The sequence below is a fragment of the Pseudomonas sp. 67(2021) genome (genome assembly GCF_017491835.1).
In the GTDB taxonomy this organism is placed as follows: Bacteria; Pseudomonadota; Gammaproteobacteria; order Pseudomonadales; family Pseudomonadaceae; genus Aquipseudomonas; species Aquipseudomonas atacamensis.
The window spans coordinates 1-57,671 of the sequence record NZ_JAFGYL010000019.1 but is presented as its reverse complement, the minus strand read 5'-3'; the positions used below and the strand labels follow the sequence as shown (position 1 = coordinate 57,671).

The 57,671-nt window shown below is 59.6% G+C and carries 49 protein-coding genes and 1 pseudogene (1 of these 50 running past the window's edge); 24 read left to right on the top strand and 26 right to left on the bottom strand.

Going from position 1 to position 57,671, the window contains the following annotated elements; genetic code table 11:
* Positions 1–1,194, bottom strand: the 5' portion of a protein-coding gene (locus tag J5M66_RS21225; RefSeq protein WP_206421630.1) for a molybdopterin oxidoreductase family protein. The gene continues 912 nt to the left of window position 1, outside the view; only the first 1,194 of its 2,106 coding nucleotides appear in the window; it begins with the start codon at positions 1,192–1,194; the stop codon falls past the left edge of the window.
* 135 nt (positions 1,195–1,329) lie between these two features.
* On the bottom strand, positions 1,330–1,620 hold the full coding sequence (locus J5M66_RS21220; RefSeq protein WP_016773401.1) for a hypothetical protein: 291 nt from the start codon (positions 1,618–1,620) through the stop codon (positions 1,330–1,332).
* A gap of 405 nt (positions 1,621–2,025) precedes the next feature.
* Between J5M66_RS21220 and argF the strand changes: the two genes are divergently transcribed.
* Positions 2,026–2,946, top strand: coding sequence for an ornithine carbamoyltransferase (argF, locus tag J5M66_RS21215; protein ID WP_024014160.1), 921 nt, complete (start codon positions 2,026–2,028; stop codon positions 2,944–2,946).
* The gene (locus tag J5M66_RS21210; protein WP_016773399.1) at positions 2,943–4,052 is read left to right on the top strand and encodes an ABC transporter ATP-binding protein; all 1,110 of its coding nucleotides are present in this window, start codon (positions 2,943–2,945) and stop codon (positions 4,050–4,052) included. Before argF ends, J5M66_RS21210 begins: the two co-directional genes overlap by 4 nt.
* Before the next feature lie 121 nt (positions 4,053–4,173).
* Here the strand turns inward: J5M66_RS21210 and J5M66_RS21205 are convergent, their stop codons facing one another.
* Both J5M66_RS21205 and ybaK read right to left on the bottom strand, forming a co-directional pair.
* Positions 4,174–4,956, bottom strand: a complete 783-nt coding sequence (locus J5M66_RS21205; protein WP_016773398.1) for a PhzF family phenazine biosynthesis protein — start codon at positions 4,954–4,956, stop codon at positions 4,174–4,176.
* Positions 4,957–5,055: 99 nt separating this feature from the next.
* Complete coding sequence (ybaK, locus tag J5M66_RS21200) at positions 5,056–5,526, bottom strand: Cys-tRNA(Pro) deacylase (RefSeq protein WP_123443739.1); 471 nt, start codon at positions 5,524–5,526, stop codon at positions 5,056–5,058.
* A 350-nt stretch (positions 5,527–5,876) separates the two neighbouring features.
* On the opposite strand from ybaK, the gene J5M66_RS21195 reads away from it, so the two are divergent.
* The 11 genes from J5M66_RS21195 (at position 5,877) to J5M66_RS21145 (ending at position 18,404) form a co-directional block, all read left to right on the top strand.
* Positions 5,877–6,728, top strand: a complete 852-nt coding sequence (locus J5M66_RS21195) for an MIP/aquaporin family protein (RefSeq protein WP_207808409.1) — start codon at positions 5,877–5,879, stop codon at positions 6,726–6,728.
* A 77-nt stretch (positions 6,729–6,805) separates the two neighbouring features.
* On the top strand, positions 6,806–8,308 hold the full coding sequence (gene glpK / locus J5M66_RS21190) for a glycerol kinase GlpK (protein WP_042607375.1): 1,503 nt from the start codon (positions 6,806–6,808) through the stop codon (positions 8,306–8,308).
* A 95-nt stretch (positions 8,309–8,403) separates the two neighbouring features.
* Positions 8,404–9,159: a DeoR/GlpR family transcriptional regulator gene (locus J5M66_RS21185; RefSeq protein WP_095181782.1), complete on the top strand. Its 756-nt coding sequence runs from the start codon at positions 8,404–8,406 to the stop codon at positions 9,157–9,159.
* Between the two features lie 298 nt (positions 9,160–9,457).
* Positions 9,458–10,993, top strand: a complete 1,536-nt coding sequence (gene glpD / locus J5M66_RS21180; RefSeq protein ID WP_206421628.1) for a glycerol-3-phosphate dehydrogenase — start codon at positions 9,458–9,460, stop codon at positions 10,991–10,993.
* A 357-nt stretch (positions 10,994–11,350) separates the two neighbouring features.
* Entirely contained in the window at positions 11,351–12,265 is a 915-nt protein-coding gene (locus tag J5M66_RS21175; protein ID WP_095181779.1) for a glutamate/aspartate ABC transporter substrate-binding protein, read from the top strand.
* A 200-nt stretch (positions 12,266–12,465) separates the two neighbouring features.
* Positions 12,466–13,212 (top strand): amino acid ABC transporter permease, encoded by a 747-nt coding sequence (locus tag J5M66_RS21170; RefSeq protein WP_056790046.1) that lies wholly within the window; start codon positions 12,466–12,468, stop codon positions 13,210–13,212.
* Positions 13,212–13,883, top strand: a complete 672-nt coding sequence (locus J5M66_RS21165; protein ID WP_016773391.1) for an ABC transporter permease subunit — start codon at positions 13,212–13,214, stop codon at positions 13,881–13,883. Before J5M66_RS21170 ends, J5M66_RS21165 begins: the two co-directional genes overlap by 1 nt.
* Positions 13,880–14,614: an amino acid ABC transporter ATP-binding protein gene (locus J5M66_RS21160; RefSeq protein ID WP_016773390.1), complete on the top strand. Its 735-nt coding sequence runs from the start codon at positions 13,880–13,882 to the stop codon at positions 14,612–14,614. The genes J5M66_RS21165 and J5M66_RS21160 overlap by 4 nt, the downstream gene beginning before the upstream one ends.
* Before the next feature lie 228 nt (positions 14,615–14,842).
* Positions 14,843–16,744, top strand: a complete 1,902-nt coding sequence (locus J5M66_RS21155) for an ATP-binding protein (RefSeq protein WP_056790048.1) — start codon at positions 14,843–14,845, stop codon at positions 16,742–16,744.
* Entirely contained in the window at positions 16,741–18,066 is a 1,326-nt protein-coding gene (locus J5M66_RS21150) for a sigma-54 dependent transcriptional regulator (protein ID WP_024014166.1), read from the top strand. Before J5M66_RS21155 ends, J5M66_RS21150 begins: the two co-directional genes overlap by 4 nt.
* 8 nt (positions 18,067–18,074) lie before the next feature.
* The gene (locus J5M66_RS21145) at positions 18,075–18,404 is read left to right on the top strand and encodes a GlpM family protein (RefSeq protein ID WP_177342732.1); all 330 of its coding nucleotides are present in this window, start codon (positions 18,075–18,077) and stop codon (positions 18,402–18,404) included.
* Between the two features lie 18 nt (positions 18,405–18,422).
* On the opposite strand, the gene J5M66_RS21140 is transcribed toward J5M66_RS21145, so the two are convergent.
* The 3 genes from J5M66_RS21140 to J5M66_RS21130 form a co-directional block, all read right to left on the bottom strand.
* Positions 18,423–19,331 carry a hypothetical protein gene (locus J5M66_RS21140; RefSeq protein ID WP_123443743.1) on the bottom strand — a complete coding sequence of 303 codons (909 nt, stop codon included), beginning with the start codon at positions 19,329–19,331 and terminating at the stop codon, positions 18,423–18,425.
* Positions 19,328–20,023 (bottom strand): hypothetical protein, encoded by a 696-nt coding sequence (locus J5M66_RS21135; RefSeq protein WP_024014168.1) that lies wholly within the window; start codon positions 20,021–20,023, stop codon positions 19,328–19,330. The genes J5M66_RS21140 and J5M66_RS21135 overlap by 4 nt, the downstream gene beginning before the upstream one ends.
* A gap of 107 nt (positions 20,024–20,130) precedes the next feature.
* Positions 20,131–21,165 carry an alpha/beta hydrolase gene (locus tag J5M66_RS21130; RefSeq protein WP_076564013.1) on the bottom strand — a complete coding sequence of 345 codons (1,035 nt, stop codon included), beginning with the start codon at positions 21,163–21,165 and terminating at the stop codon, positions 20,131–20,133.
* Between the two features lie 217 nt (positions 21,166–21,382).
* On the opposite strand from J5M66_RS21130, the gene metR reads away from it, so the two are divergent.
* Entirely contained in the window at positions 21,383–22,300 is a 918-nt protein-coding gene (metR, locus tag J5M66_RS21125; protein ID WP_016773382.1) for a transcriptional regulator MetR, read from the top strand.
* A gap of 151 nt (positions 22,301–22,451) precedes the next feature.
* On the opposite strand, the gene J5M66_RS21120 is transcribed toward metR, so the two are convergent.
* From J5M66_RS21120 to J5M66_RS21100, 5 genes are all read right to left on the bottom strand, one after another.
* Positions 22,452–22,949 carry a GNAT family N-acetyltransferase gene (locus J5M66_RS21120; protein WP_123443744.1) on the bottom strand — a complete coding sequence of 166 codons (498 nt, stop codon included), beginning with the start codon at positions 22,947–22,949 and terminating at the stop codon, positions 22,452–22,454.
* Between the two features lies 1 nt (position 22,950).
* On the bottom strand, positions 22,951–23,589 hold the full coding sequence (locus J5M66_RS21115) for a LysE family translocator (RefSeq protein ID WP_123443745.1): 639 nt from the start codon (positions 23,587–23,589) through the stop codon (positions 22,951–22,953).
* Between the two features lie 23 nt (positions 23,590–23,612).
* On the bottom strand, positions 23,613–24,023 hold the full coding sequence (locus J5M66_RS21110; RefSeq protein WP_123443746.1) for an NUDIX domain-containing protein: 411 nt from the start codon (positions 24,021–24,023) through the stop codon (positions 23,613–23,615).
* Between the two features lie 68 nt (positions 24,024–24,091).
* Complete coding sequence (locus J5M66_RS21105; protein WP_207808411.1) at positions 24,092–25,417, bottom strand: APC family permease; 1,326 nt, start codon at positions 25,415–25,417, stop codon at positions 24,092–24,094.
* Positions 25,418–25,604: 187 nt separating this feature from the next.
* Positions 25,605–26,420: a carbon-nitrogen hydrolase family protein gene (locus J5M66_RS21100; protein ID WP_206421624.1), complete on the bottom strand. Its 816-nt coding sequence runs from the start codon at positions 26,418–26,420 to the stop codon at positions 25,605–25,607.
* Between the two features lie 124 nt (positions 26,421–26,544).
* On the opposite strand from J5M66_RS21100, the gene J5M66_RS21095 reads away from it, so the two are divergent.
* Positions 26,545–27,345, top strand: coding sequence for a LuxR C-terminal-related transcriptional regulator (locus J5M66_RS21095; RefSeq protein WP_016773377.1), 801 nt, complete (start codon positions 26,545–26,547; stop codon positions 27,343–27,345).
* Positions 27,346–27,503: 158 nt separating this feature from the next.
* On the top strand, positions 27,504–29,123 hold the full coding sequence (locus J5M66_RS21090) for an FMN-binding glutamate synthase family protein (protein ID WP_016773376.1): 1,620 nt from the start codon (positions 27,504–27,506) through the stop codon (positions 29,121–29,123).
* A gap of 46 nt (positions 29,124–29,169) precedes the next feature.
* Here J5M66_RS21090 and J5M66_RS21085 read toward each other — a convergent pair whose 3' ends face one another.
* The 7 genes from J5M66_RS21085 to J5M66_RS21055 form a co-directional block, all read right to left on the bottom strand.
* Positions 29,170–30,588 (bottom strand): glycosyltransferase family 39 protein, encoded by a 1,419-nt coding sequence (locus J5M66_RS21085; protein ID WP_177434922.1) that lies wholly within the window; start codon positions 30,586–30,588, stop codon positions 29,170–29,172.
* A gap of 21 nt (positions 30,589–30,609) precedes the next feature.
* Positions 30,610–31,557, bottom strand: coding sequence for a lysylphosphatidylglycerol synthase transmembrane domain-containing protein (locus J5M66_RS21080; RefSeq protein ID WP_166554641.1), 948 nt, complete (start codon positions 31,555–31,557; stop codon positions 30,610–30,612).
* A gap of 11 nt (positions 31,558–31,568) precedes the next feature.
* Complete coding sequence (locus J5M66_RS21075) at positions 31,569–32,309, bottom strand: SDR family oxidoreductase (protein ID WP_110646221.1); 741 nt, start codon at positions 32,307–32,309, stop codon at positions 31,569–31,571.
* Entirely contained in the window at positions 32,306–33,622 is a 1,317-nt protein-coding gene (locus J5M66_RS21070) for an FAD-binding oxidoreductase (RefSeq protein ID WP_207808412.1), read from the bottom strand. The genes J5M66_RS21075 and J5M66_RS21070 overlap by 4 nt, the downstream gene beginning before the upstream one ends.
* Positions 33,619–35,088 carry a UbiA family prenyltransferase gene (locus tag J5M66_RS21065; protein ID WP_223630805.1) on the bottom strand — a complete coding sequence of 490 codons (1,470 nt, stop codon included), beginning with the start codon at positions 35,086–35,088 and terminating at the stop codon, positions 33,619–33,621. Before J5M66_RS21065 ends, J5M66_RS21070 begins: the two co-directional genes overlap by 4 nt.
* On the bottom strand, positions 35,085–35,447 hold the full coding sequence (locus J5M66_RS21060; RefSeq protein WP_207808415.1) for a GtrA family protein: 363 nt from the start codon (positions 35,445–35,447) through the stop codon (positions 35,085–35,087). Before J5M66_RS21060 ends, J5M66_RS21065 begins: the two co-directional genes overlap by 4 nt.
* Before the next feature lie 237 nt (positions 35,448–35,684).
* Positions 35,685–37,106, bottom strand: a complete 1,422-nt coding sequence (locus J5M66_RS21055; protein WP_125925657.1) for an amino acid permease — start codon at positions 37,104–37,106, stop codon at positions 35,685–35,687.
* A 472-nt stretch (positions 37,107–37,578) separates the two neighbouring features.
* Between J5M66_RS21055 and J5M66_RS21050 the strand changes: the two genes are divergently transcribed.
* Positions 37,579–38,037: a transposase gene (locus J5M66_RS21050; RefSeq protein ID WP_207808423.1), complete on the top strand. Its 459-nt coding sequence runs from the start codon at positions 37,579–37,581 to the stop codon at positions 38,035–38,037.
* Positions 38,038–39,540: 1,503 nt separating this feature from the next.
* Positions 39,541–42,684, top strand: a complete 3,144-nt coding sequence (locus J5M66_RS21045; RefSeq protein WP_123443751.1) for a transglycosylase domain-containing protein — start codon at positions 39,541–39,543, stop codon at positions 42,682–42,684.
* Between the two features lie 142 nt (positions 42,685–42,826).
* Here J5M66_RS21045 and J5M66_RS21040 read toward each other — a convergent pair whose 3' ends face one another.
* The 5 genes from J5M66_RS21040 to J5M66_RS21020 all read right to left on the bottom strand — a co-directional run bounded on the left by J5M66_RS21040 (position 42,827) and on the right by J5M66_RS21020 (position 48,640).
* Entirely contained in the window at positions 42,827–44,071 is a 1,245-nt protein-coding gene (locus J5M66_RS21040; RefSeq protein WP_207808425.1) for a hypothetical protein, read from the bottom strand.
* A gap of 47 nt (positions 44,072–44,118) precedes the next feature.
* Positions 44,119–44,619 (bottom strand): CS1 type fimbrial major subunit, encoded by a 501-nt coding sequence (locus tag J5M66_RS21035; RefSeq protein WP_122611869.1) that lies wholly within the window; start codon positions 44,617–44,619, stop codon positions 44,119–44,121.
* Positions 44,620–44,651: 32 nt separating this feature from the next.
* Positions 44,652–45,395 carry a molecular chaperone gene (locus J5M66_RS21030; protein WP_122611907.1) on the bottom strand — a complete coding sequence of 248 codons (744 nt, stop codon included), beginning with the start codon at positions 45,393–45,395 and terminating at the stop codon, positions 44,652–44,654.
* Between the two features lie 119 nt (positions 45,396–45,514).
* A complete protein-coding gene (locus tag J5M66_RS21025) occupies positions 45,515–48,037 on the bottom strand; it encodes a CS1-pili formation C-terminal domain-containing protein (protein ID WP_207808428.1) in 2,523 nt (840 codons plus the stop codon).
* 111 nt (positions 48,038–48,148) lie between these two features.
* On the bottom strand, positions 48,149–48,640 hold the full coding sequence (locus tag J5M66_RS21020) for a CS1 type fimbrial major subunit (protein ID WP_125917664.1): 492 nt from the start codon (positions 48,638–48,640) through the stop codon (positions 48,149–48,151).
* A gap of 495 nt (positions 48,641–49,135) precedes the next feature.
* Here J5M66_RS21020 and J5M66_RS21015 point away from each other — a divergent pair, with 495 nt between their 5' ends.
* A complete protein-coding gene (locus J5M66_RS21015) occupies positions 49,136–49,711 on the top strand; it encodes a PadR family transcriptional regulator (RefSeq protein ID WP_016773362.1) in 576 nt (191 codons plus the stop codon).
* The gene (locus J5M66_RS21010) at positions 49,708–50,493 is read left to right on the top strand and encodes a siderophore-interacting protein (protein ID WP_123443757.1); all 786 of its coding nucleotides are present in this window, start codon (positions 49,708–49,710) and stop codon (positions 50,491–50,493) included. Before J5M66_RS21015 ends, J5M66_RS21010 begins: the two co-directional genes overlap by 4 nt.
* A gap of 120 nt (positions 50,494–50,613) precedes the next feature.
* On the opposite strand, the gene J5M66_RS21005 is transcribed toward J5M66_RS21010, so the two are convergent.
* On the bottom strand, positions 50,614–51,252 hold the full coding sequence (locus tag J5M66_RS21005) for a Pr6Pr family membrane protein (protein ID WP_123444245.1): 639 nt from the start codon (positions 51,250–51,252) through the stop codon (positions 50,614–50,616).
* Between the two features lies 1 nt (position 51,253).
* Positions 51,254–51,484, bottom strand: a complete 231-nt coding sequence (locus tag J5M66_RS21000; RefSeq protein ID WP_016773359.1) for a VF530 family protein — start codon at positions 51,482–51,484, stop codon at positions 51,254–51,256.
* A 300-nt stretch (positions 51,485–51,784) separates the two neighbouring features.
* Here J5M66_RS21000 and J5M66_RS20995 point away from each other — a divergent pair, with 300 nt between their 5' ends.
* The 4 genes and pseudogenes from J5M66_RS20995 to J5M66_RS20980 form a co-directional block, all read left to right on the top strand.
* The gene (locus tag J5M66_RS20995) at positions 51,785–53,146 is read left to right on the top strand and encodes a carbohydrate porin (protein WP_123444244.1); all 1,362 of its coding nucleotides are present in this window, start codon (positions 51,785–51,787) and stop codon (positions 53,144–53,146) included.
* A gap of 217 nt (positions 53,147–53,363) precedes the next feature.
* Positions 53,364–55,775, top strand: a complete 2,412-nt coding sequence (locus J5M66_RS20990) for a glucose/quinate/shikimate family membrane-bound PQQ-dependent dehydrogenase (RefSeq protein WP_123444243.1) — start codon at positions 53,364–53,366, stop codon at positions 55,773–55,775.
* 663 nt (positions 55,776–56,438) lie between these two features.
* Entirely contained in the window at positions 56,439–56,768 is a 330-nt protein-coding gene (locus tag J5M66_RS20985) for a hypothetical protein (RefSeq protein WP_207808431.1), read from the top strand.
* Positions 56,769–57,300: 532 nt separating this feature from the next.
* Positions 57,301–57,595: pseudogene (locus J5M66_RS20980) on the top strand (hypothetical protein); the annotation flags it as partial.
* Positions 57,596–57,671 lie beyond the last annotated feature (76 nt).

Below are 57,671 nucleotides of genomic sequence, written 5' to 3'. Positions count from 1 at the left end.
TGTCGACAACACCGGGTTGCCGGCCACAGTGATCAGCGCGCGGATCTGCCCCTCGCCCTCCGTGAGCATCTCTTCGGCCAGTGCCGAGACCGGCAACTCGCCGCCGTATTCAGGACGCCCGGAAACCCGGCTCTGCCATTTGTTGAAATGCCCGCCCGAGGTCGACGCCACCAGATCCACCGCCGGTTCGGTGCACAGTGCACCGCCAACGCGGTCGAGGTTGCCGGTGACCAGATTGATCAACTGCACCACCCAATGACAGAGGGTGCCGAAGGCCTGGGTCGAGACGCCCATGCGCCCGTAGCAGACCGCACTCGGTGCGGCAGCGAAGTCGCGCGCCAGTTGGCGAATCTGCTCGGCCGGCACTGCGCAGAGCGGGCTCATCGCTTCGGCGCTAAACGCAGCCACGGCGTTGCGCACCTCGTCGAGGCCATCGACCGGCAAATGGCTGTCGCGGGTCAGGCCTTCGCTGAACAGCGTATTGAGCATGCCGAACAACAGCGCCGCATCGCCGCCCGGGCGGACGAACACGTGCTGATCAGCCATCGCTGCGGTTTCGCTGCGGCGCGGATCGACTACCACCACTTTGCCGCCGCGCGCCTGAATCGCCTTCAGGCGCTTCTCGACGTCCGGCACGGTCATGATGCTGCCGTTGGACGCCAGCGGATTGCCGCCGAGGATCAGCATGAAATCGGTGTGATCGATGTCCGGAATCGGTAACAGCAAACCGTGGCCATACATCAGATAGCTGCTGAGGTGGTGCGGCAGTTGATCGACCGACGTTGCCGAGTAGCGATTGCGGGTTTTCAGCAACCCCAGGAAGTAATTGCTGTGGGTCATCAGGCCGTAGTTGTGCACGCTCGGATTGCCCTGATACACCGCAACGGCGTTCTGCCCGTGACGTTCCTGAATCGCCGCGAGTTTCTCGGCCACCAGCGCAAACGCCTCGTCCCACTCGATCGGCAGCCATTCGCTGCCGACGCGGCGCATCGGCTGACGCAGGCGATCGGGATCGTTCTGGATATCTTGCAGGGCCACGGCTTTCGGGCAGATATGGCCGCGGCTGAAAGTGTCGAGGGCATCACCCTTGATCGAGGTGATCGCGACGTTGCCATCGGTTTCCGTGGTTTCGATGGTCAGGCCGCAAATGGCTTCGCACAGGTGGCATGCACGGTGGTGAAGAGTCTTGGTCATGGCCAGTCTCTGTCTTGTTCGGGAGCAGGCAATCACGCCCGCGGGAACAAAACTATGGCCCGTGCGCAGAGACGGCGCCAGCGACGTTCGTCTTGTGAATCGACGGTTATCAGGACAGCCGATAAATCGCCGCGATCAGTTCGGCGGCAACTGCGGCGGTGCCGCCAGCTGGATTTCCTGAATGGTTTCGATCTGCTCATGGGCGACGTGCACGCCGGTGAGCTCGCCGATCAATCGCCAGTGCTCATCGAGCCCGGCGCTGATGGTGGCCATGCGATCGATCATGTGCCGACCGGCGGATTTGACCACTTCGTCGTCACTGCGCAGCAACTCGAAAGACATCGAGGTGACGGACGCGGTGAGATGGGTCAGGGAGCGAGCCGTGTGGCCCAGCAGTTCCATTAACAGTTGTTCTTTCGATTCCATGCGGAGGCTTCCTGCGTCGCTCGAAACTTATTTATAACCCAGCACTTTGCTTTAGCAAATGTTTCAGTCTGAACATCCGACCAAGCGAATCGGTGGCGCCGCGTTCGTAAACCGACCAGGACCGCTGCGTTGCCATCGCGGCGCATTGCCAAGCCCGGCGGCGCCAGTGTACAAAGAGGCTCACCGCTGTACTGAATCCGGCTTCAACATGCGTGATCGAAATGCTCGGTCCGCGCTCCGAATCCCGTTGAAAAAGTACCCTATTGGAAAAACGCGACATTTAGTGTCAATATCGCGCCTTCCCCTATTTCGTCGCCCCGTGCGGCTTACGCCGCAGGTCTCGCCCGTTGTTCCGTTAAACAAGGCTTTGAGCATCTGCGGTCTGTAGCAAAAAGGTAGTCAATGATGAGCGCAAGGCACTTTCTCTCCCTGATGGATTGCACGCCCGAAGAGCTGGTCAGCGTGATCCGTCGAGGCGTTGAGCTCAAGGACCTGCGTAACCGCGGCGTACTGTTCGAGCCTCTGAAAAACCGCGTGCTGGGGATGATTTTTGAAAAATCCTCGACCCGGACCCGGATCTCCTTCGAGGCCGGCATGATCCAGCTCGGCGGCCAGGCAATCTTCCTGTCCCCGCGCGATACCCAACTGGGCCGTGGCGAGCCCATCAGCGATTGCGCCATCGTCATGTCGAGCATGCTCGATGCGGTGATGATCCGTACCTTCGCCCATAGCACCCTGACCGAATTCGCCGCCAACTCGCGGGTGCCGGTAATCAACGGCCTGTCCGATGATCTGCACCCGTGCCAGTTGCTCGCCGACATGCAGACCTTCCTCGAACACCGTGGCTCGATCCAGGGCAAGACCGTGGCCTGGATCGGTGACGGCAACAACATGTGCAACAGCTATATAGAAGCGGCGATCCAGTTCGACTTCCAATTGCGCGTTGCCTGCCCGGAAGGCTACGAGCCGAACCCGGAGTTCGTCGCCCAGGCTGGTGATCGCGTGACCATCGTCCGCGATCCGCAAGACGCCGTGCGTGGCGCGCATCTGGTCAGCACCGACGTCTGGACTTCGATGGGTCAGGAAGAGGAAACTGCCAAGCGCCTCAAGCTGTTCGCGCCGTTTCAGGTCAACCGTGCCCTGCTCGACCTCGCTGCCGAGGACGTGCTGTTCATGCACTGCCTGCCGGCGCACCGTGGCGAAGAAATCAGTCTCGACCTGCTCGATGACCCGCGCTCAGTCGCCTGGGATCAGGCAGAAAACCGTCTCCACGCACAGAAGGCCCTGCTCGAGTTCCTCGTCGAACCGGCATATCACCACGCATGAGCCATGAATTACTGCTGAACCTGCGCAACCTCGCTTGCGGCTACCAAGATCAACGCGTGGTGCAGAACCTCAATCTGCACCTCAACGCCGGCGACATCGGCTGCCTGCTCGGCTCGTCCGGCTGCGGCAAGACCACCACCCTGCGCGCCATCGCCGGTTTCGAACCGGTGCATGAAGGCGAAATCACCCTCGGTGGCGAAACCCTCTCCAGCGCCGGTTTCACCCTGGCGCCGGAGAAACGCCGGATCGGCATGGTGTTTCAGGATTACGCGCTGTTCCCGCACCTGAGCGTGGCCGACAACATCGCCTTCGGCATCCGCAAGCACCCGAACAAGGCGCGCGTGGTCGAAGAATTGCTGGAACTGGTCAATCTGAAAAACCTCGGCAAGCGCTTTCCGCACGAGCTGTCCGGCGGTCAGCAACAGCGTGTCGCCCTCGCCCGCGCCCTGGCGCCGGAACCGCAGTTGCTGCTGCTCGACGAGCCGTTCTCCAACCTCGATGGCGAGTTGCGCCGCAAGCTCAGCCATGAGGTGCGCGACATTCTCAAGGCCCGTGGCACCAGTGCGATTCTGGTCACCCACGATCAGGAAGAAGCCTTTGCCGTCAGCGATCACGTTGGTGTGTTCAAGGAAGGTCGGCTGGAACAGTGGGACACGCCCTACAACCTCTATCACGAACCGGCGACGCCATATGTCGCCAGTTTCATCGGTCAGGGCTATTTCATTCGCGGCCAGCTCGTCACCCCGGAATCGGTGCAGACCGAGCTGGGTGAACTGCGCGGCAACCGTGCTTACACCTGGCCGATTGGCGGCGCGGTGGATGTGCTGTTGCGTCCGGATGACATTGTTTACGCGCCGGACAGCGCGTTGCAGGCGCAGATTGTCGGCAAGACATTTCTCGGCGCGGCGACCTTGTATCGCCTGCAACTGCCGACCGGCGCGCAGCTGGAATCGATCTTCCCCAGCCATGCCGATCATCTGGTTGGCGCGCAGGTCGGGATTCGCGTAGCGGCGGATCACCTGGTGCTGTTCCAGGCTTCGGGGAGCACTGCGGCACAGATTCCGGCGGTGGAAAACGGCGTCCGTCGATTCAGCACCAGCCTCTGATCTGCACTGGATAAAAAATTGTGGGAGCGAGCCTGCTCGCGAATGCGGTGTTTCAGTCGCCGAAGATGTTGACTGAAACACCGCATTCGCGAGCAGGCTCGCTCCCACAGTTGGTATTGCCTCAGCCTAAAAACAGGGTACCGCTGGCCACCAGCGTCGCATTGCCGCCAATCTTCACCCGCTCACCTTCCAGCCGACAGAACAACTCCCCGCCCCGCGCCGAGCGCTGGCACGCGGTCAGGTTCGATTTGCCCAGACGTTTGGCCCAGTACGGAATCAGGCTGCAATGGGTCGAGCCGGTCACCGGGTCTTCATTGATACCGATGGCCGGGGCGAAATAGCGCGAGACGAAGTCATGCTGGTTGCCACGCGCGGTGACAATTGCGCCCAGCCATGGCAGTTTCGCCAGCGCCGCCATGTCCGGTTGGCAGTCGAGCACGGCCTGTTCCGAGTCCAGCACCACGAACAGCTCGTTGGAGCCGAGCACATCAACCGCCTCGACACCGAGCGCCCGCTCGACGTCCAGCGTCACGCCGATTTCCGACGGCACGATGGTCGGGAAATCCAGCCACAAGCGGTCGCCTTCACGGCTGACACTCAAAGGGCCGGACTTGCAGGTGAAGTCGATGCGCTCGGCGCTTTCCTGATAAATTTCGAACAGCACAAATGCGCTGGCCAGGGTCGCATGCCCGCACAGCGGCACTTCGGTGGTCGGGGTGAACCAGCGGATATGCCAGGCCTGACCTTCGCGCACCAGAAACGCAGTCTCCGCCAAGTTGTGTTCGGCGGCGATCTTCTGCATCAAGTCATCGGCCAGCCAGCTGTCGAGCCGATAGACCATCGCCGGGTTGCCACTGAACGGCCGATCACTGAACGCGTCGACCTGATGAAACGCAAGCTGCATGATTTTCTCCCTGAATTGGTCGACCGAGCATGCAACGGCGGGCCGGATCAGTGCCAGTGACAGAAGCGCAATTTTTTCTTCATACAGCCGGCGCGACTATTACGCCCGGCCGATATCGGCGAACTGCGCCTGGGTGTGCTCGGCCAGCACCGCAGGCGCCAGCTCCACTTCCAGTCCTCGCCGCCCGGCGCTCACATAGATAGTCGCAAACTCCTGAGCGGAATTGTCGATGAAGGTGCGCAGGCGTTTCTTCTGCCCGAGCGGGCTGATGCCGCCCAACAGGTAGCCGGTTGAACGTTGCGCGGCAGCCGGGTCAGCCATTTCGGCTTTCTTCACTCCAGCGGCATGGGCCAGGCCCTTGAGGTCGAGCGTTCCGACGACCGGCACCACTGCCACCAGCAGTTCGCCTTTTTCAGTGGCGGCCAGCAAGGTTTTGAACACTTGCGCTGGTTCGAGCCCGAGCTTCTCCGCTGCCTCCAGCCCGTAGGACGCGGCCTTCGGATCATGTTCGTAACTGTGCACGCGATGTTCGGCACGAACTTTTTTCAACAAGTCCAACGCTGGTGTCATGGCAGCTCCGGGTTCGGCAGTCTTTGAAAAACCTGCGGCCGATTCTAGGTCATCGTTGGGCAAAAGGCTCTATTCCAAGCCGCGAATCCCGTGGCTTCGCGCTGCATTCAAGCTGTTCGCGGCGCTGGTCATTCACGCGGCGAATAGTTTTATTGTGACCGACGGTTCACTTTCGACCTTTGACAGGTTTGTTTCTTGTCTATATTTTTTCGAATCTGAATAATGTAAGAATCATGCTCCGCGCAGTACCCAGCAGTAACCCGGGAACCGAATGGGGATTCCGACCCGGTGAAGATCGCGCCCTGCTCCGTTGGCAAGGCGCTACACAAGAAAAAGAACCGAGGTTTTCAATGACAGCTGCTTTACCGCAACCATCGCTTTCCGGCCAATGCATGGCCGAATTCCTGGGCACCGCCCTTCTGATCTTCTTCGGCACCGGTTGTGTCGCCGCGCTCAAAGTCGCGAGCGCCAGCTTCGGCCTGTGGGAAATCAGCATCATCTGGGGCGTCGGCGTGAGCATGGCGATCTACCTCACCGCCGGGGTTTCCGGCGCGCACCTGAACCCGGCCGTGAGCATCGCTCTGGCAATCTTCGCTGACTTCGAAAAGCGCAAACTGCCGTTCTACATCCTTTCGCAAATTGCCGGCGCCTTCTGCGGCGCGTTGCTGGTCTACACGCTCTACAGCAATCTGTTCTTCGATTACGAACAAACCCACCAGATGGTTCGTGGCTCGGCCGCCAGCCTGGAATTGGCCTCCGTGTTCTCCACCTACCCGAACCCGGTGCTGTCGACGGCGCAGGCATTTCTGGTCGAGATGATCATCACCGCGATCCTGATGGGCGTGATCATGGCCCTGACCGATGACAACAACGGCCTGCCACGCGGCCCGATGGCGCCGCTGCTGATCGGTTTGCTGATTGCCGTGATCGGCAGTGCGATGGGTCCGCTGACCGGTTTCGCGATGAACCCTGCGCGTGACTTCGGTCCGAAACTGATGACTTTCTTTACCGGTTGGGGTGAAATTTCCTTCACTGGCGGCCGAGATATTCCGTATTTCCTGATTCCGATTTTTGCACCGATTGTCGGTGCCTGCCTCGGCGCTGCTGGGTATCGCGGGCTCATCGCCCGTCACCTGACCGGCGCCACACCTGCTACAAAGGATGCAGAACCGGCCATTGACGGCAAACCAAGAACTTCTTGAAACAGTCGGCGCCGGCTCCTGCCCATCCGAGCCGGCGCCACGGCCCACTCTCGTTTTTTTCGTCCAAGGCAATCGACATGACCGACATTCAGAACAAGAACTACATCATTGCCCTTGATCAGGGTACGACCAGTTCGCGCGCGATCATCTTCGACCGCGACGCGAACGTGGTCTGCACCGCGCAGCGCGAATTCGTTCAGCATTACCCGCAAGCCGGTTGGGTCGAGCATGACCCGATGGAAATTTTTGCCACCCAGAGCGCGGTGATGGTTGAGGCGCTGGCCCAGGCCGGCCTGCATCACGACCAGGTCGCCGCCATCGGTATCACCAATCAGCGTGAAACCACCGTGGTCTGGGACAAGACCACCGGCCGTCCGGTCTATAACGCAATCGTCTGGCAGTGCCGCCGCAGCACCGAGATCTGCCAGCAGCTCAAGCGCGATGGTCATGAAGACTACATCCGCGACACCACCGGCCTGGTCACCGACCCGTACTTCTCCGGCACCAAACTGAAGTGGATCCTCGACAACGTCGAAGGCAGCCGCGAGCGTGCGCGCAACGGCGAGCTGCTGTTCGGCACCGTCGATAGCTGGCTGATCTGGAAATTCACCGGCGGCAAGGTGCACGTCACCGACTACACCAACGCCTCGCGCACCATGCTCTTCAACATTCACTCGCTGGAGTGGGATTCGAAGATGCTGGAGATCCTCGACATCCCGCGCGAGATGCTCCCGGAAGTCAAAGCTTCCTCGGAAATCTACGGCCGCACCAAGAGCGGCATCGCCATCGGCGGTATCGCCGGCGACCAGCAGGCAGCACTGTTCGGCCAGATGTGCGTGGAGCCTGGCCAAGCGAAAAACACCTACGGCACCGGTTGCTTCCTGCTGATGAACACCGGCGACAAAGCGGTGAAATCCCAGCACGGCATGCTTACCACCATCGCCTGCGGCCCGCGCGGCGAAGTGGCTTATGCTCTGGAAGGCGCCGTGTTCAACGGCGGTTCGACCGTGCAATGGCTGCGCGATGAACTGAAAATCGTCAACGACGCCCACGACACCGAATACTTTGCCAACAAGGTCAAGGACAGCAACGGCGTGTATCTGGTGCCGGCGTTTACCGGCCTTGGCGCACCGTACTGGGACCCGTATGCCCGTGGCGCGCTGTTCGGCCTGACGCGCGGCGTACGCGTCGATCACATCATCCGCGCCGCACTGGAATCGATCGCCTACCAGACCCGCGACGTACTCGACGCCATGCAACAGGACTCCGGCGAACGCCTCAAGGCCCTGCGTGTGGACGGCGGCGCGGTGGCGAACAACTTCCTCATGCAGTTCCAGGCCGACATCCTCGGCACTCAGGTGGAGCGCCCGCAAATGCGCGAAACCACCGCACTCGGCGCTGCCTATCTGGCCGGCCTGGCCTGCGGCTTCTGGGGCAGCCTGGAAGAACTGCGCGGCAAAGCAGTGATCGAGCGCGAGTTCGAACCGAGCCTGGACGAAGTCGAGAAAGAGAAACTCTACAAAGGCTGGAAAAAAGCCGTCAGCCGCACCCGTGACTGGGCGCGCGAGGACGCTGAATAAGCCAGCCTTGAGTTACACATAGGCATCTAACTGGTCGGGAGCGGATTCCTGCGGCATCATGGGCAAATTTTGCTTGGCAGCCCAAAGGAAGCCCCATGAATCTGCCTCCCCGTCAGCAGCAAATCCTCGAGCTGGTCCGCGAACGCGGCTATGTCAGCATCGAGGAGATGGCCACACTGTTCGTTGTCACCCCGCAAACCATCCGCCGCGACATCAATCAGCTCGCGGAAGCCAATCTGCTGCGTCGCTACCACGGTGGCGCCGCGTACGATTCCAGTGTCGAAAACACCGCGTATGCGATGCGCGCCGATCAGATGCGCGACGAAAAGCAACGCATCGGCGAAGCCATCGCCGCACAGATCCCCGATCACGCCTCGCTGTTCATCAATATCGGTACCACCACCGAATCGATCGCCCGCGCCCTGCTCAATCACAGTCACCTGAAAATCATCACCAACAACCTGCACGTCGCCTCGATGCTCAGCGCCAAGGATGATTTCGATGTGCTGCTGACCGGCGGCAATGTAAGGCGGGACGGCGGTGTGGTCGGTCAGGCGAGTGTGGATTTCATCAATCAGTTCAAGGTCGATTTCGCCTTGGTCGGGATCAGCGGCATCGATGAGGACGGCAGCCTGCTCGACTTCGATTATCAGGAAGTTCGCGTTTCCCAAGCGATCATTGCCAATGCGCGGCAGGTGATTCTGGCGGCGGACTCGAGCAAGTTCGGGCGTAACGCGATGATTCGACTGGGGCCGATCAGCCTGATCGATTGCCTGGTCACCGATCAGCAGCCGGTACCGGCGCTGACGCAGTTGTTGAGTCAGCACAAGATTCGCTTGGAAGTCGTCTAGTTGCTTGTTCCCACGCTCCGCGTGGGAATGCCGCCCGGGACGCTCTGCGTCCCCTTTCAAAAGCCGACGCAGAGCGTCGGTGAATGCATTCCCACGCAGAGCATGGGAACGATCGGTTAACGCCCTCCGCGCCCCTCGCGCGCACTTCGTGTTCGAAAATTTTCCTTTCTCTGCCCTTCGATGAGTTTTTTCAATCGAACGCGACTGGCTGCGCGCGTGTTTATGGGCTACCATTTTCGCAAATGAACATTAATGTTCGATTTCCAAGACATAAAACCAAAAGAACCGAGGCCAGCCGATGTCCACCTCTACCTTGCGTACGCCCCCTCTCTCCGAGATCTATGACGTTGCCGTGATTGGCGGCGGGATCAACGGCGTAGGGATCGCAGCGGATGCCGCCGGTCGCGGTCTTTCGGTGTTCCTTTGCGAAAAAGACGACCTGGCCAGCCACACCTCGTCGGCCAGCAGCAAGCTGATCCACGGTGGCCTGCGCTATCTGGAGCATTACGAATTCCGTCTGGTGCGCGAAGCGCTGGCTGAGCGTGAAGTGCTGCTGGCGAAAGCGCCGCACATCGTCAAACCGATGCGTTTCGTCCTGCCACACCGCCCGCACCTGCGGCCGGCGTGGATGATTCGTGCCGGCCTGTTCCTTTATGACAACCTCGGCAAGCGCGAAAAACTGCCGGGTTCGAAAAGCCTGAAGTTCGGCGCCGACAGCGCGCTGAAAAGCGAAATCAAGAAAGGCTTCGAATACTCCGACTGCTGGGTCGATGACGCCCGCCTCGTGGTCCTGAACGCCATGGCCGCCCGCGAAAAAGGCGCCCACGTGCACACCCAGACCCGCTGTGTCAGTGCCCGCCGCACCAAAGGTTTGTGGCATCTGCATCTGGAGCGCGCCGACGGCAGCCTGTTTTCGATCACCGCCAAAGCCCTGGTCAACGCCGCCGGTCCGTGGGTGGCGAAGTTCATTCGTGACGACCTGAAGATGGAATCGCCGTACGGCATTCGCCTGATCCAGGGCAGCCACATCATCGTGCCGAAACTGTATGAAGGCGAACATGCGCACATTCTGCAAAACGAAGATCAACGCATCGTTTTCACCATTCCGTACCTGAACCACTTCACCCTGATCGGCACCACCGACCGCGAGTACACCGGCGACCCGGGGAAAGTGGCGATCACCGAGGGCGAAACCGATTACGTGCTGAAAGTGGTCAACGCCCACTTCAAGAAGCAGCTGAGCCGCGAAGACATTGTGCACAGCTACTCGGGCGTTCGCCCGCTGTGCAACGACGAATCCGACAACCCGTCGGCAGTGACCCGCGATTACACCTTGGCGCTGTCGGGCAGTACCGAAGAAGCGCCGCTGCTGTCGGTGTTCGGCGGCAAGCTGACTACCTATCGCAAACTTGCCGAGTCGGCGATGGCGCAATTGATGCCGTTCTTCACCCAGATGCGCCCGAGCTGGACCGCGACCGCCACCCTGCCCGGCGGCGAAGACATGACCACGCCAGAGGCGCTGAGCGCGCGAATTCGCGACAAATTCGATTTCGTCCCGACTGAAATCGCCCGGCGCTGGGCCGTCACCTACGGCAGCCGCACCTGGCGCATGCTCGAAGGCGTAGAAAGCCTGGCCGACATGGGCGAACACATCGGCGGCGGGCTCTACACCCGCGAAGTCGATTATTTGTGCAGCGAAGAGTGGGCGACCACGGCGCACGACATCCTGTGGCGCCGTACCAAGCTAGGCTTGTTCACCACAGCGGAGGAGCAGCAGAAGCTCGCGACGTATCTGGGCAAGGTTGAGCAGAATCGGAAGATCGAAGCGGCTTGATCTCACCGTTCAAATGAAAGCCCCTGAATCGAGAGATTCAGGGGCTTTTTTGTACCTTCGGCAATACCCTGTCCATTGTGAAAGTGAGCCTGCAAGGAATTCATTCGGTTTTCCGAACGCGACTCCACAGTCGATTCGGTTAACCGGATCTCATCTTCAACAAATTACCGCCATAAAACTTTAATAACGTTATAAAACAACCGCTTAACTGACTTCGACTGCTCTGGCACGAGTCATGCTCTACACTCTCTCGACGAATGCCTGCTGTGCCGACACTTCAGGAGCCGTCAGGCATTCGAAGCACAAAAAGGGCCGACAAACTGGCTCCATAAAAAAAACAATGTCGAGGAAAATTTGATGCGCATCGTTCCCCATATCCTGGGCGCAGCCATTGCTGCCGCTCTGATCAGCACGCCAGTTTTCGCCGCCGAGCTCACCGGCACCCTGAAGAAAATCAAAGAGTCCGGTGTCATCACCCTGGGCCACCGTGACGCCTCCATTCCGTTCTCCTACATCGCTGATGCGTCCGGCAAGCCGGTTGGCTACTCGCACGATATCCAGCTGAAGATCGTCGAAGCGATCAAGAAAGACCTCGACCTGCCGAACCTGCAAGTCAAATACAACCTCGTTACCTCGCAGACCCGTATCCCGCTGGTGCAGAACGGCACCGTGGACGTCGAGTGCGGTTCGACCACCAACAACGTCGAGCGTCAGCAGCAGGTCGACTTCTCCGTCGGCATCTTCGAAATCGGTACCCGTCTGCTGTCCAAGAAAGACTCCAAGTACAAGGATTTCGACGATCTGAAAGGCAAGAACGTCGTGACCACCGCCGGTACCACTTCCGAGCGCATCCTCAAGGCGATGAACGCCGACAAGCAGATGGGCATGAACGTCATCTCCGCCAAAGACCACGGCGAGTCCTTCCAGATGCTGGAATCGGGCCGGGCCGTTGCCTTCATGATGGACGACGCGCTGCTGGCCGGCGAAGCCGCCAAGGCCAAGAAAGCCGCCGATTGGGAAGTGACCGGCACGCCACAGTCGTATGAAATCTACGGCTGCATGATGCGCAAAGGCGACGAGCCGTTCAAAAAGGCTGTGGATGACGCGATCAAGGCCACCTACGCTTCGGGCGAAATCAACAAGATCTACGAGAAGTGGTTCATGCAGCCGATTCCGCCAAAAGGCCTGAACCTGAACTTCCCGATGAGCGACGAGCTCAAGACCCTGATCGCCAATCCGACCGACAAAGCGGCTGACGACAAGAAGTCCTGATTTTCTGACTAACCTTATCCCCTGAGGAGGCGCCTGCCTTTTCAGGGGATGGTCACTCCCTGCTGGCATTTTTCTGGAAACACTCGAACCGGTGGCTGTCGAGCCGATCGCGTGTGCCCGGTCTTTGAAAAAAGACTGGGGAGGGAACGGAGTTCCCCAGGCGGGCACTTGTACATCGATCGAATCGAGGGGAGACCCTAATGAATTACAACTGGGACTGGGGCGTGTTCTTCAAGTCCACCGGCGTGGGCAGCGAGACCTATCTCGACTGGTTCATCTCCGGTCTGGGCTGGACCATCGCCATCGCCGTCGTGGCGTGGATCATCGCCCTGCTGCTCGGCTCGCTGCTGGGCATCATGCGCACCGTGCCGAACCGCATCGTATCGGGCATCGCGACCTGCTACGTCGAGCTGTTCCGTAACGTGCCGCTGCTGGTGCAGCTGTTCATCTGGTACTTCCTGGTGCCCGATCTGCTGCCGCCGGATCTGCAGGAGTGGTACAAGCAGGACCTCAACCCGACTACTTCGGCCTACCTGAGCGTTGTCGTCTGCCTCGGTCTGTTCACCGCCGCCCGTGTCTGCGAGCAAGTGCGCACCGGTATCCAGGCACTGCCTCGGGGTCAGGAATCCGCCGCCCGCGCGATGGGTTTCAAGCTGCCGCAGATCTACTGGAACGTGCTGCTGCCCCAGGCCTACCGGATCATCATTCCACCGCTCACCTCGGAATTCCTCAACGTATTCAAGAACTCCTCCGTGGCGTCCCTGATCGGTTTGATGGAATTGCTGGCGCAGACCAAACAGACCGCCGAGTTCTCGGCCAACCTGTTCGAAGCGTTCACCCTGGCAACGCTGATCTATTTCACCCTCAACATGAGCCTGATGCTGCTGATGCGCCTGGTCGAGAAGAAAGTCGCGGTGCCCGGCCTGATCTCCGTGGGGGGTAAATAATGGAATTCGATTTCAGTGGCATCGTCCCGGCCATTCCCGGTTTGTGGAACGGCATGGTGATGACCCTCAAACTGATGGCCATGGGCGTGATCGGCGGGATGATTCTCGGCACGATCCTCGCGCTGTGCCGTCTGTCGCACAACAAGCTGCTGTCGAGCATCGCTGGCGCCTACGTCAACTATTTCCGCTCGATTCCGCTGCTGCTGGTGATCACCTGGTTCTACCTGGCAGTGCCGTTCGTGCTGCGCTGGATCACCGGTGAAGACACGCCGATCGGTGCGTTCACCTCGTGCGTCGTGGCGTTCATGATGTTCGAAGCGGCGTACTTCTGCGAAATCGTCCGGGCCGGTGTGCAGTCGATTTCCAAGGGCCAGATGGGTGCCGCGCAAGCGCTGGGCATGAACTACGGACAGATGATGCGCCTGATCATCCTGCCGCAGGCGTTCCGCAAGATGACCCCGCTGCTGCTGCAGCAGAGCATCATCCTGTTCCAGGACACCTCGCTGGTCTACACCGTGGGCCTGGTGGACTTCCTCAACGCCTCGCGCGCCAGCGGCGACATCATCGGCCGCTCCAATGAGTTCCTGATTTTCGCCGGTCTCGTGTACTTCATCATCAGCTTCGCCGCCTCGCGGTTGGTCAAGCGTCTGCAAAAAAGGTTCGCCGTATGATCTCTATCAAAAACATCAACAAGTGGTATGGGGACTTCCAGGTGCTGACTGATTGCAGCACCGAGGTCAAGAAAGGCGAAGTGATCGTGGTCTGCGGCCCGTCGGGTTCAGGCAAGTCGACGCTGATCAAGTGCGTCAACGCCCTGGAACCGTTCCAGAAAGGCGACGTTGTGGTTGACGGCACGTCGATCGCCGATCCGAAAACCAACCTGCCGAAACTGCGTTCGCGCGTGGGCATGGTGTTCCAGCATTTCGAGCTGTTCCCGCACCTGACCATCACCGAAAACCTGACCATCGCGCAGATCAAGGTGCTTGGCCGCAGCAAGGAAGAGGCGACCAAAAAGGGTCTGCAACTGCTCGAGCGCGTAGGTTTGTCGGCGCACGCCCACAAGCATCCGGGGCAACTGTCCGGCGGTCAGCAACAGCGTGTGGCGATTGCCCGTGCGCTGGCGATGGACCCGATCGTCATGCTGTTCGACGAACCGACCTCGGCGCTCGACCCGGAAATGGTCAATGAAGTGCTCGACGTCATGGTGCAGCTGGCCCACGAAGGCATGACCATGATGTGCGTGACCCACGAAATGGGCTTCGCCCGTAAAGTGGCGGACCGGGTGATCTTCATGGACCAGGGCAAGATCATCGAAGACTGCCCGAAAGAGGAATTCTTCGGCGACATCAGCGCCCGCTCCGAACGCGCGCAGCACTTCCTCGAGAAAATCCTGCAGCACTAAAAGCAACACACCCGCACCCTGTCTGTGGGGTGCGGGCAGCCTGACAATGAGATCCCCTGTGGCGAGGGGATTTATCCCCGTCCGGCTGCGCAGCAGTCGTAAAACCTGTGCATGCGGTCTTTCAGTTAAACCGCAGTGATGGTTTTGGGGCCGCTTCGCGGCCCAACGGGGATAAATCCCCTCGCCACAGGCACAAACAAGTGTTGTGGTTGACCCAAGGCATCTGTGATGAAATGCGACCCCACTCTTTATCGCGCTGCAGAGCCATCACTTGCCGTGAAGCCCCGTCTGATCCGTCATCTGTTCCTGCCGCCACTGATCATCGCCCTGATGGTCGGGCTGGGTTTTATCGGCTTCTGGACCAGTGAACACTTCGGCATCCGCAGCCTCGGCGAGAACGGCCAGCGTCAGCTGGAACTGCACGCCCGCGCGGTCGAAAGCGAGATCAGCAAATACACCTACCTGCCCAGCCTGCTGGAACTCGAAACCAGTGTGCCGCAGTTGCTGGCCGACCCGACCCCGGAGCACCGGCAGACGGTCAACGATTACCTCGAAGGCCTGAACCGCCGCAGCCGCAGCCGGGCCATCTACGTGATGGACACCACCGGCCGGGTCATGGCCACCAGCAACTGGCGCGATGTCGACAGTTATCTGGGTGAAGACTTGTCCTTCCGCGCCTATTTCAAGGACGCCGTGCGCGGCCAGCCCGGGCGCTTCTATGGCATCGGCAGCACCAATGGTGAACCCGGTTACTACCTTGCCCACGGCCTCGAAGAGCACGGCAAGATCATCGGTGTCGCGGTGGTCAAGGTGCGTCTGGAAGCCATGGAAGAGCGTTGGCAACGGGCGCGTCTGGAAGCGTTCGTCAGCGATGAGAACGGCATCATCATTCTCTCCAGCGATCCCGCCAGGCGGCTGAAATCGGTAATTCCGCTGAGCGACGAGGTCAAGGAAAAACTCGCCCGCAGCCTGCAGTACTACTGGTTTCCACTCAACGAACTGCAACCGCTGGCCCGCGAGACACTGGCCGAAGGCGTGGAGAAACTGACCTTCCCGGCCAACAGCGAATTGCAGCCCGACGAAGACGACATCAGCTATCTGGCGCAAACCCGACTGCTGAGTGACACGCCGTGGAATTTCACCCTGCTCACGCCGCTGCAGGACCTGCGCCGCGAAGCGATCAATCAAGGCATTCTGGTGGCGGTAGCGTTCGCCCTGTTCGCCTTCCTGCTGATTGCCTGGAACGAGCGGCGCAAGGTCCTCGCCACCCGCCTCGCCGCCCGCGAAGCGTTGCAGGAAGCCAACAGCCAACTCGAACGTCGGATTACCGAACGCACCGCCGATCTGCGCGCCAGCAACGAACGCCTGAAGAGTCAGATCCGCGAGCGCCGCCAGGCCGAAGAGACGTTGCGCCGCGCTCAGGATGAACTGGTGCAGGCCGGCAAACTCGCCGCCATCGGCCAGATGTCGACCAGCATTGCCCATGAACTGAACCAGCCGCTGGCGGCGATGCGCACGCTGTCGGGCAACACCGTGCGCTTTCTCGAGCGCGGCCAGCTCGACGTCGCCAGCACCAACCTCAAGACCATCAACGACCTGATCGACCGCATGGGCCGGATCACCGCCAGCCTGCGTTCGTTTGCCCGGCGCGGCGACAACAAGGGTCAGGCCAGTCTCGGCAAAGCCGTCGACGCCGCCTTGCAAGTGCTCGGCGCGCGCGTGGAAAACACCGCGCTGCAGATTCACCGGCAGTTTGCCGATGTGCAGCTGCTGATCGATCAGACCCGCCTCGAACAGATCCTCGTCAACCTGATCGGCAACGCCCTCGACGCCATGCACGCGCAACCGCAGCCGCAGCTGTGGCTGGAGGGTGAAGAATTCAACGGCAAGTATCGCTTGCGGGTGCGTGACAATGGCCACGGCATCGACGCCGAAGCGCGCAAGCATCTGTTCGAACCGTTCTTCACCACCAAGCCCGGCGAGCAAGGCCTGGGACTGGGCCTGACCCTGTCCGCCAGCCTCGCCGCCGCCACCGGCGGGCACCTGGGCGTTGAACACCCGGCCGGCGGTGGCACTACTTTCGTCCTCAGTTTACCGTTGGTAAGCCCTCTTTCTGCCGAGCCAATATGAACCCTGAACTCAGTGTGCTGATTGTCGAAGATGACCCCCATGTGCTGCTCGGCTGCCAACAGGCGCTGACCCTCGAAGACATTCCGTGCATCGGCGTCGGCAGTGCCGAAGAAGCGCTAGCGCAGGTCGGCGACAACTTTGCCGGCATCGTCATCAGCGACATCCGCCTGCCGGGCATCGATGGCCTGGAATTGCTCACCCGCCTCAAGCAGCGTGATCGCAGCCTGCCGGTAGTGCTGATCACCGGCCACGGCGACATTTCCATGGCCGTCGGCGCGATGCAGAAAGGCGCTTACGATTTCATGGAAAAACCGTTCTCGCCGGAACGCCTGGTCGATGTCGCGCGACGGGCGCTGGAGCAACGCAGCCTCGCCCGCGAGGTTTCCTCGTTGCGTCGGCAACTGGCTGAACGCGACTCCCTTGAAGGGCGGATCATCGGCCGTTCACCAGCGATGCAGAATCTGCGCGAACTGATCGCCAACGTCGCCGACACTTCGGCCAACGTCTTGATCGAAGGCGAGACCGGCACCGGCAAGGAGCTGGTCGCCCGTTGCCTGCACGATTTCAGTCGGCGCCACAGCAAACAGTTCGTCGCGCTGAACTGCGGCGGCCTGCCGGAAAACCTTTTTGAAAGCGAGATCTTCGGCCACGAAGCCAACGCCTTCACCGGCGCCGGCAAACGCCGCATCGGCAAGATCGAGCATGCCGACGGCGGTACGCTGTTCCTCGACGAAGTGGAAAGCATGCCGCTGCCATTGCAGATCAAGTTGCTGCGCGTATTGCAGGAACGCACCCTCGAACGGCTCGGCTCGAACCAGAGTGTGGCGGTGGATTGCCGGGTGATTGCGGCGACCAAATCCGACCTCGATGAGTCAAGCAAGGCCGGCGAGTTTCGCAGCGACTTGTACTACCGCCTCAACGTCGTGACCCTGGAATTGCCACCGCTGCGCGAACGCCGCGAAGACATCCTGCAACTGTTCGAACACTTCACCCAGCAATCGGCGCTGCGCTTCGACCGCGCGCTGCCGGAGCTGGACAACCAGACCCTGTCGAACCTGATGAGCCACGACTGGCCGGGCAACGTGCGCGAACTGCGCAACGTCGCCGAACGCTTCGCCCTCGGCCTGCCGGCCTTCAAGAAGTCCGGGGCCAGCGCCGGCCAGGGTCTGGCGTTTGCCGAAGCGGTGGAAGCGTTCGAGCGCAATCTGCTGGTCGACGCCTTGCAACGCAGCGGCGGCAACCTGACCCAGGCCAGCCAGGAACTGGGCATGGCCAAGACCACGCTGTTCGACAAAGTCAAAAAGTACGGGCTGAGCCACTGATGGATCTGATTCTCAAAGCCGCGATCGGCGCGGCAGTGGTACTGATCCTCGCGGCACTGTCCAAGACCAGAAACTACTACATCGCCGGCCTGGTGCCGCTGTTCCCGACCTTTGCCCTGATTGCCCACTACATCGTCGGCAAAGGCCGCTCGGTCGACGATCTGAAGACCACGATCGTGTTCGGCATGTGGTCGATCATTCCCTACTTCGTGTATCTGGCGACGCTGTATGTGATGGTCGACCGCATGCGCTTGGAAGCATCGCTGGCCGTCGCGGCGGTGGCGTGGCTGATGGCGGCGACGGTATTGGTGAGCGTGTGGGTCAGGCTGCATGCCTGAACCCACGCGCATCTGCCTCTAGCGACCGTAGACTCGGGCCAGTTGCGCGGACGACAAGGCATCCTCGAACGGCACCGGCACTGACTTCACCGCACCGTAGAGATTGCGGTAGCGCCAGTAGTTGCCGTTCTGCGCCAGTTGATAACCGCGCTCGACCACGCGCTGGCCGTCGAGCACGTAACGCAGGGTTTCCTGCGCGGCGGGCGGTGGCGTCGGTTGCATCAGGTCGGCGCTCAACACGCGCATGGATTCATCAATGCATTCATCCAGCACGGCGGTGACCTTGGCCAGGTCGAGGGCGCCGTCGTCGATGCATTGCTTGCCGCAACGACGAATCGGCTGACTGGCCACTTCGATGCGCATGCGGTACAGCGGCAAGCCGGCGATATCCTGCAATTGCACCTGATTGACCAGCACAAAACTGCCGCGATCGGGCGTCAGCATCAGCTTCGGTTCGATCAGCAAGCGTGCCGTCACCGCACCTGCCCCCTGCTTGAATCCGGACACCTGCGACGCCGCCTGAAAACGCTGTTGCAAGCGCTCCTGCAACGGCACGCCAGCGAGCAGGTCGGCCAGCGGCCGCGATTCGTTCAGCGCGGCTTTTTCGGCATCGCGCTGTAACGTACCGGAACCCATTTGCGTGTTGATCAGGCTGGCCACCAGAATCCCCGCCAGCCCAGCGCCCGCGCCGGAGCTCGACACCAGTGTGTAGCTGGAATTGGCCGCGTTCACTGCCGCCTTGCTGTCGATCACCGTGCTGGCGCCGACGAATTCCGCCGGCAGTTGCACGTCGACCTTGAGCCCGTGAGCCTGCACATAGCTCATCGCCGCCTGATCCTTGAAACCGGCCTCGGGTGCCGGTTTCTGCGCACAGCCAGGCAACGCCAGCAGCGAGATCACCGCAATGGTCAGCGCCAGACGTTTCATTGCGCGAACGGGGCGATCATTTGCTGCCGGCTGTTATCCATCGCCTGATAAAACGCGTTGGACAGGTTGGTGTAGGACGGCTCGTCCCACTCGCCTTGCGCGGCTTGCACAGCGGCGAATGGCTGGTACCACAAGAGTTTGTTGTCCGACAGATCAATCACCATGCCCTGGCCGCCGACCTGGGCCATCGGCACGCTGGTGGGCACGATGCTGTAGTAGCTGCGGGTGGCACCGGTGGCATAAATCGACACCAGCAGCAGACGGTCGATGCCGTGGGCGGCTTTCATCGGCGACAGGTCCTTGGTCATGTAACCCTCGCGGAAATCGACTTCCTTGAAGGTCTTCAGATCGACCTTTTCATCAATGCGCTTGGCCTTGTAGCCCTTGGCCTGCAGCTTGGCGACGATGGCGTCGGGCAGGGTTTCCAGATCGCGCACTTGCCAGGTTTCGACGTTGGCGCTGAGCTTGCTGTTGACGCCGGCATTAATGGCGTAATCGAGGATGCCCTGATTGCCGGTCAGCGCCAGCACTGGCGACGGTACGACGGTAATGGCCACACCGATGGTCGGCTCTTTGGCATCCCAGAACTGTTTGTCCAGGGCCACGGGCGGTTGCACATGGGCGCAGCCGGTGAGAGTCAGTACGGCGAGCAGAGCCAGCGCGGCCCATTGACGTGTAGCGCGAAAAATCATGGATCAAGTCCCTATGTCTGAAAACGTTCCTGCGCCTTATCGGCAACAACGCGGCAAACAATAGTGGCACATTGATATTTTTTTGGCGACAGGATGCTGGCGCACTCTTACAGCAGATTGTTCGGCGCCGCCGGATCGACCTGCGCCCAATGCGAAGTATCCTCGCGATGCGCCTGCAGATACGGCAGCACCGCCGCCAGCAACGGTTCCTTGAACGCCTCCTGAAAGCGATGCGCCAGCCCCGGAATCAGTTTCAACTGACTGCCCTGAATGTGCGCCGCCAGATGTACGCCGTGCATCACCGGCAGCAGCGGATCGGCAGTGCCATGCACCACTAGCGTCGGCACGCGCAGTTGATTGAGCAAAGCCACGCGACTGGGTTCGGCAAGTATCGCCATGATTTGCCGTTTGACGCCTTCGGGGTTGAATGCACGGTCGTAGGACGCCGCCGCCTGTTGCAGCAAGGCCTGACGATCATCCGTCACCGCCGGGCTACCGAGTGCCGCGAGCAGATCGGCCTGTTGCTCCAGCGCCACTTCGCGGTTCGGCGCGCCCCGCCGCGAGAGCAACTGCACCAGCGCGGCACTCGGCGCCGGCAGGCCTTCAGCGCCGGAAGTGGTCATGATCAGCGTCAGGCTTTCCACCCGCTGCGGCGCCATCGCCGCCATGTGCTGGGCGATCATCCCGCCCATGCTCGCGCCGAGCACGTGGAATTGCTCAACCTTCAGCGCGGTCATCAAGCCCAGCGCATCGTCGGCCATGTCAGTCAGGCTGTAAGGGGCCGAGACCGGCAGACCGAGTTTGTAACGCAGCACTTCGAAGGTCAGATTGGCCTCGATCGGCGCCTGCCGCCAGGTCGACAATCCGACGTCGCGGTTGTCATAGCGGATCACCCGGAAACCCTGCTGGCACAAAGCGACAACCACTTCATCCGGCCAGTGAATCAACTGCCCACCCAGGCCCATGACCAGCAACAGCGCCGGGTCCGATGCGCGGCCGATACTTTGATAGGCAAGACTGACCTGCGCCAGCTCGGCGTGCTCGGTCGGCACGTTGACATCGCAGCGTCCGGCTGCAAACGAGCCGGCCCCGAACAAAAGCGCGGCCAACGCGGCCGCGACTGAAAACAATCTCTTGAACATGAAAAACACCAAAACCCAGCACCCCAGTAGAGCGCGAGTCTGATGAAGTTCGTACAAGCGCGCTGCCACAGTTGCATGACAGTTTGATGAAGAGTGCCGAGCGGTCGGCTGTCGATTGCATCGCCGGATCCTGGCCGGCAGATCGACAAAGCCAACGTCATGAGACAAACTCACCTTCCCCGCATTCGTCACAAGTTTTCTTCATGGAGCCCCGCCGGTGCTTGAAATCCGACATCTGAAAACCCTGCATGCCCTGCGCGAGGCCGACAGCCTGGTCGACGCCGCCGACCGTTTGCATCTGACACAGTCAGCACTGTCGCACCAATTCAAAGAGCTGGAAGAGCGCATGGGCATGCAGTTGTTCGTGCGCAAGACCAAACCGGTGCGCTTCACCAGCGCCGGTTTGCGCCTGCTGCAACTGGCCGATGCCACTCTGCCGCTGTTGCGTGCTGCGGAACGGGACATTGGTCGGCTGGCCGGTGGCACCGCCGGGCGTCTGCACATGGCGATCGAATGCCACAGCTGCTTCCAGTGGCTGATGCCGACCATCGACCAGTTCCGCGATGCCTGGCCGGAAGTCGAGCTGGACCTGGCTTCGGGTTTCGCTTTCGCCCCGCTGCCGGCACTGGCCCGTGGCGATCTGGATCTGGTGGTGACCTCCGATCCGCTGGAAATTGCCGGCATCACTTACGTGCCGCTGTTCACCTACGAAGCCATGCTCGCGGTGGCCAACCAGCATGCGCTGGCGAGCAAGCCGTACATCGTTCCTGAAGATTTGCTGACGGAAACGCTGATCACCTACCCGGTCGAGCGTGATCGCCTGGACATCTTCACCCGCTTCCTCGAACCGGCCGACATTGAACCGGCGCAGGTGCGCACTTCGGAGCTGACGGTGATGATGATGCAACTGGTCGCCAGCGGCCGTGGCGTCTGCGGCATGCCGCACTGGGCGCTGCATGAATACAGCTCGCGCGGTTATGTGAAGGGCAAGCGGCTGGGTGAAAAGGGCTTGTTTGCGACACTGTACGCGGCGATTCGCACCGACATGCTCGACGCGCCGTACATGCGCGATTTCCTGCTGACCGCCAAGGACACCTCGTTTTCGACCCTCGATGGTGTCAGCGCCGTACGCTGATCTACTGTGCAGGAGATGATCGTTCCCACGCTCTGCGTGGGAATGCCTCAACGGACGCTCTGCGTTCGGCTTTGGATGGGACGCAGAGCGTCCCGGGCTGCATTCCCACGCAGAGCGTGGGAACGATCAGTAGGCGGAAATTATCGCTGGGTCAGAGCTGGCGCCACATGTGGATCTTGTCGAAATACTCTTCGCCCACCCGCACGGCGAGCGGTTCGAGGCCGTACTGAATGAAGCCGCAACGCCGGTACAACTGGAAAGCCGCGTCATTGCCGGCAGTCACGGTGAGCTGCAGCAGTTTCAACGCCGGATGCTTTTGCGCTTCGGCCAACGCCGCCTGCACCAGATCAAAGCCCAGGCCCCGGCGACGAAAATCCGCCGAGACATACATGCCGAACAGCGTTGCCTTGTGGCGCGCCTTCTCGCGCGGCTCGAAAGCCAGGCCGACAATCCCGGCCAACGTCCCGGCATCGAATGCCCCCAACACCACATCGAGCTTGCTGGTCAGGCGCCCTTCCCACCAACTCAACGGCATCACTGCGCGTTCGCGCACGCTGGAAGTGAAGGCCTGCGGATGCCGGTCATAGGCTTCAAGCATCAGTTCGCGGTAAGCCAGGGCATGGCTGGCGTCCAGCCGTTCGATCCACATGTCAGGCGGCCCGGCGTTGTTCGAGCATTAGCCTTACGGCGAGGCCGCCGAGCACCAGGCCCATGAAATAACGCTGCATCGCCAGCCACGTCGGGTTGCGCACAAACCACGAGGCTATGCCTGCGGCGAACAGCGCGATCAACAGATTGACGCTGAAGCTGACGCTGATCTGCGTCAGGCCGAGGATGATGCTTTGGGTGAACACCGAGCCGTGCTCAGGGCTGATGAATTGCGGAAACACCGACAGATAGAACACGGCGATTTTCGGGTTCAGCGCACTGGTGAGAAAGCCCATGGTGATCAGCTTGCGCGACGAGTCCGGCGGCAATTGCTGCGCTTCGAACGGCGAACGTGCGCCGGGTTTCAGCGCTTGCCAGGCCAGCCACAGCAGGTACAACGCGCCGGCCCATTTCAACACTTCATAAGCCATCGGCACGGCGAGAAACACCGCCGTCAAACCCGCCGCCGCGGCGAACATATGCACGAAGAACCCGCCGACCACGCCAAGCAACGAAGTCACTCCGGCGCGGCGCCCCTGACAGATCGACCGCGAGATCAGATAGATCATGTTCGGCCCCGGCGTCAGCACCATCAGCAATGCGGCGGCGGCGAAGATCAGCAGGTCTTGCAACGGGATCATGGCAAAGTCCTTTGCGGGAATGATCAGGCGAGTGCCGTCAGTGAACGGCGATAAAACGGCAGGATGTGCTCGCGTGTCAATGGCGCCAGCTCGAGCGCCGGATCAGTGGCCGGATCGACCCAGATGACTTCCTCGATCTCCGCCGCCGGGCAGACATCAGTGTCGATGGTCAGTTGAAATATTTCCGCATGGACAATAAAGCCCGGCTCGTTGGCGGCGGGGGCGGAAAAACTGTTGAGGAAAATCGCCTGCGCCGGGTCGATGTGAAGCCCGAGTTCCTCTTCCAGCTCACGGGCCAATGCGTGCACTGGCAACTCGTGGGCTTCGATCTTGCCACCCGGTTGCATGAACGCCGTGGTGCCGCGCTTGCGCACCAGCAGGGTCTGGCCTTGGGCGTTGAGCAGCAGCGCAGCGGCGATGTGAATGGTCGACATAAAGGAATCCCTTGGCGCAAAAGCGCCAAGGATCCCATGCCCGTCAGAGGGAAGCCAAGCCACGAAGCTCAGGTCGCTTCCTGAAAATCCAGTTCCGGCGGCTGACGGCGGAAACCACCGGTCAGCACGGCGAGATACACCACACCAATCGCCAGCCAGCTCAGCCCCAGCCACACCGCCAGATGATCAAGGCTGACCATCAGCCACAGGTCGGCGACCAGACCGATCAGCGGGCAGAGCAGAAACAGCAGCAGCTCGCGCGGGCCTTTTTTCTCGCCGCCGATCCAGTAGTGGAAGATCACCGACAGGTTGACCAGGCTGAACGCCAGGAACGCGCCGAAGTTGATGAACGAGGTCGAGGTGGTAACGTCGAGTTTCAGCGCCAGCAACGCCACCGCCGCGCACAACAGAATGCTGTTGACCGGTGTGCCGAAGCGCGCATGCAAGGTGCCGAAAAACGATTTGGGCAAGACGCCGTCGCGGCCCATGGCGAACAACAGTCGCGAACCACTTGCCTGGGCCGACAGCCCCGAGGCGAACTGGCCGACGATCAGGCCGATCAGGAAGATCGACACGAACAGGTCGCCACCGATGTTGCGCGCAATTTCATAGGCTGCCGAGTCGACGCTGTCGAACTGGAACGATGGATGAGCGATCTGCACGAAGTACGAAACGCCGACGAAGATCAGGCCGCCAATCAGGGTGATCAGCATGATCGCCCGGGGAATGGTGCGGCGTGGATCGCGGGTCTCTTCGGTCAGGGTGCTCACAGCGTCAAAGCCAAGGAATGAATAGCAGGCAATCGCCGCGCCGCTCATGATCAGCGGCATCTGCATGTCGCCGTTGAAGAACGGTTTGATCGACCACAGCGGCGTGCTCGCATCGCCGCCGATGTAGTGCACGCACAGCGCAACGAAGGCAATCAATACGAGGAACTGCACCAGCATCAGCAAGGCGTTGATTCCGTTAGCCAGTTTCAGCCCGACGATGTTGATCGCACTGGTGATGCCGATGAACGCCAGCACCCAGATCCATTGCGGGATCGACGGAAATGCCGAAGCCAGATAAGCGGCGCCGATCAGCCAGATCGCCATCGGTAGAAACAGATAATCGAGCAACACCGCCCAGCCGGCAATGAAACCGAGTTTCGGACTGATCGCCTTGCGCACATAGCTGTAAGCCGAACCGGCGACCGGGAAAGCGGCGGCCATGCGTCCGTAACTCATGGCGGTGAAGAACATCGCCACCAGCGCCGCCAGATAGGCGGTCGGCACCATGCCGGCGGTGGACTGGGCGAGGATGCCGAAAGTGCCGAGAACAATGATCGGCGTCATGTAGGCGATGCCGAACAGCACCACCGACCCTAGCGAAAGGGTGCGTTGCAAACGAGCCATGGGCGACTTACTCCGAATGTTATTGGATTTATGGCAGAGCCGGGTTCGGCGAAAATTCGGGTGTGGCTGATCGTTCCCACGCTCTGCGTGGGAATGCCTCAATGGACGCTCTGCGTCCGCTCTTGGGACGCGGAGCGTCCCGGGCTGCGTTCCCACGCAGAGCGTGGGAACGATCAGGTACAGCAGGTCAAGGAATCAGCAGCTCGCGCAGACCAGAAGCCTGCTCCACCACCTCCCCCGGCAACTTCAAACGCTGATCATCCAGATAGCGATAATCCTTGCGCGCAATCTCCAGTTGCGTGAAATCCAGCTCGACCCTGAACCGCCCTTCTTCGCGCCCGGCCTCGAACAGCAGCGCACCCAGCGGATCGACCAGCGCACTGCCGCCGGCAAACACCAGGCCGTCATCCCCCGCCTCGACGCGATTGACCATCAGCGCAAACGCCTGGTTTTCCTGGGCGCGGGCCATGATCGCGGTGCGGTGGGTCGGGCCGTACGGGTCCATGTTGCCGTTGGTGACGATGAGCAATTCCGCACCCAGTTGCGCCAGGGCGCGGGCGGTTTCCGGGAACTCGATGTCGTAGCAGATCAGCAGGCCCACGCGCACACCGTTCCACATACAGGTGGCGTAACGGTCGCCGGCTTCGAACACGCCGCGATCCGAAGCCCACAGATGGGTCTTGCGGTATTTCAGGGCGATGCCTTCGGGGGTGATCAGCAGCGTGGTGTTGTAGAAGCGGCCGTTGTCGTTTTCGGCCATGCCGATCACCACAGCGATGTTGCGCTCACGCGCCGCCCCGAGCACGGCGCTGACGGTCGGGCCGTCGAGCGGTTCGGCGATCTGCGCCACGGTTTCGGCGTTGGGGAAGCCCATCAGGTGGGTTTCCGGGAATACGATCATTTGCGTGTCGGCCGCGCAGGCAGCAATCGCCGCCAGTGCGCGTTGCAGGTTGTAAGCCGTGTCGTTGTCACGGCCCGCCAGTTGGGCGAGTTCGACTTTCATGGTTATCCCTTGTTATGTGGCCCGGCCCGGAAAGATTGCCCGGTGCCTGTCTGTGGGCCAGTATGCGCAGCAAGCAACCGGCCAGGGAATCACGCGGCCGGGGTAACCCGATAGGGGTAGATCGATGACACTTTCGTTGAATGACATCACTTGGCACCGCGCCGTCGGGCAATTGATCGACGCGCTCGACAAGCCCAATTTCTGGGCGCAACTGGTGCGACTGCTTGAGCAATACGTAGCGTTCGATAGCTGGGTGGTGCTGCTGTTCAGTGCCGATCAGCATCCGCAAGTCTTCGCCGAATGCCCCGGCGAGGACGGCAGCCCGGACCCGTTGTTCCAGGATTATCTGCGCGGGCTGTATCTACTCGATCCGTTCTACATCGCCTGCCGCGAGCAGTCGCGCACCGGCCTGTATCGCCTTTCGGAAGTCGCGCCGGAGCATTTCGAGCTGACCGAGTACTACCAGCGATACTTTCGTCTGAATGTAGTGGCCGACGAAATCCAGTTCAATTGCCAGCTCGAAGGCGAGCGCACGCTGTGCCTGTCGCTGGGCAGTGAAAAACGTTTCACTGGTGAACAGATCGCTTTGCTGTCTTTGATTCAACCGTGGGTGCTGGGTCTGTTGCGCCAGCGTCTGCCGTACGAGATCAACGAAACCGTGGCCCTCGCCGTCGCACCTGCGCAGGCAGACTGGCGGGTGCAACTGGAAGCCTCGGTGCAACAGCTCAAGGGCGCCCAATTGACCGCGCGGGAACTGGACGTCGGGCGTTTGATGCTCAGCGGTTGTTCCAGTAAGGAAATCGCCCGCAAGCTGGAAATCTCCGTGGAAACCGTGAAAGTCCATAAGAAACACATGTACAGCAAGCTGGGGATCAAATCCCAGTCCGAGCTGTTTTCGATTTTTCTGCAGGCGCAGAACGCCTGAAACGATGTGACTAACGCTTTTTGTGGGAGCGAGCCTGCTCGCGAAGAGGCCCTCATGGCCGACATCAAGGTTGGCTGGTCCGCCGTCTTCGCGAGCAGGCTCGCTCCCACAGAAATGCGTGCCGTTGCACAAAATTGAGTCCGAACCAAGGAAACCGTATGAGCCTGTCGCTGCTGAGCCGCTACGCCTTCTTTGCCGTCTGCGTGATTTTCACCCTCGCCAGCCTGCCCTTTCTCGAACATGACTGGCTGTGGCCGATCACCGCCGTCACCGCGGTGCTGAGCCTGCTCGGCGTGTTCGACTTGTTGCAGACGCGCCATGCAGTGCGCCGCAATTATCCTATTCTGGGCAACATCCGTTATCTGGTCGAAGGTATCCGCCCGGAGATTCGCCAGTATCTGCTCGAATCCGACAGCGACGCCCTGCCCTTCTCCCGCGCCCAGCGTTCGCTGGTGTACTCGCGAGCGAAAAACGAAACCGCTGACAAACCGTTCGGCACGCTGATCGACGTCTACCAGTCCGGCTTCGAATTTATCGGCCACTCGATGCGCCCGGCGCCGTTGAGCGACCCGAACGGTTTCCGCGTCACTGTCGGCGGGCCGCAGTGCACGCAGCCGTATTCGGCGTCGATCTTCAATATCTCGGCGATGAGCTTCGGCTCGCTAAGTGCCAACGCCATTCGCGCGTTGAACCAGGGCGCGAAACTCGGCAATTTCGCCCACGACACCGGTGAAGGCAGCATCAGCCCGTATCACCGCGAACACGGCGGCGATCTGACCTGGGAGCTGGGCAGCGGCTACTTCGGCTGCCGCACCAGCGACGGCCGTTTCGACCCGGAGCGCTTCGCCGTACAGGCACAGAATCCGCAAGTGCGCATGATTGAAATCAAGATGAGCCAGGGCGCCAAACCCGGCCACGGCGGCATCCTGCCCAAGCACAAGGTCACCAAAGAAATCGCAGAGACCCGCGGCATCCTGATGGGCGAAGACTGCGTTTCGCCGTCGCGCCACAGTGCGTTTTCCACGCCGATCGAAATGATGCAGTTCATCCAGCAACTGCGCGAACTGTCCGGTGGCAAGCCGGTGGGCTTCAAGTTCTGCCTTGGCCATCCGTGGGAATTCATGGGCATTGCCAAGGCTATGCTGGAAACCGGCATCCTTCCCGACTTCATCGTCGTCGATGGCAAGGAAGGCGGCACTGGCGCAGCGCCTGTCGAGTTCACCGACCACATCGGCGTGCCGATGCGCGAAGGCCTGTTGTTCGTGCACAACACCCTGGTCGGCCTGAACCTGCGCGACAAGATCAAACTCGGCGCCAGCGGCAAGATCGTCAGCGCCTTCGACATCGCCAGCGTGCTGGCCATCGGCGCCGACTGGGCCAACTCGGCGCGCGGCTTCATGTTCGCCATCGGCTGCATCCAGTCACAGTCGTGCCACACCAACAAATGCCCGACCGGCGTCGCCACCCAGGACGCCCTGCGCCAACGCGCTCTGGTGGTGCCGGACAAAGCCCAGCGCGTCTACAACTTCCATCGCAGCACACTCAAAGCGCTGGCGGAGATGCTCGCTGCTGCCGGGCTCGATCATCCATCGCAACTGTCGGCCAAGCATCTGGTGCGTCGCATGTCGGCAACCGAGATCAAACTGTTCTCGCAGCTGCATGTGTTTCTGAAACCGGGGGAATTGCTTACTGGCGAAGTGAATGGCGAGTTCTATTCGCGGATGTGGCAGATGGCGCGGGCGGACAGTTTTGAGCCGGCAGAAGTCGTCGCTGCGTAACGGCTGAAAGGTGTGCATTTCCATTCGGAATGCACACCCTTACCGATCATGGTGCAAACGTACGTATCTTGAACAAACGCACATGACCTATTTCTTCCTTATCGATAATTTTTGCTTCGTATCTTTGCAAAAGTTCGACTTCCTGAGCAAAGCCAGCACCATAGTTCGTTTCCAGAACATAAAAATCTTTTGGGCGACCGGGCAACGACAAATCAGCTTTCAGCTTCTCTAAATTATTCACAAGCAGCGGAGACTCCAGCAATTTGAAATAGACGCCAAACTGAACCGCATCAAGCGAATAAATTGGCAACACCTTTGACTTACCCATTACAGAGATGACGATATCTCTCATGTGCGTTTCGCGGGAGTAGGGATTTTCAGGATCCCTTAGATAACTGACATCCTTGAATAAAGGCGTAGCAGAAAATGTCATCAAAACCACCAGCATTAACATTTTTACTGTCACATCTCTTATATTGCCAACCGCGTGCGCAGCTACCAGCAATACCGCAGGCAGAAGAAAAATAAAATTGCGTATAGTCGCCACCGGCCGTAGATAAACAGAACAGACATAGGGCACCACAATTCCTACTACCCCCCAGAACATAATCAGCCTGTAAGTACTTGCGCCTGCAGGATTTCCAGCTATCGAAACCAGCCCTGTAATCAAGATTACTGCGCACAAAGCAGCTAAAAACGAATCTCCAAAATACGACAGGAAAACCTTGAAAAAAAACACATCCTCAGGCGGTTGAATCCAGAACTCCCGCGAAAAGCTACTCTCAGCGTACGATAAAGCAGGAACCACGGTTAACGCGGCGAAAAATCCAGCGCAAGCGAACTTGTATATAACTTGGCTCTGGACTTCACTGCGCAAGATCATGCGAAGCAACACAAGCACCTGAGCAAAGACCGGCAGATAGCCGAAGTAATGAGTATTTATCAGTGCAGCGGAAATCAGCCAGTAGCAAAAAAAATCCTGCCCCCTGCCTCGACTCAAGCAACGCAAAAAGACCACAAAAGACAAAACGGTAAGCAACGTCAAAAGCGCATAAGAGCGAGTCTCTTGCGAATACTGAACCAAAAAACTGTTGACCGATGCCAACCACGCAACGATGAGCCCTATTTGCTCATCAAACAATTCGCGCCCGAGGAGGAATATAGCGGGAATCAACAGCACGCCGATTACCGCAGAGAGATACCGCCCTGTGTGCTCTCCAAATCCGACAGCATGATAATAAGCCCACAGTAAAATCTGATAAAAGGGAGGATGAACATCATTCAATGTAGTTCGATAAACGTCAAAGAATCCATTTTGCGGATCGCTTACCGATACACTGAAGGCCTCATCCAGCCACAGGCCAGTAGCATCGATGTTGCGCAACCTTACATACAGGCCAAATCCAATCGCGCCAATCAGACACAGGTGCATTGCCAACTTGTACTTTCGCGACTCAATGTCCATTTTCATCTCCTCAGTAGTTACTCAGCCATGAGCAAAACCGGCTACCGACCTCTTCCATAAAAGTGCGAGCATCCCCACCCCGACCGCCAACCACAACGTCACCAGCCGCAACAAAACCGTCGCCGCGATCGCATCTGCCAACCCGACTCCGCCTGAAACCAGCAGCGCTAGCATCACTGCTTCGGCACTGCCCAAGCCGCCCGGCATGAAACTCAACGCCCCCGCCAACATGGCCACCGCATAAATAAAGATCGCTAACGTCAGCCTCACGTCCGCGCCCATCGCCTGCAAAATCCAGTAAAACGCCAATGCTTCAAGCCCCCAGGCCAGCAGGCTCAATAGCGTTGCGCCCATGACGCGACGAGGAGAATGACAGCGGCGCGACTGACGCAATACCTGAACGGCATGCCCCAGCAACCGCGAGAATCTGTCGTGCCGTTGCTCAGTGCGACGATCAATCGCGCTGGCAAGGCTTGGGGAAAACATCATCGATGCACCGCATGCCAGGAGGACGAAACTGGCGACGATCATCGACAACCATTCCGGATGCGCGCTCAAGCCGAACAATGCCAGGCCCGCCATCGCCAGCAGGTCCGCAAGCCGCTCACTGAACAGCGCGGCAAAGCTCTGTGCGTAAGGCACCTCCAAACGTTTGAGCAAAACACCGCGCAACGCCTCCCCGGCCTTGCCGGGAGTAGTCGTCAGGGCGAATCCGGCCAGGTAGATGTTCAAGCTCGGCCGCCAGGGCAACCGGTGGCCCAGGGCAGACAGATAACCCTGCCAACGCAAGAAACGCAGACCGTATCCAAGCAAAACCACGCTGACGATTTGCCCGCACTGCCACCAGCCCACTCGACTGACCGCCACGCTCACAGCCGACCACCCACCCCACAGGGAAACAGCGAGATAAGCGAGGGCGGAGCAGATTACCGAGCCAATCAAAACGCGATAGCGCCACCCGGATAACATCAGTCTCTGATTCACAGGTTCAGCCTCTTGAACAACGGCTGCGGCATCACCCGAATCAGCCACATGATCAGCCCCCAAAACCCGGGCACATACAGCACCGCCACCTGTCGATTGATCCCTCTGACTATTCGCCGGGCAACCGTATCCGGTTGCGCTACAAGCAAGGAGGGCAGCGCCAGCCCTTGCGTCATGGGCGTGTCGACTAACCCGGGCTTTATCGTGATCACATGCACACCCGCCTTGAACAAGCGTACCCGCAGGCCTTCGCAGAACGTGGACACGGCCGCCTTTGCCGCGCCGTACAGGTAATTGGAAGGTCGTCCTCGATCCCCGGCAACCGAGGAAATGACCGCCAGCGTGCCGTACTGCTGGACAGCCATGCGGTTTGCCAACAGCGTCAACAGCGCGATCATTGAACTGCCGTTATTGGCGAACTGCTCCATGGCCTGTTCAACGTGTTGTTCGCACGCGTACTGATCTGGCAGCGAGCCATAGGCAATCAGACAGATATCCACCGTCTGCAACGTCGCCAGGCACTTCTCGTACATGACCGGATGTGCGGCGATATCACTGGCGTCCATGACGTACGTGGTCACGGCTCTGGCACCTCGAGCCTGCAGATCGACACTGGTTTGCTGGAGCTTTTGCGCATCCCTGCCGACCAGGAACAATTCGCTGCGATCAGCCGCCCACAATCGTGCGCAAGCGCAGGCAATCGCCGAGGTGGCGCCCACAATCAGTATTTTTTTCATCGAGTGACTCGCTGCCAGAAACGGGAGATCAGGGCCGGGTCGCGCATCGCTTCCAGTTGCTCCCAGGCGGGATAGGCCTGGCGAAAATCGCTGCCGCTCATGTGAGCGTCCTTGGCTGGGTACAAACGACCGCCTGCTTCCCGCACGATGGCGTCGAGACGCGGCAGAAGTTTTTTCGGCAGATCTATGTCGTGTGGAAAGTCCAGCGCCAATGAAGTACCGGGCATAGGAAAGGAAAGCCATCCCGGCGAAGGAATGTCGCCACAACGCTTGAGCACCGCGAGGAAAGAGCCACTGCCGCTACGCGCAATCGACTTGAGTAATTCGGCCAGTGCCACGGCTGCAACCGAGGCCGGCAATACGCACTGAAATTGCTGGAAACCTCTGCGTCCGTAGATGCGATTCCAGTTTTCGATACGGTCCAGCGGATAGAAGAACGAGCTGTAGCTAACCTTTTGATGTTGTCCGTTCGCTGGCTGCCGTTTCCAGTAGTGATCGTTGAACAGTTTCAAGGTGAGCGAATTGATCAGCGATACCGGAGGGCGGATCGGGACAGACAGAGAACGTGGTGCAGCGACCTCAAGGCGCCCCGCCACGCAATGATCACCAGCCGTGAAGCATCCGCGCCCTAGCGCATTGCCCTTGGCCAGGCAATCGATCCACGCGACGCTGTATTCATGCTGCGCATCCATGTCGGCCGACAGGGCAAAAAAATCATCCAGACAGTCAAAACGCACCCGTGCGCTGTCGATCAGGCTCGACTGGATCTTGCGCAGACGAATGCGCACCCAGGTAATCACGCCCGTCAGGCCGAGCCCGCCGATCGTTGCAGCAAACCACTGAGGATTTTCCCGCAGCGAACAGACCATCGGCGATTGCACGGATCGGTGCAGTTCAAAACACACCAGCGAATGAGCAAACGTGCCGCAGCGATGGTGATTTTTCCCGTGGACGTCATTGGCCACCGCCCCACCCAGCGTTACATGCCGCGTACCGGGCGTGACGCGTAAAAACCAGCCGCGGGGAATGGCCAATTGCAGAATCTCGCCCAGTGTCACACCCGCTTCTGCGCAGATCTCACCGTTTTCCCAATCGGCTTCGATGAAGCGGTTCAGGGGGCGTAATTGCAGCACATGATCGCTTGCGGCCATGCAGCTATCGCCATAGCTGCGGCCATTGCCAAACGGTAACGTTGTGCCGTGAGATTCGATCAGATGCTGCCACTGCGGTCTGATATCCGCTTGCCAGTGGCAGGGACGACCACTCTGCGGGGCATGGGGATAGTTTCCCCAGGAAGCCAGCGAGGCCATCATGCCGCCACCCAGAAAATCAGACAGAACGCCGTTCCCATCACCAGACTCAAGCGATCACGCAGTGCGAAAACCACCGGATCCTCATTCATGCGGCCGCGATGCGTCAGGAGCCAGATACGGGTGATCCAGAGCAGCATCAATGGGCAGGCAAACCAGAGCCATCGGGGAGATGCGTACAGCTGGGTAGTCACGCTGTCATGGATGTAAAGCGCTAACACCAGGACGGCGAGATAACCGGATGCGGCCCCCAAAGAGGAGAGCATTGCCAGGTCAGCAGGAAAGTAGTCGCGGCCGCCGGTCTTACCGGTGATGCCGCTGTGCAGCGCCAGCAACAGCTCGGCATAGCGCTTGACCAGCGCGAGGCTCAAAAACATGAACATGGAAAAAGCCAGCATCCACCCCGTCAGGTCGAGGCCAAACGCGGCGCCACCGGCAATGATGCGCAAGGTATAAAGCAGCGCCAAGGCGATCACATCCAGTGCCATCAACCGCTTCAGCGCCAGCGAATACACCAGCGTCAAAATGTAATAAGAGGCGAGCACGGCAACGAATGGATGAGGCAGCCACAACCAGGCACCGATGAACGAAGCTGACAACAGCAGGGGAAAAACCACCAGACCGGACTGGATAGATAACGATCCACTGGCGAAAGGTCGGTGGCGTTTGGTCGGGTGCTTGCGGTCATCGTTCAGGTCGAGCAAGTCATTCAGGAGATAGACGCTCGATGCACACAAGCCGAAAAGTATGAAGGCCAGCATGCCGCGCCCCAACAGCAGCGGATTGGCCATTAGATGCGCCGCAAGAAGGGGAACGAAAATCAGCACATTCTTCATCCATTGATGAATGCGCAAGGCCTTGTACAAACTTCTGAAGTACGTAACCCGAGATTGAACCACCTGAACTACGTTATCCATGTGCCGGGTGGCGCGTTCGACGCCTGCTAAAGGGTTGACGATATATGCACGTCTGGCCGAGCGCCAAATCGGCAAGTCGTCCAGCGAGTTACCGATGTAATCGAACCCTTTTTCCCCATATAACGTCACCAGCACATCACGCTTGTTCGTTCCGGAAAGGTTCTGCTCAAGGGTCGTACCCAAAACGTCATCAAAGAGCTTCAGGTGCTCGGCGATACGTACCGCCAATGTGTGATGACTGGCCGTGGCCAGAACAACTTTCCGACCGGCATTGCGCTGTTCCTCAATCATCCGGAGCGCGTCGGGATCATAGGGCAAAGTCGCGACATCGATGTCCGTCGCCATTGCCAGTCGATCTTTCAGATACGCCTTGCCATGCCAGAGCCAGGGTAAAAGTTTCAGGCAGTGCAATGGTTTGCTGCGGACAAAGGACATCACACATTCGAACAGCAGATCAGATTTGACGAGGGTCCCGTCCAGATCAACCACGAAGGGCATTGAAGTAGCGCAGGACGCTGACATCGGCAGTACGTCAGGCAGCGAGACGTTCATGCCCGTCGCCCTCTAAAAAGGACAAAGCGGAAAACGCAGTACCCTGAAACAATATTCACCAGCGAAAACGAAGCGACCGTCACCAGCCCGGACAAGCGCCAGACGTCCGCGATGACACCCACGCCAAAACTGACGCCGCCCATCAGGCCGATGAACATCAGATAGGGAAATACCGGCGTTTCCCTTTCAAAGATATAAAGCATGTTCAGATAGAAAGAGAGCGCAGCAGCTACGCAGAACGCCGCAAAGTTGCTGGCTGCCTGACTCAGGGCGGCCGCCTGACAGAGCACGAAAAATATTTGCCAATGGATGAGCGCATCGGCCAGTCCGATAACGGTAGTTGCAGAGAATCCTTTCATGGTGGTTGCCAGCCGCTTCCAGAGGACGGACCTCCAAGCTAGGCCGGAGCTTGAAAACGGTCTACTGTCAGAAATTACAGGTAGAGGGCTTTATCCGACCAGCGGTCATCTTGTCGTACTCACGTGTCAATTGCTCATCGCGTGCGATTTCAATGCGTTCACCGTTAATCGCCGTGCCCATCAAACCCAAAAGCCCCGATCTCTCGATCAGGGCTTCGTTGTTTACGCACTTACGGTTCAAGAAACCGAACGCACCGAACCTTGCGACACTTGCGTCGGCTGCAACTTGAACAAGTAAAACAACACCGTCAACAACACCAGAAACGCCGGCCCGACATACAGCGCCACGCGGGTATCCGGGAAGTACGCCATCAGGCCGACCACCAGTACCAGAAACGCCAGGGCGAAGTACGAGCTGACCGGGTACAGCCACATCTTGTACTTGAGGCCGGCACGTTCGCTGGCGCTCAGGCCTTTGCGGAATTTCAGCTGGGCGAGAAGGATCATCACCCAGGTCCAGATCGCACCGAAGGTGGCAATCGAGGTGACCCAGACGAAGACTTTTTCCGGCACCAGATAGTTGAGCACTACGCCCAGCAGCAACACCGCGATCGATAGCAGCAGCGCCCGGCGTGGCACACCGTTGTTCGAGGTCTTGGCGAAACCGGCCGGGGCCTGGCCGTTCTGCGCCAGGCTGTAGAGCATGCGCCCGGTGCTGAAGATGCCGCCGTTGCACGACGACAGCGCCGCAGTAATCACCACGAAGTTGATAATACCGGCTGCGGTCTTGATGCCCAGCCGCTCGAAGGTCATCACAAACGGGCTGCCTTGGGTGCCGATTTCGTTCCACGGGTAGATCGACAGAATCACGAACAGCGCGCCGACGTAGAACAGCAGAATCCGCCAGAACACCGAGCCGATCGCGTCGGGAATGGTCTTTTGCGGATTCTTCGCTTCACCGGCGGTCAGGCCGATCATCTCGACACCGAGGTAGGCGAACATGACCATTTGCAGCGACATCAGCACACCGGTCACGCCGTTGGGCATGAAACCGCCGTGGGCCCACAGGTTGGAAATGCCCAGCGCCACGCCGTCATTGCCGAAACCGAAGGCGATGATGCCGACGCCGCCGATGACCATGGCAATGATGGTGACAATCTTGATCAGGGCGAACCAGAATTCGAATTCGCCGAAGGCTTTCACCGCGATCAGGTTGATCGAGCCCATGCTGATCAACGCCGCCAGGGCCCAGATCCAGCGCGGCACATCCGGGAACCAGATACCCATGTACACCGCCACCGCAGTGATTTCTGCGACGCAGGTCACCAGCCACAGAAACCAGTAATTCCAACCGGTGAGAAAGCCTGCCAGCGGACCGAGATAGTCCTGCGCGTAGCGGCTGAACGAACCGGCCACCGGGTTATGCACGGCCATTTCGCCGAGTGCGCGCATGATCACCAGGATCGCCAGACCGCCAAGGATGTAGGAAAGCATGATCGCCGGGCCGGCCATCTGGATGGCTTTGGCCGAACCGAGAAACAGACCGACGCCGATACAGGCACCGAGCGCCATCAGGCGGATATGCCGTTCGCCGAGTTCTCGTTTGAGCGGACCGCCCGAAGCGGTGTCGCCGTGCGGCAGAGGATTGCCAACTGGCATAGGGGTACAACCTCGTCTTGTTATTGGATATGACCACCGAGTTTCGAAGCGTCGGCCGATAGGCCTTGGCTGGGCAGGAAACCGCGTCGGCTTCGTGGGCAGACGCGTCTTGCAGGGCGGGCCTGAAAGATCAGCGGGGCGTGCAGTATAAAAAGCTCAGGACAGGATTTTTCACTCTAAAAGTCACAACATTCAGCGACAACTCTCGGCAATAGTGGGTTCTGCGGAGAGGCATTACCTGCGTTACGTAGGAAAAGTCGCCACTGAAAAAGCCGCGAAGTATTGCACAGCGATGGTGCAGCGTCATGTTTCAGCTCTGGGGCATTTGATCCACTGTGTGATGTCTCGCCTCGCTTGATCACGGATAAATCGCCCGACGGATTCAGAAATTTCGCTCAACATTTGCAGCGCCGAGCGGGGCAGGCAACCACTAACCTTTGAAAAAGCCAGGAGCACATGCAAGGAAGCTCACATGCCAGTCCGCCCCAATTCCCACCGTTTGCGCCAAGGTCGTTTCCCGGAAAACGGTCGTGCCTATTTCATCACCTCTGTCATCCACGAACGCCAGCCCGTATTTGCAGATTGGCAGACCGGCCGGTTACTGGTTGCCGAACTGCGCCGGGCTCATGAGCAAGGAGTCGCGCAGTCCATCGCCTGGGTTGTCATGCCTGACCACTTTCATTGGCTGATGCAATTGCAACGCGGCTCCCTTGGCGAAGTCATTGGCGGTGTAAAGGCTCGCTGTACGCATGCGGTTAACAGAAAAACCGGACGTCACGGACCGCTGTGGCAAACCGGCTACCACGACCGTGCGATCCGTGACGGCGAGGACCTGGAGCCCATCGCCCGCTATATCATCAATAATCCCTTGCGAGCCGGGCTGGTCGATAACCTCGGTGATTACCCGCTTTGGGATGCCTACTGGCTCTGAGCACAACAGTTCTATGGAATAGGTGGATTTCTTCCTCACACAGACAACATCCCGGGATGTACACAGCCTACTTGTGGCGAGGGGATTTATCCCCGCTCGGCTGCGCAGCAGGCGCAATTTGCTCACATGCGGTGTGCCTGTAGAAACTGTGGTGGCAGGTTTTGGGGCTGCTTCGCAGCCCAGCGGGGATGAATCCCCTCGCCACAGGGAGTCCCCGCTCGGCTGCGCAGCAGTCGCCATTTGCTCACATGCGGTGTGCCTGTAGAAACCGTGTCGGCAGGTTTTGGGGCTGCTTTGCAGCCCAGCGGGGATGAATCCCCTTGCCACAGGGAGTCCCCGCTCGGCTGCGCAGCAGTCGTCATTTGCTCACACGCGGAGGGCCTGTAGAAACTGTGGTGGCAGGTTTTGGGGCTGCTTTGCAGCCCAGCGGGGATGAATCCCCTCGCCACAGGGAGTCCCTGCATGACTGATAAATCTGCTAGCCACAGGAATCCTTTCCTCAACACAGACAACATCCCGGGATGTGAACAGTATCTTTGTGGTGAGGGGATTTATCCCCGCTCGGCTGCGCAGCAGTCGCCATTTGCTCACATGCGGTGTGCCTGTAGAAACCGTGTCGGCAGGTTTTGGGGTTGCTTTGCAGCCCAGCGGGGATGAATCCCCTCGCCACAGGGAGTCCCCGCTCGGCTGCGAAGCAGTCGCAACTTGCTGACATGCGGTGTGCCTGTAGAAACTGTGGTGGCAGGTTTTGGGGCTGCTTTGCAGCCCAGCGGGGATGAATCCCCTCGCCACAGGGAGTCCCCGCTCGGCTGCGCAGCAGGCGCAATTTGCTCACATGCGGTGTGCCTGTAGAAACTGTGGTGGCAGGTTTTGGGGCTGATTTGCAGCCCAACGGGGATGAATCCCCTCGCCACAGGGAGTCCCCGCTCGGCTGCGCAGCAGTCGCCATTTGCTCACGCACGGTGTGCCTGTAGAAACCGTGTTGGCAGGTTTTGGGGCTGCTACGCAGCCCAACGGGGATGAATCCCCTCGCCACAGGGAATCCCTGCATGACTGATAAATCTGCCAGCCACAGGGAGTCCTTTCCTCACACAGACAACATCCCGGATCTGCACAGCATCCTTGTGGTGAGGGGATTTATCCCCGCTCGGCTGCGCAGCAGTCGTCATTTGCTCACATGCGGTGTGCCTGTAGAAACTGTGGTGGCAAGTTTTGGGGCTGCTTTGCAGCCCAGCGGGGATGAATCCCCTCGCCACAGGGAGTCCCCGCTCGGCTGCGCAGCAGGCGCAATTTGCTCACACGCGGTGGGCCTGTAGAAACCGTGCTGGCAGGTTTTGGTGCCGCTTCGTGGCCCAGCGGGGATGAATCCCCTCGCCACAGTTTTTGTTCCAGTTTTATTCAGACAAAGCGCCGGCTCCGCTCTTCACATTTTTTTCACCGGCTTCAACCACCGTCTAAGCTTCAGACAAGTCCGATCAATCTGCGTGAATGGATCAGTCGACTATGGGCGCTTTGTGGCAAACCGATTCGAGTAAAACCGTGGTTCAGACTGAAAGTGTGAATGAAGCGCCTGTCCCTGAAAAACCCCGTCGCAACCGGCACGGGTGGAAGGCTTTCTGGTTGCTGTTTTTGATCATTGCGGTGGTGGTGGGACTCGCTGCGTCCAAGGAAATGCGCACCTCGCGTTTCCAGGCGCGGGAGCTGAGCCAGTACGCCGCTTCGCTGACCTACAAACTTGAACCCGGCCCCAGCGAAGCGATTCGTTATCCGGGCAACGGGCCGTTCGATCTGCGCCTGGGTTACAGCTCTCTGGACGAATTCCTGCCGCGCCTGCTCAAGCGCAATTACGTGATCACCGAGCAGACACGCTTCTCCCCTGCCCTGCTCGGTTACACCGACAAAGGCCTGTTCGTGCCGTATTCGGAAAAGATTCAGGCCGGGCTGTCGATCACCGATTGCCGAGGCGCGCCGCTGTATCGATACAACTATCCGCAGCAACTGTATGCCGACTTCGCGGCGATTCCGCCGGTAGTGGTCAGCAGTTTGCTGTTCATCGAAAACCGCTTTCTCCTCGACCCGAAACAACCGCTGGCCAACCCGGCGGTCGACTGGCCGCGCTTCGGCATGGCGGCGTGGTCGCAAGTGGCGAAACTGCTGCGCCTGCCCGGGCAATCGGCCGGCGGCAGTACCCTGGCAACGCAACTGGAAAAGTATCGCCACTCGCCCGATGGCCTGACCGTGTCGGGCGCGGAGAAGATCCGCCAGATGGTTTCCGCCAGCGTGCGCGCCTATCAGGATGGCCCGCAGACCCTCGGTTCGCGGCAGAACATCGTGCGCGACTATCTCAACAGCGTGCCGCTCTCGGCGGTACCCGGCCACGGTGAAGTGCACGGCATGGCCGAAGGTTTGCGAGTCTGGTACGGCAGTGATTTCAACAAGGCCAACGAGCAACTGAACAGCCCGAAGACCGACCCCCAAACCATGGCCGCCAAAGGCCTGGCCTTGCGTGAAATGCTTTCGCTGATGATCGCCCAGCGCCGTCCTTCGCATTACCTGACCAAGGGCCGCGAGGAATTGGCCAGCCTCACCGACAGCCACCTGCGCCTGCTCAAGCAGAACGGCGTGATCGACAGCGCTCTGGCCGACGCCGCGCTGGCAAGCACCGTGTCCTACCGCGACTGGCAGACCCAGCCAACGATGCAGCCGATTGAAACCAACAAAGGCATCAGCGTTGCCCGCAGCCGCCTGGCAAGCATGCTCAACCGGCCGCTTTACGACCTCGATCGTCTCGACCTGTCAGCCACCAGCACCCTGCAGGGCGACCTGCAAACGCAGGCCACGGCTTATCTGAAAAAACTCGCCGATCCGGTCTACGCTGCCGAAATCGGCCTGCTCGGCGAACGCCTGCTGACGCCGACCAGCACCACGCAAGTGCGCTACAGCTTCACCCTGTTCGAACTGACCCCGGACGGCTCGCGCGTACGCGTGCAGACCGACAGCACCGATCAGCCGTTCGACATCAACGAAGGCAGCAAGCTTGAACTCGGCTCCACGGCGAAAATGCGTGTGCTGACCACGTACCTGCAAATCGTCGCGGAGCTGCACGACAAATACGGCGCGATGAGCGGGCCAGAATTGAAAAAAGTCGAAGTGCCGGATCAGGATCGCCTCAGCCGCTGGGTCATCGACTACCTGATCCAGAACAAGGATCACGATCTGTCGAAGCTGCTCGGCGCCGCGCTGGATCGCAAATACTCGGCCAGCCCCGGCGAGGCGTTTTTCACCGGCGGCGGCCTGCACAGATTCAACAACTTCCGCAAAGAGGACAACGGTCGCCTGCCGACCCTGCGCGATTCGCTGCGCGAGTCGATCAACCTGCCGTTCATTCGGCTGATGCGCGACATCGTCCGTTACACCACCTACTCAGGCCCCAACGGCGAATTGCTCAAGGATGACCGCGACCCCCGCCGCCAGGAATACCTGGCCAGTTTCGCCGACCGCGAAGGCACCTCGTTCCTGCTCAAGTTCTGGAAGAAGTACAAGAACAAGGACACCCAGGCGCGCCTGGAAACTTTCCTCGACAGCATCCGCCCGACGCCGATTCGCATGGCGGCGGTGCACCGTTATCTGTTGCCGGATGCCAGCCAGGAAGACTTCAACAGCTTTGTTCGCGCCCACCTCAAAGGCGCCAAGCTCAAGGAGAAACTCACCGATGACCGCCTGATCCGCCTCTACGATTCCTATGGGCCCGGCAGTTACGATTTGCCTGATCAGGGCTTCATCGCCAAGGTGCATCCACTGGATCTGTGGATGATGGGTTATCTGTTGCATCACCCGGAAGCGACCTTCAGCGAGATCGTCAAGGCCAGCCATTTCGAACGCCAGGAAGTCTACAGCTGGCTGTTCAAGAGCCGGCACAAAGGCGCGCGCGACAGCCGCATTCGCACCATGCTCGAGATCGAAGCGTTCCTCGACATTCATCAGCGCTGGCAAAAAGTCGGCTACCCGTTCGATCACCTGGTGCCGTCACTGGCCACCGCCATCGGCAGTTCCGGCGACCGTCCCGCCGCGCTCGCCGAGCTGATCGGCACCATTCTCAATGACGGCGTGCGCATGCCGACGTTGCGCATCGACAGCCTGCATTTCGCCGCCGATACGCCGTACGAAACCAGACTGGTCAACGACCCGCACGTGGGTAAACGCGTGATGCCGGTGGAAGTGGCCCGGGCCATGCGCGAGGCGTTGTCGCAAGTGGTCGATGCCGGTACCGCCAAACGGCTGTCCGGCAGTTTCAAATTGCCCGACGGCACGCCGCTGGCCATGGGCGGCAAGACCGGCACCGGCGACAACCGTATTGCGGCGATCGGCTCCGGCGGGCGGATCATCAGTTCGAAGTCGATCAACCGCACCGCGACCTTCGTGTTCTACATCGGCGATCACCATTTCGGCACCCTCACCGCGTTCGTCCCGGGGCGCTCGGCAGAGAACTTCAAGTTCACCTCGGCCCTGCCCACGCAAGTGCTCAAGGGCATGGCGCCGATTCTCACGCCGTATCTGCAACCGGGCAGTGACTCGCAATGTCGTCCGGCGGAAAATCCACCCGTGGTTACCACCGGGCCGGCGCAGTTGGCGATCCTGTCCGGATGACATCGCATTGCTGCTCTTGCTTCTGTCGCAAAGACCGAGGAGTCCTGCCAGGCTGGCCCCGTGCAGCCGCGCAAGACGCTGGGGCCCGATGGAGCGTCTGAACGCAGCCAGACTGGCATGGGCTGCTTGACCGGAATCGCGCTTAACCTACCTCTGAATCCCAGATCACCGTGACATTGCCCGAATAGCTGCGCGCTTCCCCTTCCCTGATCATTCTTTCCACCGCATCGCGGGCCACTTCGAAATGCAGCGTGCCCACCTTGCGGTCCAGATAAAAGCTCGGCTGAAACAACTCGGTGCCCGTGCCATCAATCAGCAATCGCCGGCGATTGACCGCTTGTCCGGCGCCATCGGTCAGCCCGTTGGGCAGGCTGACGCTGACTTCCAGTGGTACCACATGGCCGGTGCCCGATTCCCGTATCAAGCAGTCGTTGACGAAGACGTACTGGCACTCGATGTTCATCTTGAAGCGGCTCGAGGCCGAGATATTGAACGTCTGGTCACGCATCAGCCGGGTCGGCTTGCGGCCCTCGTTCAGCCACGACTGCCAACCGCCCACCGGTTGCAGCGCCACGCGGTTGCCGCCGGGAGGAATATCGACCTTCATGGTGTGCGTGACCCTCAAATTGAAATTGAGGATCAGAATCGAGTCGTTCGGGATCATCACATCGCCCATGTCGAAATCCATGTTCGGACCGACGGTGTAGGTAATGGCACCGGTGTAGTCGCCAGCATCCATTTTCAGCGGATCCGGCGTGCGCAGTTCGTAGGCAAAGACGAAATATTGATAGTTCATGCCAAGCGGTATATCGAACTGAGCTTTCTTGGCGCAGGCCCCCGCCCCTTCCGGAACTCTCCAGAAGCTGTTGTAACCATGATATCCCGCTGTATGGGTACCGACACTCAGACACGGTGGCGGAGCGTAGACCCAGCCGCCGCCCTCCCACAAGTCATCCCACCAGCCGCCTCCGGTCAGCTCGACGACCGACAACGGGAAGCCCGCCTCGTGACCAACACCGGCGATTCTCACCTCGACAACGTGGCTATCACCGGCAGCGTTGGTCACCGAAACAGTCCTCCAGTCGGACGGCACTTTGGCCATGCCACCCTGGCGCGGATCGGCGTGGTTGGCCTGAATCGGTGCATTGGAGGCGAACGGAATTTGCGCGATCAGGCTGAACAGCCCCAAAGACTCGCACGTTGCCGGTACCTGACGGCAGAAACCCTGGGATGGGGTCTGATTCTTGAACTGATTTTTTTGCGGATTGGCAAAGTCCGGCTCGAAGGTGGCATCAATGTTGTGCACTTCGGCCGCTGCCGCAGCGCTGAACAACGTCAACAGCAATCCGATCCATGGGCGGATGCCCGGGGCGCTAGAAAAAATCATGGGTGGTCTCCAGAAAATACTTCGATACCAGCATTGCGCGAGCCATCTCACTCGCCAGGCGCTCGGGCACTGAACAGCAACAGCACGTTGCCGGCGTAATCCCCGGGGCGGTAGCCGCCCTCCGGGCTGATCGGGTCGATCTGCAACAGCACCCGTGTCCCCGCAGCGGCCTCGGCCTGCGACACCACCTCGCGCGGCGCCATCTCGGCGCTCAGCTCCACCTTGTTAAAGGTCACGCGCAAACTGATATCGTCTGCCGGCCGACCGTTCGAAAGGTAGGGCGCGGATTCCAGCCGCGCTTCAATCGCACTGGTGTCGTGACGCACATCAAAGTACTTGCGCACACTGCTCAGGCTTGAGTTCGAGTGATTCCAGTCGAGCCGCTGCGGTCGGTGAATCCAGTCCGGCACCGCGGGAATGATGTAGAACGATCGGTTCGGCACTTCCACTGTCACTTCGAACGTGTGTGCTTCCCGAGCCGCCCAGGCCGCATCGCTGGCCAGAGCCGCCGCGGCTATCAGCGCGACGACGGAGCATTGCTTGATCATGTTGGTTACCCGTTGCGTCAATGAAAGCAGACCTAGCGGCTGCTGACCGTCAGGTTCTTCTTCTCGCTGCCTTCGATCAGGAAGAAGCGGTATCCACGGCCCTTCTCCTTGTCGAAAGCGAACGTCTTGCCCGCCAGCACATGGTGTTTGGTGGTCACACCGCAGTCGGTTTCGTCGCTCAACGAGCAGTCTCTGAACTCGTCGACAATCACCACGGTGTTGCCGTCATTACGCAGTTCGTAGCGGCTGTCGGTTTCATTGATCGTCGTGGCAAACCGGGTTTCCCTGGGCCGTACGAAGAACACCGTGCCGAAACCGGTCATCACGTTGACCCCGGCCGTCAGTGCCTTTTTGTAGTCTTCCCGTTCTTCCTGGCTGACAGCGAACTCGTCTTCCTTTTCCGGCACCACCGGCACGAAGCGCACGCGGAAGTAACGCTCGCGATCGCGTTCACCCATGTACAGCAAGCGGGTGCCCTGCATGCCCTCGGCCGGGACGATCAGCCGCGCCGGGCTGGCCATCAGGCCGTTGCGCGAAGCGCCGTCGGCAGCGTTCTCAACCGGGATTTCCTTCGGCGTGCCGTCGGCATCGTAGACAATCTCCAGAACGTTTACCTTGACGAACGCGGTGGCATCGCCGCTGTTGAACACCCGTTTCAGATAGGTGCTCTTGTCGCCATCCATATAGTCGTACACCGTACCGACATTGATCTGCGGCCCGGCCTGCGCCGTCAGGCAAAACACGCTGAGCACGCCCAGCAAAAAACCACGGTTCATCACTTCAACTCCATGAAAAAAGGAACAAGGCGCCGGCGTGCACGTTCATACGTCGGCTTCCCGGATAGCGTTGATATTGCTGGTGCGCGTGTCGCCCAAATGTGGACCTGGTCATCGGTTCAGCCCGCCTTCTGCGCGGTGACACCGACGTCGGCCACGGTGTCTGGCGTGCAGCGCAGATCGCCTATCATCAGGACGTTGTTTTCACTGCGGTACTGGTTGGCATCGAGGCGGAACTGACACAGCAAGCGATTATCGCGACGGATTTCGAGGGTCGGCGAACCGGCGTTCATCTCCATTGAAAAGAACCCGTCGACCTCGGTGACGCCACGGCTGGCATGGTTGATCACATGATGGCCCTTGAGCGGCCGCCCTGCTTCATCGATCAGGCGACCGAGCACTGTCAGGGTTTTCATCACACGGATCTTGCGGTACTCCACCCCGCCCTTGTTCAGGTGATAGCGAGTGCGCGCCGGCTCGATGGTCGCTGCGGGCACGTTATTGCCCTCGAAGTCGAAGCTCACGGAGCTGTTCTGATAGGCCGTGATCGGGATGAAATTGCGCCCCGGCTTCAAGGCAGCGCTGCTCCCGCTATAGTCGTCCGCGCGCAGGACGATGTCGTCGATGTCCGATTCGACATCGACAATCATTCCGGCGCCGCGCACTTCGCTGTGATTGGTCATGAGCATCTGCTCGCCACCAACGACCAGCGTGCTGTCGAGGTTGAGGCCGCCGGTGAAATTGCCGTTGTAGGACGAGCGTTGAATAAAGCCATCGCCGTTGACCGCATCGGTGCGGAAATTGGCCAGGCTGGACATGCCCAGGCCGTAGGTATCGGTGAGCGCCGTGACCGAGACGCTTTGCAGCACGTGATCCTTGAAATCCTTGCGCCAGCCGAGCGAGGCGTTGTTGTCACGTTCGCCATCACGGGCGGTGCGTGAGCCGATGCTGCCGGTGAGCTGTTGACCGGGCGCGCCGAGCGCCAGATTGATGCTCAGATCGATCCCGCGGTTGCGCGCATCGCCGCTGCTGAAACTGCCCGGACGATCAAAGACCGACAGGCGCCAACTGGCATCACTGCCCAGCAGCACCGTGCGCTGGGTCCAACCCAGATCCAGGCCCATGCCTTCGACATTGCCTTCGCTGTGCGAAACCCGGGCATTGACCGAACTCTTGCTGCTCACCCGATGATTGAGCGCCAGCGATGAATTGCTGGTCTGGCCGACGAACACGTTACGCGGACGAACGCGTGTGCCGTCGGGCAGCGTTTCGTAGGTGTTGGTGGTGTCGAGCCAGCTGCGGTTGTGGCTGATCACCAGACTGCCCGCGCCGTAGTTGTAAAGGCTTTGCAGATCCAGACCGGTGCCGTAATCCTCGGTCTTGTAGACATTGGCATACAGGCTGAGGTGGTTGGCCAGCGTCCAGTCGATGGATGTGCCGTACTGCAGCTTTTCGCGAATCTGCCGCGCCGAAGCGCCGAGAATCACCCGCGGATGCAACAGATAGTTGAGCGATGCACCGGCGGTCGGGCTGCCACTGCTTTGCTTGTCCCAGTTACTCAACAGTTTGCTTTCTTCGCCGGCAAATAGGTTGTAGCGCCAGCGCTCATCGAGGTTGCGCCAGTTGCTCGGCTTGTAGACCAGTTCCTGCGTGGTGGAGGTGATCTGGCCGTCCTCGATCAGGCGAACCTCCACCTCGTAAATGCCACCCGGCAGCGGCCGCGTATCGAGCGACTGCAGACCGGCGGGCACCGATTGCGTGTTGATCAGCAAACCATTGCGCCAGATTTCCACCGCCCCCTGACGATTGGCGGTCACGTAGATCGGATACACGCTCGGCATCGGCGTGTTGATCGCCAGACTGTCGGAGCTGCCATACATGAGGCCTACAGCGGTGTCGGGGCTGGTGCCGAACGTGCGCGGCTGACGCATCAGCCCTTCGGAATTGGGGGTGAAATAGCCCAGGCGAAAGAAACTGCCTTGCAGTTCGCGCTGGGTGTGCAGCTCATGCACGGCGTGATACAGCTTGGTGTCAGGACCGCCGAGCCGGGCCATTTGCAGGTTGAGGGTCTGGCTCCAGTTGCCCAGACTGGAACTGGCTTCCAGGCCGAAGCGCCCACCCAGATCCTGATCCTGGCCGCCATTGAGATTGAGTTGATTGCGCACCATCAGGCCACGACTGCCTCCATCGGGTTGCTCGTAATAACGCTTGGCCTGAACATCGCGCTCGGCATTTTCAGTGAGGATCGAAACCAGCGAACTTTGCAGGTTGTAGTGCACCGCCAGAAACTGATCGGGACATGAACCGCGGCACGCGCCCAGAGGCACACCGGGTTTGAGGTAGCTCGCCCACTTTTCCCGCTCGGCCGGGCCAAAGCGGTTTTCGCTGGTATCGGTGAATTCGAGAAGCGTGATGCGGTCATCTCGCGACAGCACCACCATGGCTTCGCCCAGCGGCTGCTGATCGACTTCGACCCGCACCGCCAGCGGTACATCAAAGAAATGCTCCTCGAAATCCGCCGGCAAGCCTTTGGCCTGCGCCAGCAAACTGCGTGGCGTGGTACCGGTGGCGTCGGAAGCCATGACTGCGCTGGCACAGAACAACAGCGCAAGCGCAGCCGCGATGGGTGTCATCGGGAACATGAACTCGTACTCTGATTTTCAGACAATGAAAGTCCGTCGGGGCAAACACGGATGTTTGCCCCGTCGGTCAAACCCACGGCGAAGGTGGGCGTCTAGCAGGCGATCATGCGATCAGCGCGAACCGACCGGAGGTACCGCATCGAAAACCATTGCAATAGTTCCGGTGTAATCACCCGGCGCGTATGTGGAGCTGGCACGCGGAGCGATTTTCAGCAATGCGCGGTAGGTACTGTCGGATTCATCTTCACCCACAACCATTTGTGGCACTTGGGTAAGAACCTTGCCGTTGAATTCAACGTCCAGGGCAATCTGATCGACACCCGATTGCAGCATAGGGATGCCATTGAGGCTGGCGTGAACGGAGCCGTCAGTGTTACGTACGTCAAAGTAACCTTTGACCTCGGTCATTTTGCCGGTGGCAGGGTTGTAGCTCATGTCCTGGTCCTTGTTGACCAGATCAGGGTCGACCGGCACCACATAGAAGCTGGTGGTTGGCACTGTGGCGACAAGACTGATGGTATGCGACGCTTCATTCGCAGCGAAGGCCGTGGAGGACATTGCCAGAAGAGCCAGTGGAGCAGCGATTGCGATTTTCTTGAACATCGTTCAGTACCTGTTTGCTTTATATAAGGGGGTGTCATTGAAAGTTCATAAACCTTTTGCTCGTCGACCGCTGAAGCAACTTGAACTTTCAATGCCGGGCATCATCGACTGTTGCCTCTGGAATGTAAGCAGGCAACTTCCGACAAACTCGTAGTTAAACAACCCCACACCCCGCCAGAAAAAAGAACAAAAAAAAGATACTTGCAACATTCGCTGTAAGTTGCGCCCTACACACAGTTACAGGCAAAAAACCATACAGCAACTTAGCCGCTTTAACGCGGCAACTTGCGCGAAATTAGAATATATACTCAAGCACAACTAGAGCGATAACTTTAACTTTAAGGTCACGCCTTTTTATTTTTGATCGGAAAGAGTTTTGTGGCTTTTTTCACGCTGACCGCTCGTCCGTCGAGCGTCGCCAGAGGCTAAAAACGTCTTGCACAGCGCTTAAGATATATCTTAAGTTGTATCTAAATACGACGAGAGAGAAGCGAAATGAGAGACCATCATTCCCCCCACCGCGAGCATGGCGATGGCCGCGACGGCTTCGAGAAGCGCCCCGGTCGCGAACGCGGCGGCCGCGGTCCGCGAGTCTTTGCCCCCGGCGACTTGAAATTGCTGTTGCTGGCGCTGATCGCCGAACAGCCCTGCCACGGTTACGACCTGATCCGCCAGATAGAAGGCATGTTCGACGGCGCCTACAGCCCCAGCCCCGGGGTGATCTACCCGACCCTGACGTTTCTGGAAGAGAGCGACCTGATCGCCGGTGATGCCGAGGCCGGCAAAAAGCGTTACAGCGTCACCGACGCCGGTCGTTTGTCTTTAAGTGAACAAGCGGTGGCGCTCGACGGTGTACGCATGCGCATCGACGTCAGCAAGCGCTCGCTGCGCGGCCATGATCGCCCGCCGGAAATCCACGAAGCGGTGCACAACCTGCGCCATGCCTTGCAGCTGCACCATGGGCGCTGGAGCGCCGAAGAAATCCTGCGCGTGCGTGACCTGCTCAACGACACCGCCAAAGCCATCGTCGACGGCCCTGCCGTTCAACCTGCCACGGAGAAAGCCGAATGACTGCAGTCGATAACCAAACCATTCACCGCGTGATGCACGAAATCAAACGGCGCAAGCTTGAAGTGCTGCGCGTCACCGACCTGACCCCGCGCATGCGCCGCATCACCCTCGGCGGGCCGGAACTGGCCGGGTTCATCAGCTTGGGCACGGACGATCACGTCAAACTGCTGTTCCCGCAGAACGCCGAACAAGCGGCGGCGCTGGAGACGATGCAACTGGGCGCCGGCAAGGACAACGGGCCGATGCCCGAGATGCGCGACTACACCCCGCGTCGTTACGATCTGGATAAAATGGAGCTGGACATCGATTTCGTCCTGCACGGCGACGGCCCTGCCTCGACATGGGCCGAGCAGGCGCAACCGGGGCAGTTCCTGCATATCGGCGGGCCGCGCGGTTCGATGATCGTGCCGGACATCTTTGACAGCTACCTGCTGATCGGCGACGAAACCGCCCTCCCCGCCATCGCCCGCCGCCTCGAAGGTCTGGCGGCAAATCGCCGGGCACTCGTGGTGATCGAAGTGGAAAACGGTGCCGAGCAGCAAGTGCTGGAAAGCGCGGCGCAGTTCAATGTGATCTGGGTGCTGCGTGAAGGTGGCAAGGACAACCTGCTGACGACGGTCAAACAACTGCAGGTGCCCAAGGGCAATCTTTACGCCTGGGTGGCGACCGAGACCAAGGTCTCGCGGCAGATCCGCCGGGTGCTGATCGATGAGCATGGGCTCGATGAACAGTTCATCAAGGCTGTCGGCTACTGGCGCGCCGAGGGCTCTGACGAGGAGTGATTTTCCTCTGACCACAATTCCCCTGTAGGAGCGAGCTTGCTCGCAAAAGCGGTGTGTCAGTCAACATCCATGCAAACTGATACACCGCATTCGCGAGCAGGCTCGCTCCCACACTGGATCTCAACTTCGTGCGGACAATCTGCGGTCGAGACCGATGATCAGCAGGCCCACCAACACAAATCCCACCAATATCCCCCCGGCATTCGCCAGCACCTGTGGATATCCCAACACCGCCACATCAATGAACGGATACGCATAGGCGCCGAGCAGATGCCCGCGCAGCAAGGCGTAGATGAAATACACCAGCGGATAGATCAGCCACAGCGGCAAGTGCCACAAGCGCAACGTGCCTTTGGGGACGCAGTACCACCAATAGCCAAGAAACAGCAATGGCATGACGTCGTGGAGCAATTCGTCGGCAACAAACTGCCAGCCTTCGGGGTGCCACAAGTGCCGCAGCAGGATGCTGTAGGCCAGACCGACCACGGCGATGCTCACCGCGATCCCGCTGTTGACCCACGGTTGCAGAAACCAGCGCCGCGCGGCGGATTCGCGCTCGGTAACTGCGCAGGTCAGCACCGTCGCCACCAGGGTGTTGGTCAATATGGTGAAGTAGCTGAAGAAACTCACCAGCCCGCCCAGCAGGCTGGCGCCGATGCTCAATCGTGCGAAGAGAATCAGGTACAGCTGAATTGCCAGCCCTGCCCAGCCCAACACGGCCAGGCCGGTGATCAGGCGTTGGCGCCTCGCGCTGTCCATCTCAGAGCGGTCGCTTGGTGCGCATCAGCTTCACGTACAGGCGTTCGACCTTCTCCCGCGCCCACGGGGTTTTACGCAGGAAGGTCAGGCTCGACTTGATGCTCGGATCGCTTTTGAAGCAACGGATGTCGATACGCTCCGCCAGACCCGACCACTCGTAGTGAGTCACCAGTGCATTGAGGATCTGTTCGAGGGTCACGCCGTGCAGCGGATCGGGGGATTGTTCGTTCATGCCGGGCCTTTGGGCGAAGTGATATGCAGAAGCCGCGCACCTTAGCCGAGGGGCAGAGCGGGTGGAAGGCCTGTCTTCAAATGTAGGCCAACCCGGGAAGATCGCAGGCTGTGGCCCGGCTCACAATGCGCCCGTTTGCCGCACTGTTACCGAATCCGAAACGCTGCATGTCTGCAAAAGCGCTTTCTCAATTTGTTACAGATCATTATCCTGCCGCCCTTCCGCTGAAACGCTTCACTGCCTGCGACAATCTGAAGCGCTCGGCCTGCACTCGAAAAAACATCAAAAAAAGACTTCTTCATGCCTGACTTTTGCTTCTCCCGAGACAGCGCTATCTCTGCCCTGCGCACCCTTGGCGGCTGCACCGCCCTTGGCTTGGCGACCTGTGCCCACGCGGCGCCGGCCTTCGACAGTGAATCACCGTACATGCTCGGTGACTGGAACGGCACGCGCACAGAACTTGCGGAAAAAGGCTACGACTTCAAACTCGATTACACCGGCGAAATGGGCAGCAATCTGCACGGCGGTTACGATCACGACCGCACTGCCCGCTACAGCGACCAGTTCGGCCTCGGCACCCATCTGGATCTGCAGAAGATCCTCGGTTGGAACGACGCCGAATTTCAGCTGACCATCACCAAACGCAGCGGCAACAACATCAGCAACGACCGCATCAACGACCCGCGCGTTGGCGGCTTCACTTCCGCCCAGGAAGTCTGGGGCCGTGGCCAGACCACGCGCCTGACGCAGATGTGGTATCAGCAGAAATTCTTCGATCAGACACTCGACATCAAAGTCGGCCGTTTCGGCGAAGGCGAAGACTTCAACAGCTTCCCTTGCGACTTCCAGAACCTCGCGTTCTGCGGCTCGCAGGTCGGCAACTGGGTCGGCGGCATCTGGTACAACTGGCCGGTCAGCCAATGGGCGCTGCGGGTCAAATATCACCTGACGCCCGAGCTGTATGCGCAGGTCGGCGCCTACGAGCAGAACCCGTCAAACCTCGATCGCGGCAACGGCTTCAAACTCAGCGGCAGCGGCACCCAGGGCGCGATCCTGCCGGTCGAACTGGTGTGGACGCCGAAGCTCAACGGCCTGCCGGGCGAATACCGCGCCGGTTACTACTACAGCAATGCCAAGGCCTCTGACGTTTATAAAGACCAGAACGGCCAACCGGCAGCGCTGAGCGGCGAAGCCTATCGCAGTGCCTCGAGCAAGCACGGCGTATGGCTGGGCGTGCAGCAGCAGGTGACCAGTATCGCCAGCGACCACTCGCGCGGTTTGAGCCTGTTCGCCAACGCGACGATGCATGACAAGAAAACCAACGCCATCGACAACTACGTGCAGGCCGGCCTGACCTACAAAGGTCCGTTCGATGCCCGCGCCAAGGACGACATCGGTTTTGCCCTCGCTCGTGTGCACGTCAACCCGGCCTATCGCAAGAACGCCGAAATGACTAACCGCGCCAATGCTGTCTACGACTACGACAATCCGGCGTTCCTGCCACCGCAGGACACCGAATACAGCGCCGAGCTGTATTACGGCGTGCACGTGACCAACTGGCTGACCGTACGCCCGAACCTGCAATACATCCGCCACCCAGGTGGCGTGAACGACGTCGACGACGCCCTGATCGGCGGAATCAAGATCCAGTCGTCGTTCTAAAGATCACCGCTACCCCCTGTGGGAGCGAGCCTGCTCGCGAAGGCGGCCTGTCAGTCGCTGCAGTGTTGCCTGATACACCGCTTTCGCGAGCAGGCTCGCTCCCACAGGAATGCATTTCGTTAGCCGAACAAGTTTTTATCTGAACCATGCCTGCGCCAAATCGTCATCTAAAGTGACTACAGCGCGGGACTACATAAACGTCACGGAGAATCACACTATGAGCACCGAAAGTGCTTCGAGTCGGGGCCGTCTGCTAACGGGCCTGCTCGGCATCCTGCTTCTACTGATGGGCCTGGCCATGCTGGCCGGGGGAGTCAAGCTGAGCATGCTCGGCGGCTCGCTTTACTATCTGCTGGCCGGTATCGGCATCGCTTTGAGCGGCATCCTGCTGCTGATGCGTCGCCGCGCGGCGCTGGGCCTGTACGCCATCGTGCTGTTTGCCAGCACGGTGTGGGCATTGTGGGAAGTCGGTCTGGACTGGTGGCAACTGGTGCCGCGTCTGGCGCTGTGGTTTGTCCTCGGCTTCGTGATGCTGCTGCCGTGGTTCCGTCGCCCGCTGCTGCTCAACGGCCCGGCGAAAATCGGCACTGGCGGCCTGACCATTGCTGTGATCCTGGCCGGCGTTACCGCTCTGGCCAGCCTGTTCACCCACCCGGGCGAGACCTTCGGCGAACTGGGCCGCGACAGCGCGGACATGACCAGCACCGCACCGGCCATGCCGGATGGCGACTGGCAAGCGTACGGTCGCACCGAGTTCGGTGACCGCTACTCGCCGCTCAAGCAGATCACCCCGGAAAACGTCGGCAAGTTGCAGGAAGCCTGGCGCATCCAGACCGGCGACCTGCCAACTGCCGATGACCCGGTCGAGCTGACCAACGAAAACACCCCGCTCAAAGCCAACGGCATGGTCTACGCCTGCACCGCGCACAGCAAAGTGCTGGCACTGGACCCGGACACCGGCAAGGAAATCTGGCGCTTCGATCCACAGATCAAGAGCCCGGTCGGCTTCAAGGGCTTCGCCCACATGACTTGCCGTGGCGTTTCGTATTACGACGAAGCCGCCTATGCCAAGTCTGAAAACGCCGGTTCCGCTGTCATCTCCGAAGCCGGCCAGGCCGTTGCTCAGGCCTGCCCGCGTCGGCTGTACCTGCCAACCGCTGATGCGCGCCTGATTGCGTTGAACGCCGACACCGGCAAGATCTGCGAAGGCTTCGGCAACAACGGCGTGGTTGACCTGACCCAAGGCATCGGCCCGTTCACCGCCGGCGGCTACTACTCCACCTCGCCAGCGGCGATCACCCGTGATCTGGTGATCATGGGCGGTCACGTCACCGACAACGAATCGACCAACGAGCCATCGGGCGTGATCCGCGCCTTCGACGTGCGCGACGGTCACCTGGTGTGGAACTGGGACAGCGACAAGCCGGACGCCACCGAGCCTCTGGCCCCGGGCGAAACCTACAGCCGCAACTCGGCGAACATGTGGTCGCTGGCCAGCGTCGATGAAAAACTCGGCATGGTCTACCTGCCACTGGGCAACCAGACCCCGGACCAATGGGGCGGCAACCGCACCCCGGGCGCCGAGAAATTCAGCGCCGGCCTCGTTGCCCTGGACCTGGCCACCGGTAAAGTGCGCTGGAACTACCAGTTCACCCACCATGACCTGTGGGACATGGACGTGGGCAGCCAGCCAACCCTGCTCGACATGAAAACCGCCGACGGCGTGAAACCTGCGCTGATCGCTCCGACCAAACAGGGCAGCCTGTACGTCCTCGACCGTCGTGACGGCACGCCGATCATTCCGATCAAGGAAATCCCGGTACCGCAAGGCGCCGTGAAAGGCGACCACACCGCACCGACCCAGGCCCGTTCGGACCTCAACCTGCTGGCCCCGGAACTGACCGAAAAAGCCATGTGGGGCGCCAGCCCGTTCGACCAGATGCTGTGCCGCATCCAGTTCAAGGAACTGCGTTACGAGGGCCAGTACACCCCGCCATCGGAACAGGGCAGCCTGATCTATCCGGGTAACGTCGGCGTGTTCAACTGGGGCGGCGTCTCGGTCGATCCGGTTCGCCAGCTGCTGTTCACCAGCCCGAACTACATGGCCTTCGTCTCGAAAATGGTGCCACGCGAGCAAGTCGAAGCCGGCAGCAAGCGCGAGAGCGAAACCTCGGGCGTGCAGCCAAACACTGGCGCGCCATACGCGGTGATCATGCACCCGTTCATGTCGCCACTGGGCGTACCGTGCCAGGCCCCGGCCTGGGGCTACGTCGCCGGTATCGACCTGACCACCGGCAAAGTCGTGTGGAAACGCAAGAACGGCACCAGCCGCGACAGCTCGCCAATCCCGATCGGCTTCACCCTCGGCGTACCGAGCATGGGCGGTTCGATGGTTACTGCCGGCGGCGTCGGCTTCCTCAGCGGCACCCTCGACCAGTACCTGCGCGCCTATGACGTGAATACCGGTAAAGAACTGTGGAAATCGCGCCTGCCAGCAGGCGGCCAAGCGACTCCGATGACCTACACCGGCAAGGACGGCAAGCAATACGTGCTGCTCGTTGTTGGCGGTCACGGCTCGCTGGGCACCAAGATGGGTGACTACATCATTGCGTACAAGCTGCCGGAATAAGATTTAACGGCGGTAAAACAAAGGCGCCACCTTGTGAAGGGTGGCGCCTTTTTACATAGAGGAGCGCCCAAAATACTCCATCCACGGCAGAGCATATGGCACCAATGAAGGCTATCCTCTTTTGCTCGCGGCTATTTGAGCTTTGATTGACTGTTGTACATCCGCCAACGATGCAAACAGACCGCCAGGTTTCCCACCGGAGTAGACAATCTGGAAACGGTAGCCTGAGTTGGCAGGATCATGTTCCAAGATGATCCAGCCTCGATAGGTTGTCGTAATAGGGTAACTCATAGTTTATCTCCTTGATTTTGCGCACTTCCCTAGTGTGAGAAATCGCCCTACCAATGTCGTACAACGTTATAAAAACCGTCAACTGTCAGAGTTGACAGGTATTCAATACGCATTCGAGATAAAGACTAATCCGAAGCGGAATATTAACGACTCAGGAAACAGTGCCCCTTCCGCATTAAAACCCAAAGAGCATAAACCCGATCAAAACCCAGCAAAAACGGGCTAAAAAACTGTCAACTATGACAGTAGCGACCCATTTCAAAAAAAGATGAGGATGCAGTCGCATTAATAGTACTTGTTGCCAGAAAAGTAACTGCGCACCTCCTGAGCCCTGGTTCCGGAAGCCGCATTAAATATTCAAGGAGATCAATCATGAACAATATAAGAAACAGGGGCGCTGCGCTCTTGGTAACCATTATGGCGCTGACTGCTTCAATTGTTAAAGCCGACGTAATTACAGACAAGGCAAACAATTGCAATAAAGCGCTGAGTGAGCTGAAGACTATCGGAGTGACGCCTGGCGAATATAGTTGCGAAGCAAATACGAAGAAGGACATGTACTGGCGAGCCTATGCACCAGGGGAGTTATTTAGAAAAATTCTTGATATTTGCGAAGCAAATGGACCAGTCACATCAGTTCCCTATGAATCATCTGAAGTTGTTGCGTGTAACTATTACTCTCCAGCGGGCTTTAGAAAATAACTGCACTACGACTTATTTGGACAAGCAATCCCATAGCTGGTGATGCCGGCCGGTTAGTGCCAAATAATTTGCTTAAAATGGCGAATCTCCTGTGGGAGCTAGCCTGCTAGCGATTGCGGCCTGACATTCAACATCTGTGTTTACTGAAAGTGCCCCATCGCTAGCAGGCTAGCTCCCACAGGTTGAAAAGTGTTTGCTCTTTAGGAAAGGTGCTTGTCCTACAGACGTTGAAAGTGGCGCGGAGTTTTCCGACAAGTCGCGTCGGTTGTGCCTCGGAAATCGGCTGGATAGGCTCTGGGGTCGCTGCAAATTCAGCGAACGGGCGTCGCGGCCCGAGCAGTTCATTCGATTTGATGCATAATCGCCGGCCCAAGCGCTTGCCGCTTGGTTTGATGGTGGCTGTGCGCGGGATACCCTCGGGTATGCCGGGTTTTCCGAATGGCTCGGTCCGCGAACCTGCGTACAGCTGCCTCCTTGCATTGCGTCGCGGCGAGCAAGCAAGGCAGCTCCATTTCTCATTCGGCGCGCCACCATGTTCAAACCAACACCCAATCCCCCCGAAACCGAAAGCACTTCCCCCTACCAATCCCCCGACTCAAAAAAAACGCCACGACGCCGCCGACCGTGCGCAGGACCACTACCTGAAACCACCCGCCAACGCCGACAAGGCCCACAAACCCAGCACCATGTTCCAGGTCACTCCAGACCAAAACAACGAAAGCCTGCTTGCCCACGCCTGCGAATCCCTGGCCTCGGCCAATGTCATGACCAGCGACATCGCGGCATACGTCGACAGCCCACAGCGACATACCATCCTTGCGATCCAGCCACCATTTAATAGTTAAAGCTAACCAGCACTAGCGTTTTTCGCTATTTATGCAAAGACATTGTTAGATTCCAATA

Excerpts from the sequence above, each read along its gene's own strand:
- J5M66_RS21035 (WP_122611869.1), bottom strand. The coding sequence starts at position 44,619 with ATGATCAAGCAATGCTCCGTCGTCGCGCTGATAGCCGCGGCGGCTCTG.
- J5M66_RS21165 (WP_016773391.1), top strand. The coding sequence starts at position 13,212 with ATGGAATTCGATTTCAGTGGCATCGTCCCGGCCATTCCCGGTTTGTGG.
- J5M66_RS21010 (WP_123443757.1), top strand. The coding sequence starts at position 49,708 with ATGACTGCAGTCGATAACCAAACCATTCACCGCGTGATGCACGAAATC.
- glpK (WP_042607375.1), top strand. The coding sequence starts at position 6,806 with ATGACCGACATTCAGAACAAGAACTACATCATTGCCCTTGATCAGGGT.
- J5M66_RS21115 (WP_123443745.1), bottom strand. The coding sequence starts at position 23,589 with ATGATCCCGTTGCAAGACCTGCTGATCTTCGCCGCCGCCGCATTGCTG.
- J5M66_RS21080 (WP_166554641.1), bottom strand. The coding sequence starts at position 31,557 with ATGTTATCCGGGTGGCGCTATCGCGTTTTGATTGGCTCGGTAATCTGC.
- glpD (WP_206421628.1), top strand. The coding sequence starts at position 9,458 with ATGTCCACCTCTACCTTGCGTACGCCCCCTCTCTCCGAGATCTATGAC.
- J5M66_RS21040 (WP_207808425.1), bottom strand. The coding sequence starts at position 44,071 with ATGATTTTTTCTAGCGCCCCGGGCATCCGCCCATGGATCGGATTGCTG.
- J5M66_RS21205 (WP_016773398.1), bottom strand. The coding sequence starts at position 4,956 with ATGCAGCTTGCGTTTCATCAGGTCGACGCGTTCAGTGATCGGCCGTTC.
- J5M66_RS21100 (WP_206421624.1), bottom strand. The coding sequence starts at position 26,420 with ATGAAAGTCGAACTCGCCCAACTGGCGGGCCGTGACAACGACACGGCT.
- J5M66_RS20995 (WP_123444244.1), top strand. The coding sequence starts at position 51,785 with ATGCCTGACTTTTGCTTCTCCCGAGACAGCGCTATCTCTGCCCTGCGC.
- J5M66_RS21135 (WP_024014168.1), bottom strand. The coding sequence starts at position 20,023 with ATGATTTTTCGCGCTACACGTCAATGGGCCGCGCTGGCTCTGCTCGCC.
- J5M66_RS21185 (WP_095181782.1), top strand. The coding sequence starts at position 8,404 with ATGAATCTGCCTCCCCGTCAGCAGCAAATCCTCGAGCTGGTCCGCGAA.
- J5M66_RS21170 (WP_056790046.1), top strand. The coding sequence starts at position 12,466 with ATGAATTACAACTGGGACTGGGGCGTGTTCTTCAAGTCCACCGGCGTG.
- J5M66_RS21030 (WP_122611907.1), bottom strand. The coding sequence starts at position 45,395 with ATGAACCGTGGTTTTTTGCTGGGCGTGCTCAGCGTGTTTTGCCTGACG.
- J5M66_RS21110 (WP_123443746.1), bottom strand. The coding sequence starts at position 24,023 with ATGTCGACCATTCACATCGCCGCTGCGCTGCTGCTCAACGCCCAAGGC.
- J5M66_RS21085 (WP_177434922.1), bottom strand. The coding sequence starts at position 30,588 with ATGGACATTGAGTCGCGAAAGTACAAGTTGGCAATGCACCTGTGTCTG.
- J5M66_RS21000 (WP_016773359.1), bottom strand. The coding sequence starts at position 51,484 with ATGAACGAACAATCCCCCGATCCGCTGCACGGCGTGACCCTCGAACAG.
- J5M66_RS21195 (WP_207808409.1), top strand. The coding sequence starts at position 5,877 with ATGACAGCTGCTTTACCGCAACCATCGCTTTCCGGCCAATGCATGGCC.
- J5M66_RS21060 (WP_207808415.1), bottom strand. The coding sequence starts at position 35,447 with ATGAAAGGATTCTCTGCAACTACCGTTATCGGACTGGCCGATGCGCTC.
- J5M66_RS21160 (WP_016773390.1), top strand. The coding sequence starts at position 13,880 with ATGATCTCTATCAAAAACATCAACAAGTGGTATGGGGACTTCCAGGTG.
- J5M66_RS21130 (WP_076564013.1), bottom strand. The coding sequence starts at position 21,165 with ATGTTCAAGAGATTGTTTTCAGTCGCGGCCGCGTTGGCCGCGCTTTTG.
- J5M66_RS21075 (WP_110646221.1), bottom strand. The coding sequence starts at position 32,309 with ATGAAAAAAATACTGATTGTGGGCGCCACCTCGGCGATTGCCTGCGCT.
- J5M66_RS21005 (WP_123444245.1), bottom strand. The coding sequence starts at position 51,252 with ATGGACAGCGCGAGGCGCCAACGCCTGATCACCGGCCTGGCCGTGTTG.
- J5M66_RS20990 (WP_123444243.1), top strand. The coding sequence starts at position 53,364 with ATGAGCACCGAAAGTGCTTCGAGTCGGGGCCGTCTGCTAACGGGCCTG.
- J5M66_RS21025 (WP_207808428.1), bottom strand. The coding sequence starts at position 48,037 with ATGTTCCCGATGACACCCATCGCGGCTGCGCTTGCGCTGTTGTTCTGT.
- J5M66_RS21120 (WP_123443744.1), bottom strand. The coding sequence starts at position 22,949 with ATGTGGATCGAACGGCTGGACGCCAGCCATGCCCTGGCTTACCGCGAA.
- J5M66_RS21045 (WP_123443751.1), top strand. The coding sequence starts at position 39,541 with ATGGGCGCTTTGTGGCAAACCGATTCGAGTAAAACCGTGGTTCAGACT.
- J5M66_RS21105 (WP_207808411.1), bottom strand. The coding sequence starts at position 25,417 with ATGGCTCGTTTGCAACGCACCCTTTCGCTAGGGTCGGTGGTGCTGTTC.
- ybaK (WP_123443739.1), bottom strand. The coding sequence starts at position 5,526 with ATGACACCAGCGTTGGACTTGTTGAAAAAAGTTCGTGCCGAACATCGC.
- J5M66_RS21090 (WP_016773376.1), top strand. The coding sequence starts at position 27,504 with ATGAGCCTGTCGCTGCTGAGCCGCTACGCCTTCTTTGCCGTCTGCGTG.
- J5M66_RS21095 (WP_016773377.1), top strand. The coding sequence starts at position 26,545 with ATGACACTTTCGTTGAATGACATCACTTGGCACCGCGCCGTCGGGCAA.
- J5M66_RS21015 (WP_016773362.1), top strand. The coding sequence starts at position 49,136 with ATGAGAGACCATCATTCCCCCCACCGCGAGCATGGCGATGGCCGCGAC.
- J5M66_RS21155 (WP_056790048.1), top strand. The coding sequence starts at position 14,843 with ATGAAATGCGACCCCACTCTTTATCGCGCTGCAGAGCCATCACTTGCC.
- J5M66_RS21140 (WP_123443743.1), bottom strand. The coding sequence starts at position 19,331 with ATGAAACGTCTGGCGCTGACCATTGCGGTGATCTCGCTGCTGGCGTTG.
- J5M66_RS21210 (WP_016773399.1), top strand. The coding sequence starts at position 2,943 with ATGAGCCATGAATTACTGCTGAACCTGCGCAACCTCGCTTGCGGCTAC.
- J5M66_RS21175 (WP_095181779.1), top strand. The coding sequence starts at position 11,351 with ATGCGCATCGTTCCCCATATCCTGGGCGCAGCCATTGCTGCCGCTCTG.
- J5M66_RS21065 (WP_223630805.1), bottom strand. The coding sequence starts at position 35,088 with ATGAACGTCTCGCTGCCTGACGTACTGCCGATGTCAGCGTCCTGCGCT.
- argF (WP_024014160.1), top strand. The coding sequence starts at position 2,026 with ATGAGCGCAAGGCACTTTCTCTCCCTGATGGATTGCACGCCCGAAGAG.
- J5M66_RS21050 (WP_207808423.1), top strand. The coding sequence starts at position 37,579 with ATGCCAGTCCGCCCCAATTCCCACCGTTTGCGCCAAGGTCGTTTCCCG.
- J5M66_RS21220 (WP_016773401.1), bottom strand. The coding sequence starts at position 1,620 with ATGGAATCGAAAGAACAACTGTTAATGGAACTGCTGGGCCACACGGCT.
- J5M66_RS21055 (WP_125925657.1), bottom strand. The coding sequence starts at position 37,106 with ATGCCAGTTGGCAATCCTCTGCCGCACGGCGACACCGCTTCGGGCGGT.
- J5M66_RS21070 (WP_207808412.1), bottom strand. The coding sequence starts at position 33,622 with ATGATGGCCTCGCTGGCTTCCTGGGGAAACTATCCCCATGCCCCGCAG.
- J5M66_RS21150 (WP_024014166.1), top strand. The coding sequence starts at position 16,741 with ATGAACCCTGAACTCAGTGTGCTGATTGTCGAAGATGACCCCCATGTG.
- J5M66_RS20985 (WP_207808431.1), top strand. The coding sequence starts at position 56,439 with ATGAACAATATAAGAAACAGGGGCGCTGCGCTCTTGGTAACCATTATG.
- J5M66_RS21020 (WP_125917664.1), bottom strand. The coding sequence starts at position 48,640 with ATGTTCAAGAAAATCGCAATCGCTGCTCCACTGGCTCTTCTGGCAATG.